The sequence below is a fragment of the Sphingomonas oryzagri genome (genome assembly GCF_029906645.1).
Classification (GTDB): domain Bacteria; phylum Pseudomonadota; class Alphaproteobacteria; order Sphingomonadales; family Sphingomonadaceae; genus Solisphingomonas; species Solisphingomonas oryzagri.
In genome coordinates, this window is sequence record NZ_JARYGZ010000001.1 from 2,414,084 (window position 1) to 2,468,629 (window position 54,546).

61 protein-coding genes, 1 tRNA gene and 1 pseudogene (1 of these 63 running past the window's edge) are annotated in these 54,546 nt (G+C 65.7%); 43 read left to right on the forward strand and 20 right to left on the reverse strand.

Annotation, left to right across the window (positions count from 1 at the left end; translation table 11 throughout):
- The first annotated feature begins 191 nt into the window (after positions 1-191).
- From QGN17_RS11570 to QGN17_RS11650, 17 genes and pseudogenes are all read left to right on the forward strand, one after another.
- The gene (locus tag QGN17_RS11570) at positions 192-1,466 is read left to right on the forward strand and encodes an MFS transporter (RefSeq protein ID WP_281045205.1); all 1,275 of its coding nucleotides are present in this window, start codon (positions 192-194) and stop codon (positions 1,464-1,466) included.
- A 38-nt stretch (positions 1,467-1,504) separates the two neighbouring features.
- Entirely contained in the window at positions 1,505-2,584 is a 1,080-nt protein-coding gene (locus QGN17_RS11575; RefSeq protein WP_390902660.1) for a metallophosphoesterase family protein, read from the forward strand.
- Positions 2,584-3,831 carry an arsenic transporter gene (locus QGN17_RS11580; RefSeq protein ID WP_281045206.1) on the forward strand — a complete coding sequence of 416 codons (1,248 nt, stop codon included), beginning with the start codon at positions 2,584-2,586 and terminating at the stop codon, positions 3,829-3,831. Before QGN17_RS11575 ends, QGN17_RS11580 begins: the two co-directional genes overlap by 1 nt.
- A gap of 65 nt (positions 3,832-3,896) precedes the next feature.
- Positions 3,897-4,274 carry a hypothetical protein gene (locus tag QGN17_RS11585; protein ID WP_281044644.1) on the forward strand — a complete coding sequence of 126 codons (378 nt, stop codon included), beginning with the start codon at positions 3,897-3,899 and terminating at the stop codon, positions 4,272-4,274.
- Positions 4,271-4,855 carry a DedA family protein gene (locus tag QGN17_RS11590; protein ID WP_281044645.1) on the forward strand — a complete coding sequence of 195 codons (585 nt, stop codon included), beginning with the start codon at positions 4,271-4,273 and terminating at the stop codon, positions 4,853-4,855. The genes QGN17_RS11585 and QGN17_RS11590 overlap by 4 nt, the downstream gene beginning before the upstream one ends.
- Positions 4,856-5,029: 174 nt before the next feature.
- The gene (locus QGN17_RS11595; protein WP_313790161.1) at positions 5,030-5,125 is read left to right on the forward strand and encodes an entericidin A/B family lipoprotein; all 96 of its coding nucleotides are present in this window, start codon (positions 5,030-5,032) and stop codon (positions 5,123-5,125) included.
- Positions 5,126-5,154: 29 nt separating this feature from the next.
- Positions 5,155-5,379, forward strand: coding sequence for a hypothetical protein (locus QGN17_RS11600; RefSeq protein WP_281044647.1), 225 nt, complete (start codon positions 5,155-5,157; stop codon positions 5,377-5,379).
- A 206-nt stretch (positions 5,380-5,585) separates the two neighbouring features.
- Positions 5,586-5,927: pseudogene (locus tag QGN17_RS11605) on the forward strand (PAS domain-containing protein); the annotation flags it as partial.
- A gap of 120 nt (positions 5,928-6,047) precedes the next feature.
- A complete protein-coding gene (locus QGN17_RS11610) occupies positions 6,048-7,064 on the forward strand; it encodes a PAS domain S-box protein (protein WP_281045207.1) in 1,017 nt (338 codons plus the stop codon).
- A 138-nt stretch (positions 7,065-7,202) separates the two neighbouring features.
- On the forward strand, positions 7,203-7,385 hold the full coding sequence (locus QGN17_RS11615) for a CsbD family protein (RefSeq protein WP_281044648.1): 183 nt from the start codon (positions 7,203-7,205) through the stop codon (positions 7,383-7,385).
- Positions 7,386-7,413: 28 nt separating this feature from the next.
- A complete protein-coding gene (locus tag QGN17_RS11620) occupies positions 7,414-7,548 on the forward strand; it encodes an entericidin A/B family lipoprotein (RefSeq protein ID WP_281044649.1) in 135 nt (44 codons plus the stop codon).
- Positions 7,549-7,652: 104 nt separating this feature from the next.
- A complete protein-coding gene (locus QGN17_RS11625) occupies positions 7,653-8,525 on the forward strand; it encodes a hypothetical protein (protein ID WP_281044650.1) in 873 nt (290 codons plus the stop codon).
- Between the two features lie 27 nt (positions 8,526-8,552).
- Positions 8,553-8,816 carry a CsbD family protein gene (locus QGN17_RS11630; protein WP_281044651.1) on the forward strand — a complete coding sequence of 88 codons (264 nt, stop codon included), beginning with the start codon at positions 8,553-8,555 and terminating at the stop codon, positions 8,814-8,816.
- Between the two features lie 55 nt (positions 8,817-8,871).
- A complete protein-coding gene (locus QGN17_RS11635; protein ID WP_281044652.1) occupies positions 8,872-9,081 on the forward strand; it encodes a hypothetical protein in 210 nt (69 codons plus the stop codon).
- A complete protein-coding gene (locus QGN17_RS11640) occupies positions 9,071-9,460 on the forward strand; it encodes a PRC-barrel domain-containing protein (protein WP_281044653.1) in 390 nt (129 codons plus the stop codon). Before QGN17_RS11635 ends, QGN17_RS11640 begins: the two co-directional genes overlap by 11 nt.
- Before the next feature lie 14 nt (positions 9,461-9,474).
- Entirely contained in the window at positions 9,475-9,684 is a 210-nt protein-coding gene (locus QGN17_RS11645; protein ID WP_281044654.1) for a hypothetical protein, read from the forward strand.
- 112 nt (positions 9,685-9,796) lie between these two features.
- The gene (locus QGN17_RS11650) at positions 9,797-11,317 is read left to right on the forward strand and encodes a PAS domain-containing protein (RefSeq protein WP_281044655.1); all 1,521 of its coding nucleotides are present in this window, start codon (positions 9,797-9,799) and stop codon (positions 11,315-11,317) included.
- On the opposite strand, the gene QGN17_RS11655 is transcribed toward QGN17_RS11650, so the two are convergent.
- Complete coding sequence (locus tag QGN17_RS11655; protein WP_390902661.1) at positions 11,304-11,732, reverse strand: response regulator; 429 nt, start codon at positions 11,730-11,732, stop codon at positions 11,304-11,306. The two genes, QGN17_RS11650 and QGN17_RS11655, sit on opposite strands and share 14 nt — an antisense overlap.
- Positions 11,733-11,902: 170 nt before the next feature.
- On the reverse strand, positions 11,903-14,503 hold the full coding sequence (locus QGN17_RS11660; RefSeq protein WP_281044656.1) for a PAS domain-containing protein: 2,601 nt from the start codon (positions 14,501-14,503) through the stop codon (positions 11,903-11,905).
- 160 nt (positions 14,504-14,663) lie between these two features.
- Between QGN17_RS11660 and QGN17_RS11665 the strand changes: the two genes are divergently transcribed.
- The 3 genes from QGN17_RS11665 to QGN17_RS11675 are packed head-to-tail and all read left to right on the forward strand — an operon-like array spanning position 14,664 to position 16,830.
- Positions 14,664-15,023, forward strand: a complete 360-nt coding sequence (locus QGN17_RS11665) for a DUF393 domain-containing protein (protein ID WP_281044657.1) — start codon at positions 14,664-14,666, stop codon at positions 15,021-15,023.
- Positions 15,017-15,514 (forward strand): DUF427 domain-containing protein, encoded by a 498-nt coding sequence (locus tag QGN17_RS11670; RefSeq protein WP_281044658.1) that lies wholly within the window; start codon positions 15,017-15,019, stop codon positions 15,512-15,514. Before QGN17_RS11665 ends, QGN17_RS11670 begins: the two co-directional genes overlap by 7 nt.
- Entirely contained in the window at positions 15,508-16,830 is a 1,323-nt protein-coding gene (locus QGN17_RS11675) for an ABC1 kinase family protein (RefSeq protein WP_390902694.1), read from the forward strand. Before QGN17_RS11670 ends, QGN17_RS11675 begins: the two co-directional genes overlap by 7 nt.
- On the opposite strand, the gene QGN17_RS11680 is transcribed toward QGN17_RS11675, so the two are convergent.
- Together QGN17_RS11680 and folE are read right to left on the reverse strand one after the other, a co-directional pair.
- A complete protein-coding gene (locus QGN17_RS11680; RefSeq protein WP_281044660.1) occupies positions 16,831-17,817 on the reverse strand; it encodes an NAD(P)/FAD-dependent oxidoreductase in 987 nt (328 codons plus the stop codon).
- Positions 17,818-17,820: 3 nt separating this feature from the next.
- Entirely contained in the window at positions 17,821-18,420 is a 600-nt protein-coding gene (gene folE / locus QGN17_RS11685) for a GTP cyclohydrolase I FolE (protein WP_390902662.1), read from the reverse strand.
- A 152-nt stretch (positions 18,421-18,572) separates the two neighbouring features.
- On the opposite strand from folE, the gene QGN17_RS11690 reads away from it, so the two are divergent.
- The 3 genes from QGN17_RS11690 to trpB all read left to right on the forward strand — a co-directional run bounded on the left by QGN17_RS11690 (position 18,573) and on the right by trpB (position 21,203).
- Positions 18,573-19,163 (forward strand): PAS domain-containing protein, encoded by a 591-nt coding sequence (locus QGN17_RS11690; protein ID WP_281044661.1) that lies wholly within the window; start codon positions 18,573-18,575, stop codon positions 19,161-19,163.
- Positions 19,160-19,867 (forward strand): SDR family NAD(P)-dependent oxidoreductase, encoded by a 708-nt coding sequence (locus QGN17_RS11695; protein ID WP_281044662.1) that lies wholly within the window; start codon positions 19,160-19,162, stop codon positions 19,865-19,867. Before QGN17_RS11690 ends, QGN17_RS11695 begins: the two co-directional genes overlap by 4 nt.
- A 103-nt stretch (positions 19,868-19,970) precedes the next feature.
- Positions 19,971-21,203 carry a tryptophan synthase subunit beta gene (trpB, locus tag QGN17_RS11700; protein WP_281044663.1) on the forward strand — a complete coding sequence of 411 codons (1,233 nt, stop codon included), beginning with the start codon at positions 19,971-19,973 and terminating at the stop codon, positions 21,201-21,203.
- A 228-nt stretch (positions 21,204-21,431) separates the two neighbouring features.
- Here the strand turns inward: trpB and QGN17_RS11705 are convergent, their stop codons facing one another.
- Positions 21,432-22,910: a phytoene desaturase gene (locus QGN17_RS11705; protein ID WP_281044664.1), complete on the reverse strand. Its 1,479-nt coding sequence runs from the start codon at positions 22,908-22,910 to the stop codon at positions 21,432-21,434.
- A gap of 303 nt (positions 22,911-23,213) precedes the next feature.
- Here QGN17_RS11705 and QGN17_RS11710 point away from each other — a divergent pair, with 303 nt between their 5' ends.
- Positions 23,214-23,426, forward strand: coding sequence for a helix-turn-helix transcriptional regulator (locus QGN17_RS11710; RefSeq protein ID WP_281044665.1), 213 nt, complete (start codon positions 23,214-23,216; stop codon positions 23,424-23,426).
- Positions 23,427-23,444: 18 nt separating this feature from the next.
- Here the strand turns inward: QGN17_RS11710 and QGN17_RS11715 are convergent, their stop codons facing one another.
- Entirely contained in the window at positions 23,445-24,968 is a 1,524-nt protein-coding gene (locus QGN17_RS11715) for a tyrosine-type recombinase/integrase (RefSeq protein WP_281044666.1), read from the reverse strand.
- 269 nt (positions 24,969-25,237) lie between these two features.
- Positions 25,238-25,327: transfer RNA gene (locus QGN17_RS11720), tRNA-Ser, on the reverse strand.
- A gap of 126 nt (positions 25,328-25,453) precedes the next feature.
- Here QGN17_RS11720 and hspQ point away from each other — a divergent pair.
- From hspQ to QGN17_RS11770, 10 genes are all read left to right on the forward strand, one after another.
- Positions 25,454-25,846, forward strand: a complete 393-nt coding sequence (hspQ, locus tag QGN17_RS11725) for a heat shock protein HspQ (RefSeq protein WP_281044667.1) — start codon at positions 25,454-25,456, stop codon at positions 25,844-25,846.
- A 198-nt stretch (positions 25,847-26,044) separates the two neighbouring features.
- Entirely contained in the window at positions 26,045-26,413 is a 369-nt protein-coding gene (gene rplU, locus QGN17_RS11730; protein WP_281044668.1) for a 50S ribosomal protein L21, read from the forward strand.
- Positions 26,414-26,435: 22 nt separating this feature from the next.
- Positions 26,436-26,705 carry a 50S ribosomal protein L27 gene (gene rpmA, locus QGN17_RS11735; protein WP_281044669.1) on the forward strand — a complete coding sequence of 90 codons (270 nt, stop codon included), beginning with the start codon at positions 26,436-26,438 and terminating at the stop codon, positions 26,703-26,705.
- Positions 26,706-26,894: 189 nt separating this feature from the next.
- Positions 26,895-27,413, forward strand: coding sequence for a GNAT family N-acetyltransferase (locus QGN17_RS11740; protein WP_281044670.1), 519 nt, complete (start codon positions 26,895-26,897; stop codon positions 27,411-27,413).
- 121 nt (positions 27,414-27,534) lie between these two features.
- Positions 27,535-28,590, forward strand: a complete 1,056-nt coding sequence (gene obgE, locus QGN17_RS11745; protein ID WP_281044671.1) for a GTPase ObgE — start codon at positions 27,535-27,537, stop codon at positions 28,588-28,590.
- Between the two features lie 66 nt (positions 28,591-28,656).
- The gene (gene proB / locus QGN17_RS11750; protein WP_281044672.1) at positions 28,657-29,781 is read left to right on the forward strand and encodes a glutamate 5-kinase; all 1,125 of its coding nucleotides are present in this window, start codon (positions 28,657-28,659) and stop codon (positions 29,779-29,781) included.
- Positions 29,778-30,704: an NAD-dependent epimerase/dehydratase family protein gene (locus QGN17_RS11755; RefSeq protein ID WP_281044673.1), complete on the forward strand. Its 927-nt coding sequence runs from the start codon at positions 29,778-29,780 to the stop codon at positions 30,702-30,704. Before proB ends, QGN17_RS11755 begins: the two co-directional genes overlap by 4 nt.
- 80 nt (positions 30,705-30,784) lie before the next feature.
- Positions 30,785-31,033: an acyl carrier protein gene (locus QGN17_RS11760; protein ID WP_022689382.1), complete on the forward strand. Its 249-nt coding sequence runs from the start codon at positions 30,785-30,787 to the stop codon at positions 31,031-31,033.
- Positions 31,030-32,295 (forward strand): serine palmitoyltransferase, encoded by a 1,266-nt coding sequence (gene spt, locus QGN17_RS11765; RefSeq protein WP_281044674.1) that lies wholly within the window; start codon positions 31,030-31,032, stop codon positions 32,293-32,295. The genes QGN17_RS11760 and spt overlap by 4 nt, the downstream gene beginning before the upstream one ends.
- A 174-nt stretch (positions 32,296-32,469) precedes the next feature.
- A complete protein-coding gene (locus tag QGN17_RS11770) occupies positions 32,470-34,473 on the forward strand; it encodes an ATP-binding protein (protein WP_281044675.1) in 2,004 nt (667 codons plus the stop codon).
- A gap of 34 nt (positions 34,474-34,507) precedes the next feature.
- Here the strand turns inward: QGN17_RS11770 and QGN17_RS11775 are convergent, their stop codons facing one another.
- The 3 genes from QGN17_RS11775 to QGN17_RS11785 are packed head-to-tail and all read right to left on the reverse strand — an operon-like array spanning position 34,508 to position 36,906.
- Positions 34,508-35,401, reverse strand: coding sequence for a hypothetical protein (locus QGN17_RS11775; protein WP_281044676.1), 894 nt, complete (start codon positions 35,399-35,401; stop codon positions 34,508-34,510).
- A gap of 11 nt (positions 35,402-35,412) precedes the next feature.
- Entirely contained in the window at positions 35,413-36,384 is a 972-nt protein-coding gene (locus QGN17_RS11780; RefSeq protein WP_281044677.1) for a diacylglycerol/lipid kinase family protein, read from the reverse strand.
- Positions 36,385-36,390: 6 nt separating this feature from the next.
- The gene (locus QGN17_RS11785) at positions 36,391-36,906 is read right to left on the reverse strand and encodes a DUF2141 domain-containing protein (RefSeq protein WP_281044678.1); all 516 of its coding nucleotides are present in this window, start codon (positions 36,904-36,906) and stop codon (positions 36,391-36,393) included.
- Positions 36,907-37,035: 129 nt separating this feature from the next.
- Between QGN17_RS11785 and lptF the strand changes: the two genes are divergently transcribed.
- The 4 genes from lptF (at position 37,036) to QGN17_RS11805 (ending at position 41,597) form a co-directional block, all read left to right on the forward strand.
- Complete coding sequence (gene lptF, locus QGN17_RS11790) at positions 37,036-38,247, forward strand: LPS export ABC transporter permease LptF (RefSeq protein ID WP_281044679.1); 1,212 nt, start codon at positions 37,036-37,038, stop codon at positions 38,245-38,247.
- On the forward strand, positions 38,244-39,368 hold the full coding sequence (gene lptG / locus QGN17_RS11795) for an LPS export ABC transporter permease LptG (protein ID WP_281044680.1): 1,125 nt from the start codon (positions 38,244-38,246) through the stop codon (positions 39,366-39,368). Before lptF ends, lptG begins: the two co-directional genes overlap by 4 nt.
- Before the next feature lie 215 nt (positions 39,369-39,583).
- Positions 39,584-40,357: a sterol desaturase family protein gene (locus tag QGN17_RS11800; RefSeq protein ID WP_281044681.1), complete on the forward strand. Its 774-nt coding sequence runs from the start codon at positions 39,584-39,586 to the stop codon at positions 40,355-40,357.
- Between the two features lie 70 nt (positions 40,358-40,427).
- Positions 40,428-41,597 (forward strand): N-acetyltransferase, encoded by a 1,170-nt coding sequence (locus QGN17_RS11805; protein WP_281044682.1) that lies wholly within the window; start codon positions 40,428-40,430, stop codon positions 41,595-41,597.
- A 54-nt stretch (positions 41,598-41,651) separates the two neighbouring features.
- Here QGN17_RS11805 and QGN17_RS11810 read toward each other — a convergent pair whose 3' ends face one another.
- From QGN17_RS11810 to QGN17_RS11840, 7 genes are all read right to left on the reverse strand, one after another.
- Positions 41,652-43,547 carry a M28 family peptidase gene (locus tag QGN17_RS11810; RefSeq protein WP_281044683.1) on the reverse strand — a complete coding sequence of 632 codons (1,896 nt, stop codon included), beginning with the start codon at positions 43,545-43,547 and terminating at the stop codon, positions 41,652-41,654.
- Between the two features lie 5 nt (positions 43,548-43,552).
- Positions 43,553-44,326 carry an exodeoxyribonuclease III gene (gene xth / locus QGN17_RS11815; protein ID WP_281044684.1) on the reverse strand — a complete coding sequence of 258 codons (774 nt, stop codon included), beginning with the start codon at positions 44,324-44,326 and terminating at the stop codon, positions 43,553-43,555.
- Between the two features lie 99 nt (positions 44,327-44,425).
- On the reverse strand, positions 44,426-44,761 hold the full coding sequence (erpA, locus tag QGN17_RS11820) for an iron-sulfur cluster insertion protein ErpA (RefSeq protein ID WP_281044685.1): 336 nt from the start codon (positions 44,759-44,761) through the stop codon (positions 44,426-44,428).
- 43 nt (positions 44,762-44,804) lie between these two features.
- Positions 44,805-45,569 (reverse strand): M23 family metallopeptidase, encoded by a 765-nt coding sequence (locus QGN17_RS11825; RefSeq protein ID WP_281044686.1) that lies wholly within the window; start codon positions 45,567-45,569, stop codon positions 44,805-44,807.
- A gap of 61 nt (positions 45,570-45,630) precedes the next feature.
- On the reverse strand, positions 45,631-46,518 hold the full coding sequence (locus QGN17_RS11830) for a ferritin-like domain-containing protein (RefSeq protein ID WP_281044687.1): 888 nt from the start codon (positions 46,516-46,518) through the stop codon (positions 45,631-45,633).
- The gene (gene bcp, locus QGN17_RS11835; protein ID WP_281044688.1) at positions 46,515-46,994 is read right to left on the reverse strand and encodes a thioredoxin-dependent thiol peroxidase; all 480 of its coding nucleotides are present in this window, start codon (positions 46,992-46,994) and stop codon (positions 46,515-46,517) included. Before bcp ends, QGN17_RS11830 begins: the two co-directional genes overlap by 4 nt.
- Complete coding sequence (locus tag QGN17_RS11840) at positions 46,991-49,696, reverse strand: bifunctional [glutamine synthetase] adenylyltransferase/[glutamine synthetase]-adenylyl-L-tyrosine phosphorylase (protein WP_281044689.1); 2,706 nt, start codon at positions 49,694-49,696, stop codon at positions 46,991-46,993. The genes bcp and QGN17_RS11840 overlap by 4 nt, the downstream gene beginning before the upstream one ends.
- A 65-nt stretch (positions 49,697-49,761) precedes the next feature.
- Here QGN17_RS11840 and QGN17_RS11845 point away from each other — a divergent pair, with 65 nt between their 5' ends.
- Positions 49,762-49,938, forward strand: coding sequence for a hypothetical protein (locus QGN17_RS11845; protein WP_281044690.1), 177 nt, complete (start codon positions 49,762-49,764; stop codon positions 49,936-49,938).
- A gap of 53 nt (positions 49,939-49,991) precedes the next feature.
- Here the strand turns inward: QGN17_RS11845 and QGN17_RS11850 are convergent, their stop codons facing one another.
- The 3 genes from QGN17_RS11850 to QGN17_RS11860 form a co-directional block, all read right to left on the reverse strand.
- Positions 49,992-50,660 (reverse strand): sigma-70 family RNA polymerase sigma factor, encoded by a 669-nt coding sequence (locus QGN17_RS11850; protein WP_026095152.1) that lies wholly within the window; start codon positions 50,658-50,660, stop codon positions 49,992-49,994.
- Positions 50,661-50,760: 100 nt separating this feature from the next.
- Positions 50,761-50,898 carry a hypothetical protein gene (locus tag QGN17_RS11855; protein ID WP_281044691.1) on the reverse strand — a complete coding sequence of 46 codons (138 nt, stop codon included), beginning with the start codon at positions 50,896-50,898 and terminating at the stop codon, positions 50,761-50,763.
- A gap of 70 nt (positions 50,899-50,968) precedes the next feature.
- Positions 50,969-51,766 (reverse strand): response regulator, encoded by a 798-nt coding sequence (locus tag QGN17_RS11860; protein WP_281044692.1) that lies wholly within the window; start codon positions 51,764-51,766, stop codon positions 50,969-50,971.
- Between the two features lie 281 nt (positions 51,767-52,047).
- On the opposite strand from QGN17_RS11860, the gene QGN17_RS11865 reads away from it, so the two are divergent.
- The 4 genes from QGN17_RS11865 to QGN17_RS11880 form a co-directional block, all read left to right on the forward strand.
- Positions 52,048-52,218 (forward strand): NepR family anti-sigma factor, encoded by a 171-nt coding sequence (locus tag QGN17_RS11865; protein ID WP_022691302.1) that lies wholly within the window; start codon positions 52,048-52,050, stop codon positions 52,216-52,218.
- Between the two features lie 52 nt (positions 52,219-52,270).
- On the forward strand, positions 52,271-53,797 hold the full coding sequence (locus QGN17_RS11870) for a sensor histidine kinase (RefSeq protein ID WP_281044693.1): 1,527 nt from the start codon (positions 52,271-52,273) through the stop codon (positions 53,795-53,797).
- A gap of 293 nt (positions 53,798-54,090) precedes the next feature.
- Positions 54,091-54,228: an entericidin A/B family lipoprotein gene (locus QGN17_RS11875; RefSeq protein WP_281044694.1), complete on the forward strand. Its 138-nt coding sequence runs from the start codon at positions 54,091-54,093 to the stop codon at positions 54,226-54,228.
- Positions 54,229-54,481: 253 nt separating this feature from the next.
- Positions 54,482-54,546, forward strand: the beginning of a protein-coding gene (locus QGN17_RS11880; protein ID WP_281044695.1) for a hypothetical protein. The gene runs 298 nt beyond the window's last position; the window shows 65 of its 363 coding nt (coding positions 1-65); the start codon lies at positions 54,482-54,484; its stop codon lies off the right edge, out of view.

Below are 54,546 nucleotides of genomic sequence, written 5' to 3' on the forward strand. Positions count from 1 at the left end.
CCACCGCCGCCGCCGACGACGCCGACGCAACGATAATCAGGCAGAACGCGGCATGGTCGGACCATGCGGCGGCCGCCCCGTCTGACGGACACCATCAAACATGGCCGATTTTTCACGCGGCCGTCGGACCGCTTTTCAACTCTGAAATGTTAAGCCGCGAACCTCGGGAGTGAAGAATGGCGACGCGTGCGATGGCTTCCGAGCGATCCGGTCGGTCTGACGGTCGAAATCGGGCGAAAACGGCTCTCCAGGCGCTCAATTTTTTCATGGCCGACATGCAGGCCGGGATCGGCCCGTTTCTCGGCGTCTTCCTGCAGCAGCGCGGCTGGACGTCGGGGCCGATCGGTACGGTGATGACCGCTGGCGGCGTCGCCGGCATGATCGTGACCGCTCCGGCGGGCGCGTTCATCGATCACACGGCCAAGAAGCGGCTGGTCGTCATCGTCACCGGCATCTGCACAGTGGTCGCCTCCTTCCTCATTCTATTTTCCCAGTCCGGCCTCGTCGTGACGATCAGCCAGGTTGCGACCGCGATCGCCGGCGCGGCCATCGGGCCGGCGGTTGCCGGAATGACGCTGGGCGTCGTCCGACAGAAGGGTTTCAACGCCCAGAACGGGCGCAATCAGGCCTGGAACCACGCCGGCAACATGATCGGCGCAGGCCTTTCGGGCTGGCTCGGCTGGAAGTTCGGCATGCCGGCGATCTTCTACCTCGCGGCCGCCTTCGGCATCCTCGCGATCGTCTCGGTGCTGATGATTCCCGAAAAGGCCATCGATCATCGCGCCGCGCGCGGGCTCGAAGGCAAGGCGGGGGAGGATTCCGTCGAAGACGAGAAAGCCGAGGGCTTCAAGACTTTGCTGCGCAACAAGCCGATGCTCATATTGGCGGCGTCGCTCGCATGTTTCCATCTCGGCAATGGCGCGATGCTGCCGCTCTATGGGCTCGCCGTCGTCGGCGCCGGCAAGGGCAATGCATCCCTGTTCGTGGCGCAGACCGTCGTGGTCGCGCAGGCCGTCATGATCATCGCTTCGCTCTTCGCCATGCGGGTCGCTGCCGGCAAAGGCTATTGGCTAGTGATATTGATCTCGTTCGCGGTGCTTCCGCTACGCGGATTTCTCGCCGGCACATTCATCGAGCATTGGGGCGTCTGGCCCGTTCAAGCGCTCGATGGCATTGGTGCTGGCCTGCAAAGCGTCGCAGTCCCGGGTCTGGTCGCCTGCCTGCTCAATGGGACCGGTCGGGTCAATGTCGGCCAGGGTGCGGTGATGACGGTCCAGGGCGTGGGCGCTTCACTTAGCCCGGCGATCGGCGGCTGGCTGGCGCAGATGCTCGGCTATCATATCGCATTCTACGTGCTTGGCAGCTTCGCACTGGCCAGCGTGGCGCTCTGGCTCGGCTTCGCCGGCACGCTCCGCCCGGCATGCTCCGGCACCAATAGAGTAACCGAAGTGGGCCAGGGCGCATGACGTCGTCGATTTGTTGGGTCCATATCGGTGACCTCCATATGGAGGAGGCGGACGGCTGGCTCAGTCGCGAGCGCCTCGACAGGATCGTCGCCGAGGTCAATTCATGCGTCGGCGACTCTGCGGATTTCGTGTTTCTGCCAGGCGATAACGCCAATCATGCCACCCCCGAGCAATATCGGATGATCGTCGAGGCGCTCGATCCCTTGCTTCTACCCTGGCGTGCGATTGCAGGCGATCATGACTTCGAACCCGGTGACCTCGCCAACTTCGAGGCCGCGATCCCGATCGCCAACCGTCCGGAGAGCGAGGTGATCGCGGGCCACCGTTGCATTTTCCTCGACATCGTCTCGGCGGGCGCCGGTGGCCCGGACTTTCGGGTAACGAGACATCATCGCAATCGCCTGCTCAGAGAGCTGGCCCGTGCCGAGGCCGAAGATCAGACGGCCCTCGTCTTCATGCACGCATATCCCGGCGACCTCGCTGCGGACGGTACCGCGATTGCGCAAGCCCTGGGTGATGCGGGCGTCGGCTTCGTCGACACGGGCCACACGCACTACAGCGAGCTGCTCAACGACGGTAGGGTGATCTACGGGGCGACGCGCTCGACCGGGCAAATCGAAGAGGGGAATGGCAAGCCCGGCTTTTCGATCGTTTGCGTTCACGATCGGAACCCCAGCTGGCGCTTTCGCGAATTGGATGGGCCCTGGCCGCACGTCCAGATCGTGTCGCCCTGCGACATCCGGCTGATGACTCGCCCGTCCGATCCACGGCAAGTGCCTCGACCGGGCGAGATCACGATCTCAGCCAAGCTGTTCGGTACCGAGCGTCCCGGCCCGGTGTTCGTTCGGATCGACGGATCCGATGAAGAGGAAATGTGGCTGATCGACGGGCTATGGAGCGCGAAGCGGCGTATCGATGAGCCGGGGCTGCACCGCATCGAAGTCCTTTGCGGCGATGCGAGCGATCAGATCGAGATACTGGTCAGAGACGTCGAGGCTGTGCCCAAGCGCGATCTTCCCGTGGCGCCGGGCCATGATTGCCATGCGATCGGTGCATGGCCCGTCGCAGGAATCGAGGGCACGCAACTGGGTCCGAACAAGAACGGCCGCGACTGGTAATGCTGGCTACGATCGCGACCTGGGGAATCTGCGCGGCCTCGACAGCCGGTGTGATCGCGCGCCCCCTCCGCTGGCCGGAAGCTGTCTGGGCGGTGCTTGGCGCGGCCCTGCTGCTCCTTTTCGGCCTGATGCCGCCCACGGCGGCACTGGGAGCGGTCGCCAAGGGGAGCGATGTCTACCTGTTCCTGATCGGCATGATGCTGCTTGCCGAGACGGCCCGCGAGCAGGGGCTGTTCGACTGGGTGGCGGCGACCGCGGCCAATCACGCCGGCGGCTCGACATCACGGCTATTCGCGCTCGTCTATGCAACCGGCATCGTCACCACCACCTTCCTGTCCAATGACGCCACCGCTGTGGTGTTGACGCCCGCCGTCTATGCCGCCGCAAAAAAGGCCGAGGCCGAGCCGCTGCCGATGCTGTTCGCGTGCGCGCTGATCGCCAACGCGGCGAGCTTCGTGCTGCCCATCTCCAACCCCGCCAACCTCGTCCTTTACGGCGGCAGGATGCCGCCGCTCGGCGCCTGGTTCGGGTCATTCGCTCTGCCGTCGATCGCGGCGATCGCGGTGACGTTCCTGATGCTGCGCTGGGTGGAGCAGAAGCGGCTGTCCGGACCATGCGCGTGCGACGTCGCGCGCGAACCGCTCTCGATGGGCGGTAAGGCGGCCCTTGCGGGGATCGCGGCGACCGCCCTCCTCCTGATTGCCACGTCCGCCTTCGATCTGCCACTCGGCCTGCCGACCTGCATCGCAGGCTGTGCAACGACGCTCGGCGTTTGCGCGATCACGAAACGGTCGCCAGTCACGCTTGCTAAGTCGGTTTCATGGAGCGTGCTGCCGCTGGTGGCCGGGCTGTTCGTATTGGTCGAAGCGCTCGATCGCACCGGCGTGATCCGCCAGGTCGCCTCCGCTCTGCAGGCTGCTTCATCGGAGCCAGCGAAGGGCGCGGCCATCGCGGGCTCGATCCTGGCCGTCACATCCAACCTCATGAACAACCTGCCCGCGGGTCTGGTCGCGAGCATGGCGGTCGTCCAGGCGCACCCACCCCGGCTGATCGTCGACGGACTTCTGATCGGCGTCGATCTTGGACCCAATCTTTCGATTACCGGCTCGCTCGCCACCATTTTATGGCTCCAGGCGATCCGGCGGGAGGGCGAGGACGTCGGCTTCCTTCGGTTCCTCAAGGTCGGCATCGTAACAATGATCCCGGCGCTTGTTGCAGCGCTCGGAATGCGTTTGCTCATTGGTTGACGGGAGATTGACATGACTATGCTGCGACGCGCCGTGAGGGGCATCGCCCCCGCCGCAGGCGTCTGATGGGTCGGGCGGCGCGTCGGACCGGGCGATGGCTACTGATCGGTGCCTTTCTGCTCGCGCTGGGGTTCACGTCCTTCCATCTCGTGCGCGTGGTCAGCGATGCCATCTATTGGAACGAGCATAAGGACGAGCGGATCGAAGGCTGGATGACTGCCGGCTTCATCGCGCATTCCTATCACGTCCCGCCACACGTCTTGCTGATGGCGATCGGGCTGCCGCCGGGGCCACCTCCTGACAATCGCCCGCTCGCCGTCATCGCCCGCAACCAAGGACGCAGCGTTGCTGAACTGCGCGCGGTCCTGCAGAACGCCATCATCCACGCTCGACCACCTTATCCGCCACCACCACCCCCTCCTCCGCACAAGGCAGCGCCGTGAACGCCGAGCTCATCGGCCTGCTGACTAGGTACGGCCTTCCCGCACTTTTCCTGATCATTGCGGTGACATCCGCCGGTGCGCCGTTTCCGGATTCGCTGCTCCTGATCGCGGTCGGATCGTTCGTGGCACAGGGCGATCTCGATTACTGGCCGGTCGTCGCGACCGCAACGGCAGGCGCGGTCGCCGGCGACCAGATAGGCTACGCGTTGGGGCGATGGGGCGGCCGTCCTCTTGCGGCGAAGTTCGCCGGGGGCGAGCGGATCGAAAAGGCCGAAGCCTTCTCCCGCAAATGGGGGGGCCCGGGCATCTTTCTCAGTCGCTGGCTCGTCGGCCCGCTCGGCCCCTGGATCAATATCACCAGCGGGCTGACCGTATTCAGCTGGCCGCGCTTTCTGATCCTCGATATCGCCGGCGAGCTGCTCTGGGTCCTGATCTACGTCACTTTGGGTCGGCAGTTCAGCGACAAGGTCGAGGCGATCGCCGACCTGCTCGGCAACCTGACCTGGGTAATCCTCGGCCTGATCGTGACCGCAGCACTCGGTTGGAAGCTCGTTACCAGGGACCCCGAAGCATCGTCATGATGTCGCTCTGCCCTCGCCCCGTCTGCTGGACCACGGCCAGCCAGTTCGTGGGCACCGAAATATTTCAGGTCTGACGCGTCCTATCCTGGATCAAGGCGTTATCGCACTCACAGGGTTGATTTCGAGAGGAAAAAAATGCAGAAAATCACTGTTGCCGCGGCGCTCGCCGCTCTGATGTTGACCGCCGCCTGCAACACGGTTGCGGGAGCTGGAAAGGACGTGTCGTCCGCTGGACACGCCGTCACGACCACAGCGGATAAGGCGAAGTAAGGCGCGCCGATATCATCGGAGAGATCATCATGAGCAAGAGTTTTCGCATGTCGGTTCTGATCGGCGTGGCCGTACTGTCATCGCCGGCTTATGCCGCCGGTTGCATCAAGGGCGCGGCCGTCGGAGGCGTCGGCGGACATTTCGTGGGAAAAGGCCATGCCGTTGCAGGCGCGGCCATCGGCTGCGCGGTCGGCCATCATCGTGCAAAGGTTGCTGCTCGGCAGCAAAATCATGCACAGCCCGTCAAAAAGTGAGTTCTCACATTTCGAGTGGCTCATGTCTCGTAGTTGGGGAGCATACTCATGGTGAGTATGCTCCCCTGTACATTTAGCACCGAGGCCACAATTGTGCCGGCGTATCGAAACATAATCATGCGCGACTGCGATCGATCGTCGGGTGCCACCCTTCGCTCGTTGGAAGAGGCCTGGTGTCATTCCGCTTCGCTTTCGACCACGAAGGCATGACTCTCATTCAAACCCAATCCGTCGATCTTGGCCGACTTCGCCAGATCATATCCGGTCTTGCCGAGGGCGTGATTCTCGTCGGCGCCGACCAGACCATTTTGTGGGCGAACGATGCCGCGCTGCGTATGCACGGTGCAGAGGAACTCGCTGATCTTGGCGACACCGTCGATGCGTATCGGCAGCGTTTCCAGCTGCGATACCGCAACAACCATCGCCTCGAGAAAGGCGACTACCCGTTCGACCGCATCATCGCCGGCGAAGCGTTCAGCGAGGTGGTCGTCGAGGTCATTCCGGCCGGCGACGAAGAACCCCGCTGGATCCATCAGATCCGCAGCCTCATCATCGCCGACGAAAAGGGAGTGCCGGATCTCCTGGTTCTGATCATGCAGGACGTTTCGCTGCGGTTCGAAGCGGAGGAGAGGTTCGAGCAGACGTTCAACGTCAACCCGGCCCCAGCGTTGATCCTGCGCCTGTCCGACCATCGGTATGTGAAGGTCAACCAGGGCTTCCTCGATCTGACCGGTTATACCCGCGACGAGGTGCTCGGCCGGAGCCTCTATGATATCGACGTCCTTCAGGACGCGGCGGATCTGGAAACCGCCAAGGAGCGTCTGCGCGAGGGCTTGACCATCCGGCAGATGCAGGCCGATCTCTCGCTGCCCGATGGCGGCCGCAAGCTGGTGATCGTCGCAGGCCAGCCCATCGAGCTCAACGACGAGCCCTGCATGCTCTTCTCCTTCGCCGATCTCGAGCCGCGGCGACAGGCGGAAAACGAGCTGCGCCACAGCGAGGAGCGGTTCATGGCCGCCTTCCGCCTGGCGCCTGTGGGGATGGCGATCACAACGCGGGACGGCCAGACGCTGTGCGACATCAACGACGCCTTCCACCAGTTGACCGGCTGGTCGGGCGACGAGGTGATGGGCAGGAGCATGGCCGAGCTCAAGCTGTGGGACACGCCCGGTTTTCTGGCAGAGGCGGAAGTGCAGCTTTCCGAGCAAAGCGGCTTTCGGGGCAAGGACGCGCGCGCGCGGACCAAGGATGGCGGCTTCGTCGATTGCCTGGTCTCGGCCGCCGTCATCACGCTCAAGCGCGACAGCTGCATCCTTTGGGTGATCCAGGACATTCACGAGCGTCGGCATGGCGAGCTTGAGCTGATCACCGCGATCGAGACGGTGATGAAGGATACCAACTGGTTCAGCCGGACGGTTGTTGAGAAGCTCGCCAATCTGCGCGCACCGAGCGGGGCTACGGCACCCGTCGAGGTACAGGAGCTGACCCGCCGGGAAAAGGAGGCGTTGAGCCTGTTGTGCGAAGGTGCCGACGACGCCACGATCGCCAAGGAGATGGGCGTCTCGCGAAACACGCTGCGTAACCACATCGCCCGCGTCTACGCCAAGATCGGGGTGAACCGCCGCGCCCAGGCGGTATTGTGGGCGCGCGAGCGCGGCTTTCCTCTCGCCCGTCCTATTCGCTGATCGCAATCGATCGACTAGTCCTGCACTACCATATGATTTGGTGCGGGCTGCTCTTTTGGACGCGCTCGATCGGGCGCATCTCCCTGTCATCGCGGCACGCCCGATCGGCACGCCGCTTCGATCATCAAGGAGGATGACATGGACGAGAACCGCATCAAGGGCGAGGTCAAGCAGGTGAAGGGTTCGATCAAGGAAGCGATCGGCAAAATCACCGGCGACAAGTCGACCCAGGCCGAAGGCGCTGCCGAGAAGGCGGCGGGCAAGGCGCAGGCCGCTGTCGGCAAGGCGACCGACACGGTCAAGGACAGCTTCAAGAAGTAATTGCGGTCGCCAGGCAAGGAAACGCACGATGACAAGGATCAAGTCGGCGGCCGTCGTGGCCGCGATGCTCGGGCTGGTCGCCTGCAACACCGTATCCGGCGCCGGCAAGGATATGTCGTCGGCCGGCCACGCCGTCACCAAGGCGGCGAAGCCGGTTCACTGACAGCCGACCGCCGAGCGGCGGGTAATCAAGGCGGCCACGTAGCGCCGCTCCCCGGACGGCGGCCCTGAGCCGCCGTCCACCGTTCCCATTCAACAGGAGGCTCCATGCCGACCTATACCGACGCCGCGCTCGACGCGCGGCTTCCCTTCGTCGCGCCCCGTATGACGTGGGGTGCCATCTTCGCAGGTGTAGCCATCGCGCTCGCCATCGAACTCATGTTCGCGCTGCTGGGTGCGGGCATCGGCCTCAGCATGATCGACCCCGCTGCGGGAGATAGCGCGAGCGCCGGCGGCCTGGGCCTCGGCGGCCTGATCTGGTGGGGTCTCGGCACCATCCTAGCACTTGCCGCAGGAGCCTATGCGTCCGTCTGCACCGCCGGCATTACGCGGCCCTTCGACGGCGCCGTTCACGGCGTGGCCATCTGGGGCGTCACCGTGCTGCTCACCGTCTATCTGCTGACGTCCGCGATCGGCGGCATCGTTGGCGGTGCGTTCAGCGCGCTCGGCGGTCTCGCCGGGGCCGCGGGGAGCAGCGTCGGTGCTGTGGCGCCGACCGTCGCGCAGGCGGCAGGGATCGACCAGGGCGATGTGAACGATCAGGTCTCCGCCCTGATCAAGCCGGCGCCCGCCGATCCCGCGTCGATGACGCGCGAGGAAAGCCGCAAGGCGATCATCGCCGAGATGCCGGCGCTCGCACGCGGCGGTGACGATGGTCGCGACGCCGAAAACCGCATCGCGGATATCATCGCGGCGCAGGACAAGGTCAGTCACGACGTCGCGCTGATGCGCGTCGAGCAGGCGAAACAGCGTTTCCTCGCCGCCAAGCATGACACGATCGCGACCGCGAAGTCCGCCACCAGCCATGGTGCCAGCATCGCCGCGGGAACCTCGTTCACGGCGTTCCTCGTCCTGCTGCTGGGTGGCATCGCCGCCGCTGCGGCCGGTCAGTTAGCGACCCGGCGTGGCGAAACCCTCTGAACCCCTCTAACTCCAAGGAGCATCATCATGGACGCACATCGTATCACCGGCGCGATCAAGGAACTGGCGGGCGGAGCCCAGGAAGCCGCAGGCGCCGTGACCGGAAACACGTCGACCGAACTGCGCGGCAAGGCGCGCCAGGCCGAAGGCGGTGCCGAGCGGGCGTATGGCGAGTGGCTCGACCTTGCTCGCGATCTCGCTCGCGACCGGCCGCTGCTCACCCTGCTGGGCGCCAGTGCGCTGGCCTTCACGGTCGGAGCCTTGGTCGCCGGTGGTCGCGACAGGGACTGAGCGGACATGCGGCGGGCTCCGGCCCGCCGCGCTTTGCGCAAACGGGGAACGGCTGGTGGACAAGCGACGACGGGACATCGACTATTACACGCAGCGTCTGGCGGACGCGGAACGGCTCGCCGAGACCACGCAATCGGCGTCGGCCAGATTGGTCCATGCCGATCTCGCACGCCTCTATCGCGAACGCCTGAGCGATCTCCAGGGAACGCGCGACGGCGGCGAGGGTTCGGAAGCAAACGATCGAGGATCTCACCATGACGGATAGCAACGACACGACGGTGGGCGCCGAGCCCACCAATCTCCTGCTCGCCTCCAACAAAGTCGATGGCACCAAGGTCGCCACGCGCGACGGCGACGCTTTGGGCTCGGTATATAGCTTGATGATCAACAAGCGCACCGGGGGCTCGACCTTCGCGGTGCTCAGCCTCGGCGGCTTCCTCGGCATCGGGAAAAGCTATTATCCGCTGCCGTTCGAGCTTCTCTCTTACGATCATGTCGCCGATGGTTATGTCGTGACGATCGACCGCCGGCTGCTCGAGGGTGGCCCGAGCTGGTCGAACAATGCGCCCGATTTCAACCAGGCTTATGCCGATCGCGTATCGAGCTATTATGGGGTCAGCCCCGTCGATCTGTCGGTCGTGTGAGGATAGGAGCTATGGTGAACAACGTGCTGGGCATGCTGATCGGTGCGGAGATCGATCGTGACGAGGGAGGCTCCGGATTGGGCGGCGCTCTCGAGGGCTATCTGATCGAAGGCGCGATCAGGGCTGTTTCGCCCATCGTGGTGACTTTTGCGCTGGGCTGGGGCGTCCGCTTCCTCGCACGTCGTGCTTACGAGGCCGTCACCGGCGAACGGCCTCGCGCGTAGACGCGACGGGCGGATATGCTAGGTCTGGGGGGTCCTGCCCCCGTCCCTCCCTCCCATGCGTTCTGGATCCGCGCAGCTATTCCCGCGCTCACTCGAAAGGTGCGCTGATTCCATGCAGCATGATGTCGAAGAAGCTCCCTCCGCATCGGACGGCTTAGCCCGAAGCACGATCCTGGAAAGCTTCAACCTGTCGGGACTGACCGACGATCCGCGCCTGACCGCCATCACGAATTTCGCTGCATCGCTCTGTGAGGTGCCGATCGCTCTGGTCAGCATCGTCGAAAGCGAGCGACAATGGTTTCCAGCGCGCACCGGGTTGGATGCGCGCGAGACAAGCCGCGATGCCTCGTTCTGCGCCCATGCCATGCTCGGCGATGCGATCATGCTCGTGCCCGACGCCCGGCTCGATCCCCGCTTCTCGTCCAACCCGCTCGTTCTGGGCGAGCCCAACATCTGCTTCTACGCAGGCGCCCCACTGCGAACCGAAGAAGGGGTGCCGCTCGGCGCGCTCTGCGTGATCGACACGAAGCCGCGTGCGGGCCTCACCCCCGTCCAAGAGAAAGGACTATTGGTCCTTGCTCAGACGATCATGACGCTGCTCACGCTGCGCCGATCAACGGACCGCAGCGGTCGCGAGCGCGACGAGCAGGAGGCCCGTTTCCGGATCCTGGCCGACACCATGCCGCAGATGGTCTGGTCGACGCGCCCCGATGGCTTCCACGATTATTATAATGCGCGCTGGTACGAATATACCGGTGTCCCGGAAGGCTCGACCGATGGCGAGGGCTGGAACGGCATGTTCCATCCCGAGGACCAAGACCGCGCCTGGTCGGTCTGGCGTCATTCGCTGGAGACCGGCGATCCCTACGAGATCGAGTACCGCCTGCGCGACGCGAAGGGCCAGTATCGCTGGACACTCGGCCGCGCGCTCCCGATCCGCGACGACAGGGGTGCAATTACGCGCTGGTTCGGCACCTGCACCGACATCCACGACCAGAAAATGCTGCAAGCGCAGCGCGAGGTTATCGCGCATGAACTGAGTCATCGCATCAAGAACATCTTCGCCGTCATCGGGGGCTTGATCACATTCTCGAGCCGCCATCATCCGGAGATGCAGACGCTTGCCATCGATCTGCGTGACCGCATCATTGCGCTGGGCAGGGCCCACGATTTCGTTCGGCCGCACTCCGACGCATCGCGTCCCGAGAAGAACCAGAGTAGTCTGCACGGCATGATCGAGGAGCTTCTCGCCCCCTATCGCGAGCGGATCCGGATCGAGGGCGAAGACCTGCCGATCGACGACCGTTCGGCAACCCCGCTCGCCTTGCTGTTCCATGAGCTCGCCACCAACGCCGCAAAATACGGCGCATTGTCGGCGCATGACGGAGCCGTGGTCATCAGCAGCCGTCCCGATGGCGAAGCGGCATTCCTGTCGTGGGCAGAGCGCGGCGGCCCAGCGGTGGAACCGCCTCAGCAGGAAGGCTTCGGCACGAAGCTGATGGAGCTCAGCGTCGCGCGACAGATGGGCGGGCGGATCGAGCGAGCTTGGGCGACCGAAGGACTCGTGGTCAACCTGACCATTCCTTCAACGTCGATGTATCGCATCGATCAGCGAGCGATCAGAGCCGAATAACGTCTTCGTGCCCGATGGCATCCTGCTGGTCGGGATCGGCCAGAGCCGCAGCGGCGAGGATAGCCGCCTCATTGAACGGCTTGCGGATGCAACCGACGGCATTCTCCGCCGGCTCGCCGATCTGTGCTGGATTTGCCGTCACATAAACGATGCGCGCACCATAGCGCTTGGCGAGATCCCGCGCGATTTCAGGGCCGGTAGCTCCATCCCGAAGGTTGATATCGACAAACGCCATATCCACGGCGCCGGCCGTGGACATCGCCTCTTTTTGATCGGCTACGATAGCCGCCACCCGGTACCCCGCATCCTCCAGGATACGCTCTAGATCCATGGCGACGAGGATCTCGTCTTCAACGATGAGGACCGATTTCATGAGCATGCCGATCTGACTTGGAATTTTATCAATGCCCGGCACACCCGCCAGTTCCGGAATGATTCTAATTCAGATCAATATGCTGTGTGACTGTGGCGTATTCGGCACGATCATCATCCTCAAGGCTCAACCATAGCCAGATTGAGCGTGCCGCACCTCGGGTTTCCCAACGACGGCGCGAGCTGTGCCGGGCCCGCTCGGAAGCACAGTATCTAGCTCAAAAGGTCGGTAATCCGCTGGCTCATGGCATCCATCGAGAAGGGTTTGGTAAGAACATGCATGCCAGGCGCGAGATGCCCGTGGCTCAGCACCGCATTCTCCGCATAGCCGGTGATGAACAGGATCTTGAGATCGGGCCGGCGCACACGCGCCGCATCCGCGACCTGCCTACCGTTCATGCCTCCGGGAAGCCCGACGTCGGTGATGAGCAGGTCCACGCGCGTGTCGGATTCGAGGATCCTGAGTCCGGCCGCGCCATCGCCTGCTTCGAGTGCCGCGTAGCCGAGACCCTCCAGGATATCCATCACGAGCATGCGGACCGTCGGCTCATCGTCGATTACCAGGACGGTCTCGCCGTCCCGCGCCTGCGGTGTCAGTGTCGGCTCCGTCTCTGACATGGCATCGCAGTCCGCCTCGCCGATATGGCGCGGAAGGTAGAGACAGATCATCGAACCCTGACCGAGTTCGGAATATATCCGGGTCTGGCCACCGGATTGTCGGGTGAAGCCGTAGATCATCGAGAGACCAAGCCCGGTCCCCATTCCGATCGGCTTGGTGGTGAAGAAGGGGTCGAACGCCTTCGAGATGGTTTCCTTGCTCATGCCGGTGCCTGTGTCCGACACGCAGAGCGAGACATATTGGCCGGGCTCCATGTCGCGCTCGGCGCCGGCGCGCTTGTCGAGCCAGCGGTTTCCCGTCTCGATCGTGATCGTCCCACCCTCCGGCATGGCGTCGCGCGCGTTGATGCACAGATTGAGGAGGGCGTTTTCCAGCTGGCTCGGATCGACGAGGACAGGCCATAACCCAGCCGCGTTCACGGCCTCCACCCTGATGGACGGCCCCGCCGTTCGCTCGATGAGCTCAGTCATGCCGTTGACCAGATCCATCACGTTGGTCGGCTTCGGTGCCAGCGTCTGCCGCCGCGAGAAAGCGAGCAGACGATGCGTCAATGCCGCCGCCCGCCGTGCGGCGCCCTGGGCCGCCTGGACATAGCGATCGGTATCCGCCCCGCGTCCCTGCGCCAGACGCATCTGGATCATTTCCAGGCTGCCGGTAATGCCGGTGAGCAGGTTGTTGAAGTCATGGGCGAGGCCGCCGGTGAGCTGCCCCACCGCCTCCATCTTCTGAGATTGCCGGAGCGCCTCTTCGGCCGCGAGCAACTCGCTCGTCCGCTCCTCCACTTGCTGCTCGAGCGAGGCAGCTAGGTCATGCAGCTCGATCTCGGCACGGCGGCGTTCCGTCGCGACCCGCGTCCGTTCGGCCACTTCGCGGATGAAGGCGAGTTCGTCGTCTGGCCATTCGCGCGCGGTCGCATGGTTCAGATACAGCAGGGCCACGAGCCCGCCCTGCTCGGTCAGCGGCATATTGACGACCGCCCGGGCGCTGATCGCCTCGAGCGCCTCCGCCCCGTCCCTCGTGCGGAGATCGAGGCGGGCGTCCGGGATGATCACATCGTCGCCGTGCTTCAAATTCTCGATATACGAGCCGTAATCCCGGAACTGGAGCACGCCTGCGAGCGAGCTAATCCCCTCGGCGTTCCAGTCCCGCTCGATCGTGATCGTCTCGCGCACGGGATCGATCAGTCCGTAGCCGGCGCGGCTGACCTCCAGCGCTTCGCCGAGAATTCTCGACGCTTCGAAGGAAATGTTGGCCGGATCCTGCACATCGCGCACGACATCGCTCAGTTCGACCAGCGCCATGCGCATGCGCTCTGCTCGGCGCTGGTCGGTGACATCCGAGGAAACGCCGGCGAGCCGCAGCGGCTTGCCCTCCGTGTTCAGGAAGGGCTGACCGCGGGACGTCAGCCAGCGAATGTCCCCGGCGGGCGTGACGATCCGGTAGGTCTGGTCGAAATCCGCGCCATGCTGCCGCGTCCGCTCGATCGCTTCGACGTTGGCGGCTCGATCGTCGGGGTGGATCGCGGCAATCCGGTCGTCAAACGTCAAGGGCTGGTCCTGATCGATACCGAAGAGGGCGCGACACGCGGGCGACGAGGTGAGTTCCCCCGTTTCGAAATTGATGCTCCAGGTTCCGAACCTACCCGCCCGCAGGGCGAAGTCGAGTTCACGCTCCTGTTCGTGCTGACGCTGGAGGCGGTTGGTGATCTCCGCCATGAGGGCAGCGTTGGAGCTTTCCAGCCCTTCGAGCCGCTCCCGCTCGAGGGTAACGTCGACTTGGCTCGCGAAGAAGTAAGCGAGCTTGCCCGCCTCATCGAAGACAGGCGCGAGGAGCAGCCGGTTCCAGAACGGCTCGCCCGATTTACGATGGTTGCGGATGTCGATCTCGATGGGGCGCACCGTCTCTACGGCATCATGGATCGCGCGGACGGCGGTTGGATCGGTGTCATCCCCCTGCAGGAAGCGGCAATTGCGTCCCAGGATCTCATCGCGGTCGTAGCCCGTCAGCCTGCAGAAGGAGTCGTTAGCGAAAACGACGGGATTGTCGTCGAGACGCGGATTCGTGATGATCATCGGCATGCGGGTCGCGCGCACTGCCGCAACGAACGGGTCCGTCCCGCTGTCGAGGCCCAGAACCTCCGCTTCGATACGCTGGGAGTCGGCGCTCCCCAATCCGTCTCGCTCTTGATCTGCCATCCGTCCCGCTCGTCCGAAATTTAATGCTGCGGGCGCTCAACCGGAGAAAACTGTCCGAGGTTCCAATTCATCGATAGGTGTAGGCAGCCGGAGCGGCGCAGCACCGGACTGCCCTATAAGACAGGATGTAGCGCTTCGTTTGGCAAGGCAAGGTGGCACCATGACCGTACTCACCGTCTGGCATGATGGCGATTGTCCGCTCTGCGTCCAGGAAGTCGCGTTTATGCGCAGACTGGATAAGGCCCGTGCCATCCGCTTCGTCGACGCGCGGCGATCGCACCTCTCGTCATGTCCGGCAAACCGTGATGAACTGCTCGCGCGCTTCCATGCGTGTGAGGAGGGCCGATTATTATCGGGCGCCGCAGCGTTCGCAGCAATGTGGCGAGCTGTGCCGCTGCTCCGTCCGGTGGGGCTGGTCGCACGCCACGGCGCCGTCTTGGCAGTGCTCGAGCGGCTCTATTCGCTGTTTCTCCGGGTCAGACCGTCGCTTCAGCGCTTGGTTCGAAAGATGGGATGGTGAGGCCGCTCCCCGACCCTATGGCAGACGGCCAGGAAAGCGTCTGGTCCTATCCACGACCTGCAATCGCAAGTCCGTCCGACGCGTTGATCCGGATCGAGCACCGGGGCAGGATTGTTGCCGAAACCAGACACAGCGTCCGGACGCTCGAGACCAGCCATCCGCCGAGCTATTATATCCCGCGGAGCGATATCGCGCCGGGGGTGCTGCGAGAGGGTGCCGGGCGATCGTTTTGCGAATGGAAAGGGTCGGCGGTCTATTGGGACGTCGTGATCGGCGATCTCGCGCTGGCGGGCATCGGCTGGAGCTACCCCGACCCGACACCCGAATCTGAGATACTGCGCGATCATGTCGCTTTCTATGCCTGGCCGTTCGATCGCTGCAGCGTCGATGGCGAAACCGTGACGCCCCAGCCCGGCGGCTTCTACGGAGGCTGGATAACCAGCAGGCTTGCCGGCCCCTTCAAGGGCGTGCCGGGAAGCCAAGGCTGGTGACGGACGAGCCGAAAGGCAGACGCGCAAGGTCGGTCCCGCGCGGTCGCGTCTCCCGCCTTGCCCAGTTCGGGCGGATCGCAGGCGGCGTGGCCGGCGGCATGATGGCCGAAGCGGCAAGGCGCCTGGCGGATGGCGAGCGGCCGCAACTCCGTGACATGATGCTGACGCCGGCCAATGTCGCGCGTGTCGCCGATCGGCTGTCGCACCTGCGCGGTGCCGCGATGAAACTCGGCCAGATGATCTCAATGGATGCCGGCGACGTGCTGCCCACAGAACTCGGCGAGATCATGAGCCGCCTGCGCGAGAACGCCCACCAGATGCCGCCAGCACAGCTCCAGCGGGTACTCGATCGGGAATGGGGCACTGACTGGCGCGGGCACTTTCGAGATTTCGAGCAGCGGCCGATCGCAGCCGCATCGATCGGTCAGGTGCATCGCGCGACGACGCACGATGGCAGGTTGCTCGCCATCAAGGTCCAGTATCCGGGCGTCCGCGACAGCATCGACGCCGATGTCGACAATGTCGCCGCCCTGCTACGAATGTCCAGCCTTGTACCGGCCGATCTCGGCATCGCGCCGTTGCTCGCCGAGGCCAAGCGACAGCTTCACGAGGAGGCCGACTATCTCCGTGAGGGCGCCACAATGGAGCGGTTCGGGACGCTCCTATCCACAACGCCCTCACTGATCGTGCCGACGCTCGAGCCGTCGCTGACCACGGCCAACGTGCTCGCGATGAGCTTCATCGAGGGCATCCCGATCGAACGATTAGCGACCCAGGATCAGACCATGCGCGATGGCGCAATGCGGGCTTTGATCGCCTCGGTTCTTCGCGAGCTCTTCGAGTTCGGGCTGATGCAGACCGATCCCAACTTCGCCAATTATCGATTCCAGCCCGAGAGCGGTCGGCTCGTCCTGCTCGACTTCGGCGCGGTACGCCCGATCGATCCCGCCACGGCCGAAGGCTATCGCCGGCTTATCCATGCCGCCTTGGCAAACGACCGCGAGGCCGTGCGGAACGCTGCGATCGCTGCAGGCTTTCTGGGCGCCGCCGCCGTTGCCCGCCACACCACATCCTTCGATGCGATGATCGACATCGCCTTGGGCGAACTTCATCGCAGCGGGCCATTCGATTTCGGCGACAGGCGCTTTGTCGGCATATTGCGCGATCAGGCCGTCGACGTCGTGACGGATCGAGCGGCTTGGCACGTTCCTCCCGCCGACCTGCTGTTTGTCCAACGAAAGATCAGCGGCACGGCACTTCTGGCGGCGAGGCTCAAGGCCCGTGTCGATGTTCGGGACATGCTGGCCGCCCTCTGATCACCTGATTTCTGACGGATAGGCCTGCTTGCCCGGCGCCATCGCCTTGGCAAGCTGTCTGCCCGACAGCCAAGCGCACTCGACACGGGGGCCGAGCAGCCAGTCGCCACACACGCCGATGCCGAGATCGGGGTTCCACAACGCGCCCTCGTCCGAGCCCGCGGACATCGCATAGCGCCAGCGATGCACCGCCGACGCGATCGGCCTGTCCAGGTCCAGGCCGAGTGCCTGGCCGAGCGCGGTCAGCATGATCTCCTCGATCTGGGCGGGCGCGGCCGCCATATGATCGAGCGACCAGGAACCGGTCGCCTGAACGACCCATGCTTCCGGACCATCTCGGCCCGGCTTCGCGCTGTTGCGCGCGGCCCAGCCGATCAACCCCTGGTTACGCAGGATGAGGGCGTCGGTCGCCAACGGGCTGTCGAACGCGAACATTGCCGTCCAGCACGGCTGGGAGCGTGCCATCAGCGCCTGACGGGCCATGCCGAGGTCGATCGGGCCGAGCAGGGTTGCGGCCTGCTCGGCGGGAAGCGCCACGACGATCATGTCGAATGGATCGGGCCCGATATGATCGCCGATGAGACGCCAGCCGCGATCGGCCCGTGCGATACCCTGGACCATCCGGCCATAATGGGTGTCGTGGCGATCGGCCATGTCGCGGATCACGGCGCTCATGCCGGGTATGCCGATCCATGCGTCCGGCCCGGCGACAGGCCATCTGCAGGCAAACCCCCGGTCCGACCAGTCGGACACGACCAGCCGGAAATCGGCGTTGCGAGCCGTGAAATACTGGGCGCCATGATCGAAGCCCGCCTCTCCGAGCGGTGTTGCGATCCGGCGGGTGGACATCCGGCCACCCGGTCCGCGCGCCTTGTCGAACAGCTTGACGATGTGGCCCTGGGCAACGAGGCCGTCGGCGCAGGACAGGCCCGCCATGCCAGCTCCGACGATGGCGATGCGGCCGTGTGTCCCAACGCCCTGCGCCACGGCTCAGCGCCCCATGAGGGCGAAGACTTCGCGGCGGCTGGTGGCGTCGTCTCGAAAGCAACCAAGCACCCGGCTGGTCGTCATCGTGACGCCCGGTGTCCGCACTCCGCGCCCTGTCATACAGCCATGCTGCGCCTCAATGACGACGGCCACACCGCGTGGCGCGAGGCCTTCCCAGATGCAATCGACAATCTGTGCGGTGAGCCGCTCTTGGACCTGGAGGCGATGCGCGAAGCCGTGCAGAACGCGCGCCAATTTAGAAATGCCGACGACATGAGCGCCCGGGAGATAGGCGATCGACGCGGTTCCGGTGATGGGCGCGAGATGATGTTCGCAGTGCGACTGGAACGGGATATCGCGCAGGAGCACGATTTCGTCATAGCCGCCGACCTCCTCGAAAGTTCGCGCGAGATGGCGGCCCGGGTCTTCCTGATATCCTCGACAATATTCGAGCCACGCCCGGGCTGCTCGAGCCGGCGTCTCGGTCAGCCCTTCGCGATCGGGATCGTCCCCTACCCATTCGATCAGTGTGCGGAACGCGTGCTCGACCTGCGCGGGGACTGCAGGCTTGGAATCCTTGGGCACCGGGGACATGAAGTTCATCGCATCGATGCCCTTTGTTGAGACAAATCACCCCTCGACCGCAAAATGCTCCAGCGAGAGGCAGAGCCATTTGGCGTTCGCGACCGCCCACGCCTAGCTGCACGAAAGGGCACTTCGCGTCAGAACTGCAAATCCGCTATGTCGTCACGCGCATGAGTATGTCCGCGATGATCCAGTCGAGCGCGATTGCTGCGGTGATCAGCAATCCCAGGCTTCCGGACAATCCGATCGTCGAATGCAACGACGCCTTCAGCGAGTTGACCGGTTACGCCCGCGACGAGATCATCGGCCGGAACTGCCGCTTCCTGACCGGCCCCGACACCGAGCAAGCCCTGACGGACCGACTGCGCGCGGGTATTCGCGACCAACGCCCGACGATGGTCGAGATTCTCAACTACAAGAAGGATGGCAGCCGATTTCGCAACGCGGTTCTGGTCGCGCCGATCTTCGGCGTCTCGGGCGAGCTGGAATATTTCCTCGGCTCGCAGGTCGAGATGCCCGCCGATACCAACACCTCGACCGACGCGAGGCAACGTGACGCCGTCGGCCGCATCGAACGGCTCACGCCTCGACAGCGCGAAGTCGTCGTCCATCTCGCGGCCGGCAAGCTCAACAAGCAGATCGCGCATGATCTGGGCCTGAGCGAGCGAACGGTGAAGATGCACCGCGCCGCTGTCCTGCAGGCGCTTGGGCTGCGTACCACCGCCGATATCATCAGGCTGGCGATTGAGGCGGGCTTTTGAGCGGCCAAGCCGTCGTGATCGGCGCGAGTGGCGGCATTGGTCGGGCGCTCGTGCGCTGCCTGGTCGAGTCCGATCGTTTCGATCATGTTCATGCCCTGGCGCGGCGGCAGATAGAAATCGAAGGCGCGGAAGCCGGATATATCGATCTCGACGACGAAGAGAGCATCGCGCGGGCGGCGAGCGTGATCGGTCCCGAGATCGGGTGCCTGATCGTAGCATCCGGATTGCTGCATGGTCCGGGCATGAAGCCCGAACGGTCACTTGGCGATCTCAACGCCGAGCAATTGACCCGGATATTCGCGACGAACACGATCGGCCCGGCGCTGGTGCTCAAGCATTTCGCGCCGATGACGGCGAAGGATCGCAGGGTTACGATCGCGCTTCTTTCGGCACGCGTCGGAAGCATATCCGACAACCGCTTGGGCGGCTGGTATGGTTATCGCGCGTCGAAGACGGCGCTCAACATGATCGTGAAGTGCGCTGCGATCGAACTCGCGAGATCCAGACCGCAGGCCATCTGCGTCGCTTTGCATCCGGGGACGGTGGACACCAAACTCAGCAAGCCGTTCCAGCGCGGCGTACCGCCGCACAAGCTCTTCACGGCTGCTTATTCCGCAGAATGTCTCACGGCGACGCTCGATCGTCTCGATCAAAGCGCCAGTGGTCAATGCTTCGCGTGGGATGGGTCCCTGATCGCGCGTTGAGACGGCCGAACCCGATCAGGCAGGCCGCTTGCTTGGCGGGCTGGTCCAACTGCCCATTCGTGCATATTGCGTCCGGCTCATGAGCAGACAAGCTGCTACTCCGATGACCCTCGCAAACTCCCTCCGCGCGCAGCCCGACGCCGCCGGGCATTTCGGCGATTTCGGCGGCCGCTACGTCGCTGAAACGCTGATGCCACTGATCCTCGACCTCGAGCGCGAATATCGCGCGGCGCAGGTGGATGACGGCTTTCAGGCGGAATTGTCCGGCCTGCTCAAGCATTTTGTCGGCCGCCCCTCGCCGCTTTATTACGCCGAGGGGCTGACCAAGGCACTGCGCAAGGATGCACCGGCCGGCAAGGGGCCGAAAATCTACTTCAAGCGCGAGGACCTGAACCACACCGGCGCGCACAAGATCAACAATTGCATCGGCCAGATCCTGCTCGCGATGCGCATGGGCAAGACGCGGATCATCGCCGAGACCGGCGCGGGCCAGCACGGCGTCGCCACCGCCACGGTCGCGGCGCGCTTCGGCCTGCCCTGCACGATCTTCATGGGCGCAGTGGACGTCGCCCGCCAGCAGCCGAACGTGTTCCGCATGAAGCTGCTCGGCGCCGAAGTGCGACCGGTCACCTCGGGCGCGCAGACGCTCAAGGATGCGATGAACGAGGCGCTGCGCGACTGGGTCGCGAACGTGCACGACACCTTCTACATCATCGGCACCGCAGCCGGCCCGCACCCCTATCCGGAGCTGGTCCGCGATTTCCAGTCGGTGATCGGGATCGAGGCCAAGTCCCAGATATTGGAGGCGGAAGGCCGCCTGCCCGATCTGCTGGTCGCGGCGGTCGGCGGCGGATCGAACGCGATCGGCCTGTTCCACACCTTCCTCGACGAGGAGGGCGTCGCGATGCTCGGCATCGAGGCGGCGGGGCATGGCATGGACACCGACAAGCATGCCGCCAGCCTCAATGGCGGCCAGCCCGGCATCCTCCACGGCAACCGTACCTATCTGCTGCAGGACGAGGACGGCCAGATCACCGAGGCGCACTCGATCTCGGCGGGGCTCGATTATCCCGGCATCGGCCCTGAACATAGCTGGCTGCACGAGATCGGCCGGGTGACGTATGAGGGCGTGACCGACGCGCAAGCGATGGACGCGTTCCAGCTCTGCTGCCGTGTCGAGGGCATCATCCCGGCGCTCGAATGCGCCCATGCCATCGCGGGCATCGTGCCAAAGGCGCGGGAGATGGACGAGGATCAGATCATTCTGATGAATCTTTCCGGCCGCGGCGACAAGGACATCTTCACCGTCGCCAGGGCCCTGGGGTGCGACATATGAATGACGCCTCCGAAAAATCGAGCGGCCCGTTGGCACGGCTCGTAAATATCCGTTGGGGGTTCGCTTCCGATTGGGTTCCCCTGCATTGGGCGATCGCTCAGTTCGCCGCGCATCGGTCCGATCTGCAAGAGGGCCTTGTGCTGGAATGGACCGGACAGTCCGGAAGCATCACGCGGGTCGACCCAGGCGAAGTGCGTCGACAATATTTACGCGAGGGCGCCTCGTCGCTCAGAGCAGATCCTGGACCATGAGCGCCGCCGTCGCCTTGGCAGATCCAACGACACCGGGGATGCCCGCACCCGGATGTGTACCGGCACCTACGAAATAGAGATTTGAGATTTCATCGTCGCGATTGTGCACGCGGAAGAAGGCCGATTGGGTTAGAAGCGGCTCAAGGCTAAAGGCCGATCCGAGGTGCGCGTTGAGATCGGCCGCAAAATCCGCCGGCGTATAGTGGAATCTGACGATCAATCGCTCGCGCAACCCCGGAATCAGGCGCTCCTCGAGATATTCGAGAATACGATCCGCGTAAGACTGTCCGATTTGGCTCCAGTCAGCCGGGAGCTTGCCCATGTGCGGGACCGGCGCCAGCGCATAAAAACTTGAACAGCCTTCGGGCGCCAATGACGGATCGCTCGCGGTCGGATGATGCAGGTATAGCGAGAAGTCGTCCGCCAGAATGCCGCGGTCGTAGATGTCGCTCAGTAATTCCTTGTAGCGTGGACCGAACAGGATCGAATGATGCGGAATATCAGGACACGCCCCCATGATCCCGAAATGGACGACGAACAATGATGGCGAGAACTTCTTGCGCTGCAAGGCACGGCTCGCGTGCTTGCCGCGTGGAGTGTCACCCAGCAGGCTACGGTAGGTGTGCATGACGTCGGCATTGGACGCGACCGCGTCGAAATCTCCGTGCCATCCGCTGGCGCAGGCCACACTCGTCACGCGTTTGCCGTCCGTCTCGATCGCGCGCACCGGATCACCGAACCGGATCGTACCGCCAAGACGCTCGAAATGCTCGACCATCGCTTCGATCAAGGCGTGTGTGCCGCCTCTCGGAAACCAGACACCCCCGTCGCGTTCGAGTTTATGGATCAACGCGTAGATGGCGCTGGTCGTCATCGGATTGCCGCCCACCAGCAGGGTATGGAAGCTCAACGCCTCCCTGAGATGCTCGTCCTCCACGAAGGACGAGACCATCGAATAGACCGATCGCCAGGCCTTGTTCTTGAGGAGCGCAGGTGCTGCCTTGATCATCGTCCGAAAATCGAGAAAGGCGACATGGCCGAGCTTGACGTAGCCTTCCTGATAGACCTTGCCTGCATAGTCCAGGAACCGACGGTAGCCTGCCACATCGGCGGGATTCAGCTCTTCGATCTGCCGAAGGAGTGCGACGTCGTCGTTCGAGTAGTCGAACGCGGCATCATCGGGCCACATCAGCCGGTAGAAGGGAGAAACCGGTAGCAATTCGACGTCATCTGCCATGTCGCGACCGGAAAGGGCCCACAGTTCGGAAAGACAGTTCGGATCGGTGATGACCGTCGGTCCGGCATCGAAAGTAAAGCCGTCGCGCTTCCATTGATAGGCACGACCGCCCGGCTTGTCGCGCGCCTCGATCACGGTGGTCGCGATCCCCGCCGACTGCAGGCGAATGGCGAGTGCCAATCCGCCGAAGCCTGCGCCTACCACCGCCGCTGTCTTCACTCCAATATCCCTCCTCCGCTGTACCAAGTCTGCCGAAGGGGGCTAAACGCGTGAGATCAGGCTAGAAAGGTGACTTTTGGTGAAGTCCACCTAACGTTTAGGCACTGCCTCTCTCGCCTGATTGTCGCGATTTGAAACCCTGTGCTGGGTGGTCATGTTGCGACCGTTGCGATGTCAGGACCGATGCCGGCCAGTTGTTTGGTCAGGCGGCTTTCAGCAGTGCTGCAGTTACTGGCGCTTGCGAGATGCCATCTGAGATAGCATATTTCACCGAGCGGGCAGACCGACTGAAGGTTGGTTTGCATGGTTGATCGTGACGACAAATTCCTTCGCCTCCCTGCGGTGATCGAGAAGACCGGCTGCGGGCGTGCATCCATATATAGAATGATCAACGCCGGCGTCTTTCCACGTCAGGAGCGCATCGGTGCGCGCGCCGTCGGTTGGCGGCTTTCGGCGATAGCCCGCTGGATGGAAGCGCCGGCAGATTATCAGGAGGATCGACCGGCGGCGGGCTGACACCGCCGGTGCTCCTGATCAGACCGCGCTTGCCAGATAATCGAGCCAAGCAGCAGGGCTTAGCGCGCGGCGAACGATCTCGAGCTTGACGGTCGCGGCCTTCGAGGCCTGGGACGAAACCTTCGCAGAAGCGAGCGTCGTCGCAAGGTCGCCGTCGCTGGTCAGCGACCAGTCCTCGACAAGCCGCATGAAGCGGCGGTCATGCGACTGCCCCCAAGGAAGTGCCGCGTCGTCGGGAGACCGGCAAGGATCTCCCCACCCGGACCCGCACAGCGCGCAGCGCGCATGGGAGAGCAGCGCAAGCAGTGACGTCCGCTCCTCCTCCGTGGGATAGAGCCCCTGGGGCAATACCTCCGGACCAGCGGCGACCGACGTCTCCGGCGTTCCGGCGCAGAAGCGACCCCATTGCTCCATCAGGCGCCGGCGCTTGAGAAAGAGGTCGCCCCGACGATAGGCAGCCTCCGACTTTCCCGGGATTGCGTGCGCAAGTGCCATTTCGCAAACTTCGTTCGAAAAGTTGGTGGTCTCCGCCGCCCAGTCGCGAAAGGACGACCGGAAGCCGTGGACCGTGACCAACACGTCCATGCGTCGAAGGATCATTGCCATGGCCATGTTGGAAAGGGGCTTCTTCTTCGGCCCTTGCGTGAAGACGAAGGCAGAACCCGTCTTACGTCCGATCCGCTTGAGCAAGGCGATCGCGGGGGCAGACAACGGCACGCGATGATCCTTGGCCGCCTTCATGCGCTCGCCCGGGACCGTCCAAAGCCCCTCGTCGAGATCGAATTCCTCCCAACGGGCCCCGATCACCTCCCGCGTGCGGGCGGCCGTAAGGATGGTGAACTCGAGCGCGCGCGCAGCGTCGCCGGATCGCTCGCCGAGCTTCTGCAGGAAATCCGGCAACTGCTCGAACGGAAGTGCGGTATGATGGCCGCGGCCGCGCGATCGCCGTTTGGGCAGGATCTGGTCGAGATGCCCTCGCCAGCGCGCGGGATTGTCTCCGTCGCGCAGGCCCATGGCCTTTGCGGAATCGAGGATCTTCTCGATCCGACCGCGCAGCCGGTCCGCTGTTTCCGGTGTTTCCAGCCAGCGAGGCTTGAGCACGCGCACGACGTCATCGGTCACGATCTCGTGGATAAGCTTCTTGTGAAGCGGAGCCGCATAGACCGTCACGGTCATGACCCACTGCTGGGCGTGCTTCGGATTGCGCCAGGTCGGCGTCATCGTTTCGAGATACGCGGCCGCATAGTCGCCGAAGGTGGTCCGGCGCTCGGCCGCCTGTCGGACGCTGCGCGGATCCTTGTCGACGGCGAGCGCCTCCCGATACTCCGTCGCCTGGGTGCGTGCGGCAGCGAGCGGCACGTCGCGCACGGCTCCCAGCCCCAGTTCGAAGCGCCGTCCATGACGCGTATAGATATAGGCCCAGCGCTTCTGGCCGCGCGTGCCTATGATGAGGTTGAGGCCGCCCCCGTCGGCATATTTGCCGGGCTTCGAGAGATGCTGTACTTCAAGGGCGGTCAGGCGATTGAGCAGGCGGCGGGTCACGAACGGTTGCTCCATGGCAACCCAACCCGCCTTGGGTGGTGGCTTCGATGTTCGGCGGAGAGGTCTCCAAGCCGTTCGACGGAGAGTTTCGGACCCCCCTTTCGACCCCCCTTTGTGAGGTTGCTACCCCCCTTTTGACCCCCCTTTCGGGCTTTGCTGCCCTGAGACGTCGCGAGATTACCGCAGACGAACCCCGTCATCAAGCATTTGAAATCAGGGGATTTTTGAGACGTCCTGGGACGACTTGAGACATAATGTTGCGGCGAAACTGGCGGAGAGGGTGGGATTCGAACCCACGTTACGGTTGCCCGTAAACCGCATTTCGAGTGCGGCGCATTCGACCACTCTGCCACCTCTCCGCGAGACAAGCCGACGGGCCGGAAAGGCGCCGCATGGTCGTGAGGCGCGGCCATTAGCGGCACTCCACGCGCTTGCCAAGTGGGCTTGCGCTTGTGTCGTACGATTGAAGCCCTAGATAGATACGCATGGACAACAGCCCCGACATCGCCGGCCTCGCCCGCATCGTGCCGGACGCGCTGCTCGCCGCGCCCAGTGTCGTGCACGCGCGCTTCTCGGTGGGCGACGTGGTGAAGCACCGGCTGCTCGATTTCCGAGGCGTGATCTTCGACATCGATCCGGTGTTCGCCAACACCGAGGAATGGTACGAGGCGATTCCCGAGAGCATTCGCCCATCGAAGGACCAACCCTTCTACCACCTGCTCGCCGAGAATGCCGAATCGAGCTACGTCGCTTATGTCAGCCAGCAGAATCTGGTGGCCGATCGCAGCGAGGAACCGGTCGAGCATCCCGCGCTCGATGGCCTGTTCGACGGCTTCGCCGATGGCCGCTATACGTTGCGCCGCGAGCATCGCCATTGACGATCGATGCAGGCGCGGAAGAGCGCCTGCTGCCGACAGGATGATGCTGGGACGGGAGGCTGGGCCGAGGAGTGGGCCGGCACCGCAAACATCATTGACAGACTCACCCGAATCTCTTATGCGGCCGGTCTTTCCGCGCGGGGCCGTGGGGCTTTCGCTCCATTCCCGCGCGTCAGGTCGAGATTAGAAGAGAGAGCCATGTTCGCTATCGTGCGCACGGGCGGCAAGCAGTATCGCGTCGCCGCCGGAGACAAGATCGTCGTCGAGAAGCTGGCCGGTGAGGCCGGTGACACCATCTCGCTGGGCGACGTCCTGTTCGCCGGTGCGGACGGCGAAGCCAAGTCCACCGATGGCCTCGCGGTCTCGGCCAAGATCATCGCGCAGGCGCGCGGCGAGAAGGTGATCGTTTTCAAGAAGCGTCGCCGTCATAACTATCGCCGCCGCAACGGCCATCGCCAGTACCACACGATCCTCGAGATCCTGTCGGTCGGCGGCGCCGAGAAGAAGGCGACCAAGAAGGCCGCCGCGAAGAAGGACGAGGCCCCGGCCGCGTCCGCGGAAGCCTGAGCGCTAGGTAGGAGTAGAAGCAATGGCACATAAGAAAGCAGGCGGCTCCTCGCGCAACGGTCGCGATTCGGCCGGTCGTCGTCTCGGCGTGAAGAAGTTCGGCGGTCAGGAAGTGATCGGCGGCAACATCATCATCCGCCAGCGCGGCACCAAGGTGTATCCGGGCGTGAACGTGGGCATCGGCAAGGACCACACCCTTTTCGCGACCGCGGAAGGCCGCGTGCGCTTCCACGATGGCAAGCTCGGCCGCAAGTACGTATCGGTCGACGCCATGGCGGAAGCCGCCGAGTAACATCGGACGATTCTCACCGGATCGTCCTACGGGCGATCCGGGCTTCGCGACCAGCGGAGCGTACAGGGAGACGGGTCGCCCCGGCTCCCTTTTTTTGTTTCTCCCTGCAAATAATCTGTCGTTCGCCCGTAACTTATCGTCGTTAGGCGCGTTCTGGGCGGGCGTGGGAGAGGCATAGAGAATACCGCCATGTTTGCACGAACCGAACGGCTGCTGCTGCGGCCGGGTTGGGGCGAGGACGCCCCGGCCCTTTTCAATGCGATCGCCGACGAGGCGATCATCGACAAGCTGCCGGGCACGTCCTGGCCGTATCGCGCGGAGGATGCGGAAGCCTTCCTGTTGCGCGATCGGGGGCATGACGATCTGCCGGAACTGCTGATCTATGCCCGGACGCGCGGCGCGCCGAAGCTGGTCGGCGGCATCGCGCTGCGCGAAACCGGCAGCGACGAAACGGCCGAGCTCGATTACTGGATCGCGCGGCCCTGCTGGGGGCTGGGTTTCGCCACCGAGGCGGGCCAGGCGGTGGTCGGCATGGCCAAGGACGGCCTGCGCATGAAGCTGCGTTCGGGCCATTTTCCGGACAATCCCGCCTCAGGACGGGTGCTGGAGAAGCTCGGCTTCCAGCCTACCGGAGAAGTCGAGAAGCGCTGGAGCGCGGTTCGCGGGCAGGAGGTCGATTGCCTCATGTACGAGCACCGGCCCAACTGACGCCGCAAGGGTAGCGCCCGAGGCCGAATCCGGCTAAGGGCGCGCCTTTCGTGACGAGTTCATCCCGCCATCCCGACATTTCGGGGCGCGGTCCCTCGTCCAGACGGACCCGCGAACGCTCATGCACTTTCTCGACCAGGCCAAGATCTTCATCCGTTCCGGTGCCGGCGGCCCCGGCGCGGTCAGCTTCCGGCGCGAGAAGTTCATCGAATATGGCGGGCCGGACGGCGGCAACGGCGGCAAGGGCGGCGATATCGTGTTCGAGGCGGTGCCCGGCCTCAATACGCTGATCGACTTCCGCTACACCCAGCATTTCCGCGCGCCGCGCGGCAAGGGCGGCTCCGGCTCCAATCGCACCGGACCGGGTGGCGACGATCTCGTCATCCGCGTGCCGGTCGGCACCCAGCTGATCTCGGACGAGGATGGCGAGACCGTCCTCGCGGACTTCGTGGAGTCTGGCCAGAAGCAGGTGTTCCTGCGCGGCGGCGACGGCGGGCGCGGCAACGCCAGCTACAAGACCTCGACCAACCGCGCGCCGCGCCAGCACGGCCCTGGCTGGCCGGGCGACGAGATGTGGGTGTGGCTGCGCCTCAAGCTGCTGGCGGACGCCGGGTTGGTGGGGCTTCCCAATGCCGGCAAGTCCACCTTCATCAACTCGGTGAGCAACGCCAAGGCGAAGGTCGGCGACTATCCCTTCACCACGGTGCGCCCGCAGCTCGGCGTGGTCAGCCATCGCGATCGCGAGTTCGTGGTGGCGGACATCCCCGGCCTCATCGAAGGCGCTGCGGATGGCGCCGGCATCGGCGACCGCTTCCTGGGCCATATCGAGCGCTGCCGGGTGCTGCTGCACCTCGTCGATGCGACCGGCGATGACCCGATCGAGGCCTACCAGATCGTGCGCGAGGAGCTGTCCGCCTACGGCAATGGTCTTGAGGACAAGACCGAGGTGCTGGCGCTCAACAAGATCGATGCGATCGACGCCAAGACGAAAGCGAAGCTCATCAAGGCGCTGAAGAAGGCGAGCGGCGTCGAGCCGTTCCTGCTGTCCGGCGCGACGGGCGAAGGTTTGCCCGCCGTCCTCGATGCGCTGGTCGAGGCGATCGGCCCGGTCGGCCCGTCGCTGGAGAGCGTCCAGACGAGCGCAGCGGACGAAGAGAAGCCCTGGTCCCCATTGTGACACGGCGCTGTTACCCCTAAGCGGGCGCATCCGTTTTTCCTGTTTCGCCGGTTCCTGCCCAACCCGATGACTCGCGCCGATCGTTTCGCCCCCGCCGCCTGCCCGACGCTGGTCGTGAAGATCGGTTCGGCGCTGCTCGTCGCGCCCGACGGGCATGTCCGGCGCGACTGGCTGGCGGGCGTCGTCTCGAACCTCGCCGAGCGGCACAAGGCTGGCCAGAAGATCATCATCGTGTCCTCCGGCGCGATCGCGCTCGGCGCGCGGCGGCTCGGCCTGCCTGGCGGCGGACGCGCCAGCCTGGAGGATGCGCAGGCCGCCGCCGCGACCGGCCAGATCGCGCTGTCGCATTGCTGGGCGGAGCTGCTCGGCAGCCACGATCTCACCGCCGCGCAGATGCTGCTGACGCTCGACGATCTGGAGGATCGCCGCCGCTATCTCAACGCGTCGGCCACCTTCGGGCGGCTGCTGGCGCTGGGCGTGGTGCCGGTGGTCAACGAGAACGACACGGTGGCGACCGAGGAAATCCGCTTCGGCGACAATGATCGCCTCGCCGCGCGCGTGGCGCAGGCGGCGGGCGCGCATGGCGTGATCCTGCTCTCCGACGTCGACGGCCTCTACACCGCCAACCCGCAGCGCGACCCGCAAGCGACGTTGATCGAGGAGGTGCCGAGCCTCGATGCCTCGGTGATGGCGATGGCCGACACCGGATCGGCGTCCGGCATGGGATCGGGCGGCATGGTCGCCAAGCTGCTGGCGGCGAAGATCGCCCATGCCGGCGGCGCGCACCTCGCCATTGTCGGCGGCAAGCAGGACGATCCGCTAGGCGTCTTCGCCCGCACCCATCGCGGCACCGTCTTCCCCGCCCCCGCCCGATCCGGCGCGCGCAAGGCTTGGCTGAAGGGCCGCCTGACCGCCAAAGGCCGCATTCTCGTCGATGCCGGCGCGGCGAAGGCACTGGCGGGCGGCGCCAGCCTGCTCCCGGCCGGGGCCACCGGCGTGGAAGGCGCGTTCCGACGCGGTGACGTGATCGACATCGTGGTGGCCGGACACGCTATCGCACGCGGTCTCTCCGAATATGATGCGGGGGAGGCGCTGTTGATCGCGGGCAAGCGCTCGGCCGATCTCGCCGCGATCCTCGGCCATGCGCCCCGCGCGGCTCTGGTGCATCGCGATCACATGGTGCTGCTGTGAGGAACCGCCATCGCACGCTGGCCGTCACGGGCGGCACCGGCTTCGTCGGGCGCCACCTGATCGACGCCGCGCTGGCGCAGGGCCACCTCGTCCGCGCGCTCACCCGCTCGCCGCGCCCGCCGCGCGACGGGGTGCAGTGGATCTACGGATCGATGGAGAAGCCGCTCGCGCTCTCCCAGCTCGTCGCGGGCGCCGATGCGGTGATCCATGTCGCCGGCGTGGTCAGCGCGCCGAGCCGCGAGGAGTTCGCGATCGGCAATGTCGAGGGCACGCTCGCCGTCGTCGATGCCGCGCGCGCGGCCGGTATCCGCCGCTTCGTCCACGTCTCCTCGCTCGCCGCGCGCGAGCCGAAGCTCAGCAATTACGGCTGGTCCAAGGCGCGGGCCGAGATCATCGTCGCGGCCTCCGCGCTGGACTGGACGATCGTGCGCCCGCCCGCCGTGTTCGGCCCCGGCGACCGCGAGATGCTGGAACTGTTCCGCGCCGCCGCGCGCGGCCTCGTGCCGCATCCGCCCGGCGGCCGCCTGTCGGTGATCGCCGCGCAGGATCTGGTCCGCCTGCTGCTCGCCGTGCTGCCCGACGACGACGAGAGCCAGGCCGCGATCTACGAGCCGGATGATGGCCGCCCCGGCGGCTGGGCGCACGGAGAGTTCGCGCAGGCGATCGGCATGGCGGTCGGCCGGCGGGTGCGCGCGCAGCCGGTCCCCGGATGGGCGATGCGCGCGGGCGCAAAGATCGACGCGATGGTGCGAGGCCCCAACGCCAAGCTCACCGACGACCGGGTCAGCTACTTCCTCCACGACGACTGGGTGGCCAATCCGGAGTTCCGCCCCCCTGCCCACCTCTGGCGTCCGCAACTGGCGACGCTCGACGGCCTCGCCGTGGCGGCGGAAAGCTATCGCGAGGAAGGTCTGCTCAAATAGCGGCAGGCGGGCCGCAGTCCCGCCCCATCCCCGCCGCAATCGCTTGGCAGGCCGCGCCCACGCCATTAAGGACATCGCCCATGACAACGCGCGACGAAACCTTCGCCCGAGTGAAGGAACTGATCGACCCCTTCAACAAGAAGGGCATCGAGCTCTCCGAGGGCACCCGCTTCGCCCAGGATCTCGAATGGGACAGCCTGACCGTGATGGATTTCGTCGCGGCGATCGAGGACGAGTTCGACATCATCATCACGATGAACATGCAGGCCGAGATCGAGACGGTCGGCCAACTCGTCGATGCGGTCGAGAAACTGAAGGCCAAGGCATGACCGACGCCGGCCTCCTCCCCGAAGACAAGCCGGTCGATGCGCTGACCGGCGCCCATACCGCCGATCTCTTCTCCAAGTTCGATCCGCTGATCGCGGAGCGCGAGGCGCTGCTGGCGACGGGCGTGCGCGATCCGTTCGCGATCGTGATGGAGAAGGTGCTCTCGCCCACCGAGGCGATCATCAACGGCAAGCCGACCATCCTGCTCGGCACCTACAATTACATGGGCATGACCTTCGATCCCGACGTGGTCGAGGCCGGACGCCAGGCGCTCACCGATTTCGGTTCGGGCACCACCGGCAGCCGCGTGCTCAACGGCACCTACTCGCCCCACAAGGATGTCGAGGACGCGCTGAAGGAGTTTTACGGCACCTCGTCCGCGATGGTGTTCTCGACCGGCTATCAGGCTAATCTCGGCATCATCTCCACCCTCGCCGGCAAGGGCGACTACATCATCCTCGACGCCGACAGCCACGCCTCGATCTACGACGGCTGCTGGCTGGGCAATGCCGAGATCGTCCGCTTCCGCCACAACAGCGTCGAGGATCTCGACAAGCGCCTCGGCCGCCTGCCCAAGGAGGCCGGCAAGCTGGTGGTGCTGGAAGGCGTCTATTCGATGTTCGGCGACATCGCGCCGCTGCCCGAGATGGTGGCGGTCGCGAAGAAGCACGGCGCCATGATCCTGTGCGACGAGGCCCACGGCATGGGCTTCTTCGGCGAGCATGGCCGCGGCGTCTACGAGCAGCTGGGCTGCGAGGACGATATCGACTTCGTGGTCGGCACCTTCTCCAAGTCGGTCGGCACGGTGGGCGGCTTCTGCGTCTCCAACCATCCGAAGTTCGAGGTGCTGCGGCTGGTCTGCCGCCCCTACGTCTTCACCGCATCGCTGCCGCCGAGCGTGGTCGCTACCGCCGCCACGTCGATCCGCAAGCTGATGCATGCCGGCAACAAGCGCGGCAAGCTGTGGGACAACAGCCGCCGATTGCACAAGGGCCTCAAGGATCTCGGCTTCAAGCTGGGCACCGAAGATGCCCAGTCCGCCATCATCGCCGTCATCCTGCCCGATCAGGAGCAGGCGGTCGGCATGTGGCAGTCGCTGCTGGAGCTGGGCCTCTACGTCAACATGGCGCGCCCCCCGGCGACGCCCGCCGGCACTTTCCTGCTGCGCTGCTCGCTCTGCGCCGAGCATCGCGACGAGCAGGTGGCCGACATCATCGAGATGTTCGCGAAGGCGGGCCGGCACGTGGGCTGCATCCCAGGCTGATCGCCTCGTCATTGCGAGGAGCGTAGCGACGAAGCAATCCATGAGCGCGACACCTGTGGCGGTGGATTGCTTCGCTCCGCTCGCAATGACGATGATAGATCACGGCGCGATCGTTACCGTTTCTCATTCTTCATTATCCTTTCGGTAACCATTTCCGGCATAGAATCGGAAACCATGAGCATGGGGGTTATCGATCCTGTGGATGAGGGCGCCGGCGCACGGCGCTGGCTGTCGCCGCTGAACCTCGGCGTGCTGGCCGGTGCGCTGATCGCGGCGACCATCGTGGTCGTCCTGATCTTCCAGGCCAGCGCCTCCAATCGCCAGCGCGACCGCGCGCTGGAGCTGGAGCGTCACAGCTACGACGTGATGCTGGTCACGCGCTCGGTCGGCACGTCGATGGCCAGGGCGGAAGCCTCGCTCGGCCGCTTCGCGACCAGCGCCGATCGCGGCATGGGCACCAGCTACTACAATGCCTGGACGGATGCCGGCGCGCAGATCGCCCAGCTCGAGACGCTCGTCGGCAAGGATCCGACTGAGGTGCAACTCGTCCACCAGCTGCGCGATCTCTACACCGCGCGTGGCCAGGAGCTGGGCCTCACCGCGCAGCGGGCTTATTACAAGCAGGGCTGGCCTGCCCTGCTGCTATTCAACAACGCCGGCCATTCCAAGCTGATCGGCCAGATCGACAAGACGCTGGCCGCGATTCAGGAGCATGAGAGCGGCAAGCTGCAGAACCGCTTCGACCTTTCCGACGCGGCGGCGAGCGAATCCAATCATGTCGTGAAGTTGCTGTCGCTGACCGGCCTGTTGCTCGTCACCTGCGGCATCGGCCTGGCATGGCTGGCGGGCCTCGCGCTCGTCACCCAGCGCCGCGCCCAGCGCGAGACCGAAGAGGCCGAGGACCGCAATATCTGGCTGGAGCAGGCCGTCGCCGAGCGCACCCGCGAGCTTTCCGAATCCAATGCGCTGCTCAACCGCGAGATGGCCGAACGCGAGGCCGCCGAAGCGCGGCTGCGCCAGATGCAGAAGATGGAGGCCGTCGGCCAGCTCACCGGCGGCATCGCGCACGATTTCAACAACATGCTGGCGGTGGTCGTCGGCGGTCTCGATCTCGCGCGCCGCCGCCTCCAGGTCGAGGCGGACGAGGTCGGTCGCCATATCGACAACGCCATGGAGGGCGCCAACCGCGCCGCCGCGCTGACCCGCCGCCTGCTCGGCTTCGCGCGCGCCGAACCGCTGCTGCCCGAGGCGATCGACCCGGCCAAGCTGATCGACGGCATGTCCGACCTGATCGACCGCACGCTCGGCGAACGGGTGATGGTGACGACGCGGCTGGCCGCCGGCGCCTGGCCGATCTGGGTCGATCCGCTGCAGCTCGAAAACGCCATCCTCAACCTTGCGGTCAATGCGCGCGACGCGATGAACGGCGCGGGCCGCCTGGAGATCGCGGTCGACAACGTGACGCTGACGGAAGGCCAGGTCGGCGAGGCCAAGGCCGGCGACCATGTCCGCGTCGCCGTCACCGATACCGGCTGCGGCATGACCCCGGAGGTGCTGGAGCGCGTGTTCGAGCCGTTCTTCACCACCAAGGAAGTCGGCAAGGGCACCGGCCTCGGCATGAGCCAGATCTTCGGTTTCGTCCGCCAGTCGGGCGGCGACATTGCGATCCGCTCGACGCCGGGCGAAGGCACCACCGTGTCGCTGTATCTTCCGCGCGGGCAGAAGAATGCGCCGGCGGACAGTATCCAGATGCCGCAGCTGCGCCAGGTGCCGGCCGAACCGATACCCGCCGTGCTCACCGGCGAGCCGGTGCTGATCGTCGAGGACGATCCGCGCGTGCGCGTCGCCACCACCTCGGCGATCACCGAACTCGGCTACCGCCCGCTGGCCTGCGCGAGTGGCGAGGAGGCGCTGGCGCTGCTCGAAGGGCATGACGACATCCACCTGATGATCACCGACGTGGTGATGCCCGGCATGACCGGCCCGGAAGTCGCAGCTCAGGTCCGTGCGCGGTTTCCGCATGTCGGCGTGCTGTTCGTGACCGGCTATGCCGGAGAAGCGGGCGAAGGCGGTGAGCTGGAGGGCGAAGCGGTGCTGCGCAAGCCGTTCACGGTGGCGGCGCTGGAGCGTGCGGTCGGCGACGCGATGGTACGCGCAAGACCGGCCCACGCGGCGTGACCTTCATCCTCCCCATCTGCGATGGGGAGGATTTTTACCGCACCGCGCCCTTCGCGAGCAGCTTCGGCAGCAGGGTGATCGCGCCCAGGATCGGCCAGCGACGCTGCCACGGCCGGATCTCGATCTGCGTGCCGGCGTGACGGTTGATCTTCCACGCGAGGTAATCGATCCCGCCCGCAAAGGTGGCGCTGGCCTTGGCGAGGCGGAGAAGCGTCAGGCGTTTGCCGCGACGCTGCGTGCGGCGCCAGCCTTCCAACGCATCAGCCCGTCCCTGCGAAACCGAAAGCCCCCTCGCCGCGTCCAGCACCGCCGGCGTGAAGCGCCGATACCGCTCCGGATCACTGTCCACGATGCTGCCCGACCGGGTGCCGCGCTCCGCCCGCAGTTCGGCCGCATAGGTGAGCGCGAAGGCCGCGCGCCAGATGTCGAGCGGATCGGTCGGCTCGGAGGTGAGCGTCGGCAGGGTCCGCGCGATCAGCGTGGGTGCGGCCATCGCCGTGGCCGAGATCGCGGCCTCTCGCGCCGCCTCGTCTGCAACCCACGCCAGCCGCGCCGGCTGCGCGAAGCGTGCCCATACCGAGGGATTGTCCGTCGCCGGGCCGCACAGCCGCGCGAAGTCCGCCTCGCTCAGCACCGCATATTTGCAGGCGAGATCGTCGGCCTCGAACGGGAAGACGTTGGGCGGGATCAGCCGGTTCGCGCGCGCCAGCCAGCTCTTGCCGTAGGCCGCGCGATAGTCCGAGACGATCAGGTAGAAATCGAGCATCAGCCCGTCGAGCTGCTTCTCGCGCAGGCATGATCCGTAGAACAGCACCGCCCGCGCAGCTTGCCGGTAGCGCGCCGCCACCGCCACCGCGAGGCGCGCAGCGCGCGGATCGACCGGCTCGGCCAGTTCGGCCGCGACCAGATCGCGCAAGCGTTCGGTCACCGTACCCGCCCTCAGGCGGCGAGGCTCAGGAAGGGCACGGGCGCGGTCGGCGTCAGCACGATCGGGAAGCCCGCCTTCGCCTCGAACAGCTCGCCGTCGAGGATCACACTGGACCGCTCGCCCTCGATGCGGATCTCGTCGCCGCGCTCGATATGAACGCCCGGCATCGCCTTGCGACCGAGCCGCCCGAAGATGCTGGCGACCGTCGCGCCGACCAGCGATCCGGGCTTCTGCTCGACCATCATCAGCTGGAGGGCGCCAGCCTTGTCGCTCTGCGCCTGCTTCCAGCCGAGCACCAGCTTGTGCAGCGTCGTGACGATCATCACCGCGAAGGTGCCGGTCAGCACCCCCTGCTTCAGCACCGAGACCGAGACCGGCTTGGGGCTGGGCGGCAGGAAGCGCGCGCGGATGCCGAAGATCATCGTCAGCAGGATCGCCATCGCCGTCAGGAAATGGCTGACCGAATTGGGCAGGCCGAGCGGATAGATCTTGTTGCGGCAATAGAGCATCGAATCCGCAAGCCCTGCGCCGCCCAGGAACATGCCCAGCACTGGCCGGTCGTTCGCCTCGCCATGGCTGAGCGCGATCAGCTCGCGCGCCACGATGTGCGGCGCCATGTCGTCGCGGGCGATGTCGATGATCTTCTGGAGCGCCGCGAGCGGATCGCCCACCGCGCCCAGATCGAGCGCGATCAGGTTGGTCTTGCCGTTGGGCAGGACCGCGACCGGCGGCGGCGTCATCCCGAAATGCTCGCCATGATACAGTTCGGTAAGCGTCGACTGGACGGTGCCGTCGCCGCCGTTGATCACGAGGATCTTGGGACGGACACGCGCGATCGTGCGCAGCGCGTCGCCGATCTGGTCGACGCTCTCAACCTCGTAGTGGAAGACGTCGCGATGCTCGGCGCAGAAGGCGCGGACGCGCGGCAGCAGCGAGCGATTTCCCGTCGAGCGGGGATTGGACAGGAGAGCGACCCGCGCCATCGCGCCTCAGGCCACCGGGCGGAAGGATCCGCCCTGCAGATAGTTGAGCACCACCGGCACCGTCCTCACCCCGTGCGCCACATCCACCGACACCTGATCGGGCGACGGCTTGCGCTTGAACATCAGGTCGATGAGCGAAAGGTGCGGATTGCCGGACATGCCGCCGCCGTCCGACCTGTCGGTCTTGCCCGATCCGTTGACATCGTGGCGCACCGAGATCGCATAGCGGCCGGGGCCGGGCACCGGCACGCAGACATCCGCCGCGCCGGCCGTCGGCACGCGCACGTCGATGCGCTTCAGGTAGCTGCCCTTGTCGAAATAATGATCGGGATCGCCGCCATAGGACTGCACCCGGATCACGCCGGTGCGCGCCTTGAAGCCGGTGACGTGCACCAGCATCGCCGAACCGCCCGATTCGCAGACGCCGGCAAAGGGACCGATGGCGGACGCCTGCCCGGCGGCCGGCAGCGCCACCAGCGCGCCGAGCGCGAGGAGTGCCAGCGGGGACCGCTTTTTGGACATGACCTTCCATCCTCCGGAAGCTATAGGCTCGTGCGTTCAGGGGCACGGAATCGACGATCCCGGTCTCTGTCCACGGTTGCTAGATCGGTCGCAATTGCGGCCGAAAAAGGGTCATGAGGCGTCCAAACCTTGCAATTTCTGACGCGGATTGATCGATACATCGCCCGATTGATGGCGACGCCCCTCGCCTCGACGCTGATCCTGGCGGCGATGCTGCTGCTGCTCGACAAGATGCGGCGGCTGTTCGATTTCGTGATCCGCGAAGGCGGGCCGGTCGGCGTCGTGTGGAAGATGCTGGCGAACACCATCCCCGAATATATGTCGCTGGGCGTGCCGATCGGGCTGATGCTGGGCACGCTGTTCGCCTTCCGCCGGCTCGCCTTGTCGTCCGAGCTGGACGTGCTGCGCGCGCTCGGCTGGAGCTATGGGCGGCTGCTGCGCGTGCCCTACATGTACGCGGCCGGCCTCGCCTTCGTGAACCTGCTGATCGTCGGCTTCATCCAGCCTTATTCGCATTATGCCTATGAGGGGCTGCGCTACGAGCTGCGTTCGGGCGCGCTGGGCGCCTCGATCAAGGTCGGCGAGTTCACCAAGCTCGGCAAGAAGGACACGCTCCGGATCGAGAAGAGCGCCAATGGCGGCCGCGACCTCTCCGGCATCTTCGTCCATGCCGAGGGCGACCAGGGCAAGACCTACGCCGTCACCGCCGAAACCGGCAGCTTCTTCGCGACCGACGACCCCGACACGATCATCTTCCGCCTGCACAACGGCGTGCTCGTCAACAATGCGCCCAATTTCAAGACGCCGCGCGTGTTGAGCTTCACCAGCCACGATCTCCCGATCGCGCTGCCCAAGGTCGAGGACTTCCGTCGCCGCGGCGGCACCGCGAACGAGGAGCTGACCGTGCCCGAACTCGTGCGCGTCGGCCACGCCGCCAACACGCCGCTCAAGGAACGCCTGCAGAGCCGCGCCGAATTCCACTTCCGCCTGGTGGAAGTGGCGATCATGTTCCTGATGCCGCTGCTATCCGTGGCGCTGGCGGTGCCGCCCAAGCGATCCTCGTCGGCGCTGGGCGTGTTCCTGTCGATCGTGATGATCGTGACCTACCACAAGATCAATGAATACGCCTCCGCCGTGGCGGCGCTGGGCAAGATCAACCCGATCATCGCCCTGTGGGTGCCGTTCCTGCTCTTCTCGGCGCTGATCTGGTGGATGTACCATACGCTCGCCCACAAGCCGGGCGGCCAGCCGATTGGCGCGCTGGAACGCGGCTTCGAGAAGCTCGCCGCCAATTTCGGCCGCTGGTTCCGCCGTGGCCGCCGCCCAGGAGCGCGCGCATGAGGCTCGCCCCGGAATTCCAGTTCTTCCCGTCGCGCACCCTGTTCCTCTATATGGCGCGCACCTTCCTCACGCGCACCGCCGCCGTGCTGGTCGCGCTCGTCGCGATCATGCAGACGCTCGATCTGCTGGGCGAATCCGGCGACATCCTCGCCGTCGCCGGCAATGGCGAGGCGCAGCTGTGGCATTATGTCGCGCTGCGCCTGCCGCAGATCGTCGCCTTCTTCCTGCCCTTCTCGGTGCTGCTCGGCACGCTGATCACGCTGGCGTCGATGAACCAGAATTCGGAAGTCATCGCGATGAAGGCGGGCGGCGTCTCCGCCCACCAGATCCTGGCGCCGCTGATGCTGGCGAGCATCGGCATCGCCGCCCTCGCCTTCACCTTCAACGAGCGGATCGTCACGCGCGCCACCGCGACGCTCGATGCCTGGCAGGACGTCAATTACGGGCCGATCCCCAAGGGCAGCAACAGCAGCGGCAACGTGTGGGTGCGCGACGGCGACGACATCGTCCACGCGGCGCAAGTGACGGGCAAGGGAACGGCCGTGCGGCTGACCGGGGTCACCGTCTACGATCGCGACGGCGAGGAGCTGCACCGCATCTTTACCGCGCCATCGGCCGTCGCCAAGCCCGGCCCCAATGGCGGGATCGCGGGATGGACCGCGCCGAACGTCACCATGTTCGATGTCGTTTCGGGCACCGAGCTGAAGATGGCGCGCTACGATTTCGGCCAGCACATCACGCCCGACCAGTTCTCCCTGGCCGACGTGGTGGCCGAGGAGCGCTCGCTTTCCGACCTCGCGTCCGTCGTCAACGAACTGAAGATTGCCGGCCGGCCGACAGGGCCGCTGGAAACCGGCTGGTGGCACAAGATATCCGGCCCGCTCTCCTCGGTGCTGATGCCGCTGCTGGCGGGCGTCTCCGCCTTCGGCCTCGCGCGATCGGGCGCGCTCTTCCTGCGCATCGTGATCGGCATGGGGCTGGGCTTCGCCTATTTCGTGTCGGACAATTTCGCGGTCGCGATGGGCAATCTCGGCGCCTATCCGCCGTTCCTCGCGGCCTGGGCGCCCTTCCTGCTGTTCCTGCTGATCGGCGAGACGGTGCTGATCCGGACCGAGGAATAGCCTCCTTCCTTTGTAGGATTTCATCTGCCAGCATAAGCCGATGCGAGCGGTGCCGTTCCCTCCCCTTCCGCAAAGGACGGCGCTGTAGGGATGCCTTCTTTTGCACGTGACAGCTGTCAACTTTGTCAACTTCACGCCCCATTCGCGCCGCATTGCAGCGCCATGGGACGCTTGGGAGTTGGGGTCTTGGACACCGCACGAGGACGAGTAGCTCAGTGAACACCACCGCCATCCGCCGCAAGGGCTTCTGGGCGCAGTCGCACCATCTCGACCGGATGACCTTCCGCGAGCTGGTCGTCGCCTACCTGCAGTATCCGGCGATCATCCTGTATCTCGGCCTCGCCGCCGCCGGCATCGGAACCTGGTTCTACCAGCCCGCGCCGGTCGGCCGCACGCTGCTGGCGATCGCGGTGGCGGTGCTGCTCTTCCCGGTCGTGTGGTACGGCCTGCATCGCTGGGTGCTGCACTCGCGCTGGATGTGGAAGGTCAGCTGGCTCGCCGCCACCTGGAAGCGCATCCATTTCGATCATCATCAGGATCCGAACCACCTCGAGGTGCTGTTCGGCTCGCCGGGCAACGTGATCCCCACCGTGGCGATCGCGACGATCCCGGTGGGCTATGCCATCGGCGGCGTGGGCGGCGCGGCGGCGGCTTTCGCCACCGGCATGATCCAGACCTGCGTGAACGAATTCTTCCACTGCATCCAGCACCTGTCCTACCGGCCGAAGAACAAGTGGCTGGCGATGATCAAGCAGCGCCACATGGAGCATCACTTCCACGACGAGACCGGCAATTTCGGCATCACCAACTTCTGGTGGGATCATATCGGCGGCACCCATTATGCCGGCGCCTCGGCCCGCCCGAAGAGCGCGACCGTATTCAACCTCGGCTATGACGATGCGGCCGCCGACAAGCACCCGAAGGTCCGCGATCTGTCGGGCGGCGTGATCGCCACCGCCGATTTCCGCGCGCGCAACAAGAACAAGTGACGAAGAAATAACTTAAGCGCGCCCGCGCTTTCGCCTAAGGCGCGCCCATCATTTTATAAGGGGCAGGGCCATGGCGGGCGCGATCGAGATTTTTCACGTCAAGACGGTCGCGGACAAGAAGCGCTTCGTCGAAGTGCAGTTCGCGCTGAACAAGGCCGATCCGGCCTGGGTTCCGCCGCTCAAGATGGACGCGCTGGAGCTGCTGACGCCCGGCAAGAATCCGTGGTTCGAACATGGCCATATCGACCTGTTCATCGCGGTACGCGACGGCAGGGATGTGGGCCGCATCTCCGCCCATATCGATCACCTCTGGCTCGACATGCCGGCCGAACAGGGCGGCGGCCGCGACATCGGCAACTGGGGCCTGTTCGAGGCGGTGGACCAGGAGGTCGCCAACGTCCTGATCGATCACGCCGAGCAGTGGCTGCGCAAGGAAGGCATGACCAAGGCGGTCGGCCCGATCTCGATCTCGATATGGGACGAACCGGGCCTGCTGATCAAGGGCCACGATCACTCGCCCACGGTGATGATGGGTCACCACAACCCGAAGTACGAGGCGTGGATCGAGGCCGCAGGCTACGGCAAGGTGAAGGATCTCAACACCTACGAGCTGGACATCACCCAGCAGTTCCCGCCGCTGATCCAGCGCATCGTGTCGTCGGGCGAGCGCAACCCGCGCATCACCATCCGCAAGGTCGACAAGTCCAAGTTCAAGCAGGAGGCGGAGCTGATCCTCTCCATCCTGAACGATGCGTGGTCGGATAACTGGGGTTTCCTCCCGATCACCGACGCCGAGATCAACTATGTCGGCAAGAAGCTGAAGCCGATCGTCTTCAACGAGCTGATCCGCATCGCCGAGGTGGAGGGCGAGCCGGTCGCCTTCATGATGACCTGGCCCGATCTCAACGAGATGCAGAAGGACCTGAACGGCAATCTCTTCCCGTTCGGCGTCGTCAAGCTGCTGTGGCGCCTGAACGGCGGCTTCTCGGGCAAGCCCAAGGTGCGCACGATGCGCGTGCCGCTGATGGGCGTGAAGAAGAAGCTGCAGGCGACCCGCCTGGCCTCGCAGCTGGCCTTTATGATGATCGAATATATCCGCCGCGATTCGGTGGCCCTGTTCGGTGCCTCGCGCGGCGAGATCGGCTGGATCCTCGAAGACAATCAGGGGATGGTCTCGATCGCCGACGCGATCGACAGCCGCGTCAACAAGATCTACCGGATCTACGGCAAGGCGCTTTAGTCTGGTTCCGCGTCGCTGAACCGGTCCCGCACCGGCCGCGAAGCCAACATCGAACTATTTATCGAGGCTGTAGGCGGGGATCGTCGGGGCGATCGGATCGGTACGAACCTGCACCGCGATCGCCAGGGCGGCGACGAACAGCGCTCCGGCGATCAGCCACGCGCCCCGCCCCGGCGCCTCGATCCGTCCTAGCGGCCAGACGGCGACCGCCACCAGCAGCAGGAAGGCCAGCATCACCTGCGGCATCGGCCCGCCGATACCGAGGAAGGCGAGGTGCGCCAGCGGGATAAGCGGCGCCAAGACGATCGCAAGCGCCATGGCCGCGATGGCCCAGCTCCAGGGTTTGGCGAACATGGCATCGCCCCACGCGATCGGCACGGCCGCCAGCGCGAGCACCATCGCCGGCCACGCGAAGATCCACGCCGCCATCGGCGCCTTCGCCTGCATGATAACGGCGACAAGCAGGAGCAGGCCGATCCCGGCGATCCAGCCGCTCCAGCGCGGAATGCCTGCCGACGGCGCGAACCAGCCCGCGACCATGCCCGCCACGGCGGCGAAGAGGATCAACTCGTGCGATCCGCCCAAAGCCCAGCCGAGAATGGCCAGCACGACACCCGGCACGATGCCGAGCACGCGCCTGGGCCAGCGGCGCCATCCCAGCCAGCCGACCAGCGCGGCGAGGCTCGCCAGCAGCGCCTGCGCCTCCAGTCGTGGAAGGGCGGCGAGGCGGTCGTAATAATTGGGATGCGTGCTGCCCGAAACGAGGTTCAGCACCGTCAACAGCAGCAGGCCATGCGCCAGCAGCCAGATCAGCCCCAGCAGCCCCAGGCCAATGGCGGGCAGCGACAACAGCCGCGCCCTCGCGATGCCCGCGACCGCGCCGCCCAGCCCCGCCGCCGCGATCAGAAGGACGAGCCAACCGGTCCCGGCCGGATAGGCGATGATGCCGCGCCCGGCGACATCGAAGAACACCGCATCGGCCGCCTCGTCGGGCAATGCCTTGGCCGTGGCGAGCGCGGACGCGAGGTCGAGCACCTGATCGCCCATGTCCTGCAGCGAACGCGGATCGAGCCGATCGGCAGTGGCGCGCGGCGAATGATAATATTCCGGCCGGCCCATGATCGCGAAGTTGAACCCCGGCAGCCCCTTGTCGCGCGCGATCGTGAAATCGGTGCTGTTGGGCATCAGCCGATAGGCCATCACCGACATCGAGTTGGCGACCGGGTGGCGGACGTTCGCCGCCATCAGGCGGATCATGTCGCCATTGAGATCGCCCGTCTCGAACATCGTCGCGCGCCCGCCGGCGCCGCGCGCCTCCAGGTTGATCACGACGCCGACATGATCGGACAGACCATCACTCGGCCAGAAGGCGGAAGCACCCGACAGGCCGATTTCCTCGCCGTCGGTCAGCACCACGACGATGTCACGCTCGGGCGTGCCCCGCGCCTTGATCGCGCGCAGGATCTCCAGAATCGAGGCGACGCCGACACTGTCGTCCCCGCCGCCCGGCGAACCCCACACCGTGTCCATATGCGCCATCAGCGCGACGGCGGGCTTCAACCGGTCGCGACCGGGCAGGATGCCGATCAGATCGACGATCTCGCTGGCGGGGCTGGCCTTCGGGTTCCAGCCATGCAGCTTTTGAAAGTCCTTGGGGTCGATCATGTAGCGCCGCTCTTCGGTCTGCAGGCCAAGGCCGTGCAGCCGATCGGCGAGCAGTTCGCGGACACGCAGGATGTCGGCGCTGGACGCGGGATGCGGGCGCTGCGCGATCGCGCGGACATCGCCCATCGCCCGGTCCGCCGAAAATTCCGTCGGGGGCGCGGTCGCGGGCACGACGGAGGGCGGGTTCGCGGCGCGCACGCCGATCCACAGCGCGAGGACGATCGCCACCGCCAGCGCAAGGGCGCGCGACCAGCGACTCCAGCCCTGCCGGGCGCCCGGCTCCACGGCGGTCAGCGCAATTCTACCCAGGTCGGCGCATGGTCGGAGGCCTTTTCCTGCCCCCGCACCGCCTTGTCGACATTCGCATCCACCAGCCTGTCCGCCGCCTGCGGGCTGAGCAGAAGGTGATCGATGCGGAAGCCGGCATCGCGCTGCCAGGCACCGGCCTGATAATCCCAGAAGGTGTAGAGCTTCTCCGGCTCGGGATGGAGGGCGCGGATCGCATCGGTCCAACCCTGGAACAGCAATGCGCGGAAGGCGGCGCGGCTCTCGGGTTGCATCAGCGCATCGTCCTGCATCGCGCGGACGGAGAAAGTGTCGATGTCGGTCGGTATGACATTATAGTCGCCGGCCAGCACCACCGGCACTTCCTCGGCCAGCAAATCGCGCGCATGGCCGGCCAGCCGTGCCATCCAGGCGAGCTTGTAGTCGAACTTGGGGCCGGGCTGCGGATTGCCGTTGGGCAGATAGATCGACGCGATCACGACGCCGTCCACCTCCGCTTCGACATAGCGGCTCTGCACATCCTCCGGATCGCCCGGCAGGCCGATCCTGCGCTCGACCGGCTGCCTGCCGCGCGCGAGAATGGCGACGCCGTTGAAGCCCTTCTGCCCGTGCCAGATCGCGCCGTAGCCGGCGGCCTCGATCTCCCTGGCCGGAATGCGATCGCCCTCGCCCTTCAATTCCTGCAGGCAGACGACATCGGGTTGCGCCTGCTCCAGATATTCGAGCAGCCGGGGAAGGCGCGCGTTGATGCCGTTGACGTTGTAGGTGGCGATCCTCATGCCCCGGTCTTAACGAGGCCGGATCGCATCCGAAAGAGTCAGAGTCCGTTTATGAAATGCGCGGAAGAGCGCATTTCGCCGCACCGGCCAACGAGAACTTCAGATCGAGAAGCTGGATCCGCAACCGCAGCCGGACGCCGCCTGCGGGTTCTCGACCTTGAACGCCGCGCCGCCGAGCGATTCGACATAATCGACCATCGCGCCGCGCACGAGATCGAGGCTCACCGAATCCACCACGAGCGTGACGCCATCGCGGATGGCGGTAACGTCATCGTCCGACACCGCATCGGCCAGGCCGAAGACATACTGGAAACCCGCGCAGCCGCCGCCATCCACCGACAGGCGCAGCATGGCGGGCTTGCCTTGCTTGGCCGCGATCGTCGCGACGCGCGCGGCAGCGGCGGGAGAAAGATCGATGTCGGGGGCGTCGCTCATGAGGCGGAGATAGGATCGCCGGGGCGCCGGATCAATCCACCGATCAATCGGCGGCGTCAGGATCCTCGGGGCCGCCCATCGCGACGGTCTGCGCGCCCTTGATCGGGGCTGTGCGGTTCTGCAGCGCGGTCATGTAGTCGGCGGTCTGCAGGAAAGGCATGGGGTTCACGGCGCGGCCGTCGATACGGACTTCGTAATGGAGATGGCTCCCGGTCGAACGGCCGGTGGAGCCGACCAGCGCGATGAGGTCGCCGCGATGCACGCGCTGTCCGTCATGGACGAGGATCCGAGAGAGGTGGCCGTAGCGGGTCTCGAGGCCCTTGCCATGCTCGAGCTGGACGAGATTGCCGTAACCGCCGGCGCGCTCGGCGCGGCTCACGATACCGTCGGCAGTGGCATATACCGGCGTGCCGGTCGGCGCTGCCATGTCCATGCCCGGATGCATCTCGCCACCATGGCCGCTGAACGGATTGCCGCGCACGCCGAAGCCGGAGGTGTAACGGAATTCCTTCACCGGCTTCTGCGACGGCACGGCCAGCACGCCACCGGCGGGCACCGCGTCCATCTTCTTCCAGCCATCGAACAGCGAGCGGAACATCGGATCGGCCTTGGGGGCGAGGCCGGAGGTGGAAACCGCATCGAAAGCGCCGGAGGTCGCGGCAGTGGCCGCCGCCGTCACGGTGTCCGCCGCAGCGGCCGGGCTGGCGGCCATCACGCCCGCGCCGAGCAGCGCGATCGCGGAAATCTTCAGGGCAGGAAACCGAACGGCATCGGCAACGTTATCTCGACGACGGGTCCAAAAGCTCACGATACGTCCACCTTGCACGCGCCCACGGGCCGGAATCGCTTCCCGGTCGCGGATCGTTGGGTCAGCCGCTCGTGGAATTTTGCCCCTCCCGCTCACGGCGGGATGATGTCTGACCGGAAGATGTTAACGCTGCAAGAGTCCCATAATAGTCCAGCGTCAGACCGGCCTGAGCGCGCGCTGAATCGTTAAAGGGCGGCTTCACGATGTCGCGAAACTGTCGCGAAATCAGCGATTGCCAGCGTTCGGCCGGAGGTTGCCCATCGTTCGCGCAACAGAATTCAAACCATCGCGTGCCCACCGCGACATGCCGGATCTCGTCGGTGTAGATGCGCGTCAGGATGCGCGCGGAGCGCGCGTCGCCCGCCGCCTCGAAGCGGGCGACCGTCATCGGCGTGACGTCCAGCCCGCGTGCTTCCAGCGCCATCGGCACCACCGCGAGCCGCGCGGTGAGATCGTCGCGGGTCTTGCCCGCCGCTTCCCACAGGCCGGCATGGGCCGGCAGCGCGCCATAATGCGAACCGAGCGCCCTCAGCCGCCGGTCGAGCAATACGAAATGCATCGCCTCGTCCGCACCGACGCCCAGCCACCCATCGACGAACTCGCGCGGCATCGCCGCGCCGAACCGCCCCGCGCAGTCGAAGGCAAGATCGATCGCGACATATTCGATGTGCGCCAGCGCATGCAGCATGGCGAGACGCGAGCGCTCGGACCCGGCGCGTCCGCGCTTGGGCATCCGGTTGGGTGGCAGCAGTTCGGGCTGATCCGGGCGGGGCGGATCATCCGGCATGACGACATCGAAGCGATGGTCCAGCCCGCTTTGCCGCCAGCGACGCGCGACGGCTCGCGCCGCGAACGCCTTCTCGATCGGATCGGTGGTAAGCAGGACGGCGCGGCAGGCCTCCGCGATCGAGCGCGCCGCCGCCGCTCCGGCCCGTCCCGCCGCGATCACGCGCGCGCCAGCGCCTCGGCCTCGGCGAGCACCGCCCCGGCATGGCCCGGCACCTTCACCTTGCGCCAGATCTTCGCGATCCTTCCCTCGGCATCGATCAGGAAGGTGGCCCGATCGATGCCCATATATTTGCGGCCGTAGAGGCTCTTCTCGATCCACGTGCCGAACGCCTCGCACACCGACCCATCCTCATCGGACGCCAGCGCGACGGTCAGGTTGTGCTTGGCGGCGAACTTCACATGTTTGGCGGGCGGATCCTTGGACACGCCGAGCACGGCGACGCCCGCGCCGTCGAACGCCGCCTTGAGGTGCGAGAAATCCTGCGCTTCGCGCGTGCAGCCAGAGGTGTCGTCCTTCGGGTAGAAATAGAGGACGAGCGGGCGCCCGCGCATCTGCGATAGCGTGAGCGCGCCACCTTCGGGCGTGGTCAGCGTGACGTCGGGCGCCATGTCGCCGGGATTGAGCTGTGCCATCATGCCTCTCCTGCCAGGTTGCCCGCCTGCGCGACGATCGCGCCCCAGGCTTGCCGCACGCTCTGCCGCGCTGCGTCGAGCGCCGCAAGCAGTGCCGGCCAATCGGGAACGCCGCGGGCGCGCACCAGCGCATCCCGCGCGGCCGGACTCGGCTCCTGGGCATCGGGGCTGATCAACCGCAGCGTCACCAGCAAGCGCGCGAGGAGTTCGTAGGCGGGGCGCAGTGTATCCGGCAGCAGGCCCGCTTCGCAGAGGCGCCCGATCGCCACGCGCAGGCGCGGATCGAAGCCGGTGCGGTGAACAAGCTGGGTGACGTGGATCACGAACTCCAGATCGACCAGCCCGCCGTCCATCAGCTTGACGTCGAGCGGCCCCGCCGGCGGTTTGTGGCGCGCCATGTCGCCGCGCATCTTCACGGCGTCGGCGAGAAGCGACGCTTCGTCGCGCTCCCGGCCAAGCGTTCCGTCGATGATCGACTGGAGCGCCGTCCGCGCCTCCCCCGATCCGTAGACGGGGCGCGCGCGGGCGAGCGCCATATGCTCCCACGTCCAGGCGCCCTCGCGCTGGTAGCGGGCGAAACTGTCGAGGCTGACCGCGAGCAGCCCCTGCGTGCCCGATGGGCGCAGCCGCGTGTCCACCTCGTAGAGCGGCCCGGCGGCGGTCGGCACCGAGAGCGCGGCGGTGACGCGCTGGGCGAGGCGATTGAAATACTGGGTCGCGCCGAGCGGCTTCGGTCCGTCCGATTCGGCGAGATGATCGCCGGTGAAGAGATAGACGAGATCGAGGTCGGAGGCATGGGTCAGCGCCGCCCCGCCGAAGCGGCCGAGCGCGAGGATCAGCAGCTCGCCGCCGGGGATGCGGCCATGCGCCCTCTCGAACTCCGCCACCGTCGCGTCCGTCAGCGCGACCAGCGCGCCTTCCGCGATCCGCGAATAGCCCGCCGCCACCTCCAGCGGATCGGACACCGCCGAGACGATCTGCACCCCCTCGGCAAAACGCAGCTCGTTGACGTCGCGCCGCACCCGATCGAGCAGCGCCTGATAATCCTCGCCACCGGCTCCGGCGAAGCGGCGGGTCAGCGTCCCGACATCCGGTGGCGATGCCAATGCGCTGGCGTCGATCAGGCCGTCGATCAGTTCGGGGCGGCGGCCGAGCATCTCGGCGAGCGTCGGGGCGAGGCTCAGCACGTCGCCGACGAGGTGGGCGAGCTGCGGCCGCGCCTCCAGCAGGCGGAACAGGTTGATCGCGCTGGGCAGGCGCGAAAGCATCGCATCGAAGCGGTTGAGCGCGGTCGCCGGATCGGGCGCGCGGCCGAGCGCTGCCACGAGTGGCGGCAGCACCGCCTCCAGCGCCTGCTGCGCGGCGGGCGAACGCAGCGCCCGGATACCGCCGCCGCGCCACCCGGCGATGCGCTGCGCCGCCGTCCCCGCATCGGTGAAGCCGGCCGCCGCGAGCGCCAGTTCGAGCGGCTCGTCCTCGCGCGGCAAGGCGCCGTCCTCAGGCGGATCGAGGCTGTCGTAAAGCGCGCCCACCCGTTCGACATGCGGGCGCAGCGCATCGAGCAACGCCGCGCCGTCCTCGCGCGCATCGAGACGCGCCACGTTGTCCAGCGCTGCGGAGTCACGCGGCAGACTGTGGGTCTGCTGATCCTCGACCATCTGGAGGCGATGCTCGACCGTTCGATAGAGGCGATACGCCTCTGACAATGCGGCAACATCGTCCGCGCCGACCAGCCCCGCCGCGCCGAGCGCTGCGAGCGCATCCAGCGTCGCGGGGGCGCGGAGCGACGGATCGCGGCCGCCATGGATCAACTGGTGGATCTGCGCGAAGAATTCGACCTCGCGGATGCCACCCCGCCCGCGCTTGAGATCATAACCGGGGCCGAAGCGCTGGCCGGCCTCATAATGGTTGCGGATGCGCCGGGTGAGCGCGCGGATTTCGCCGAGCGCGCCGAAATCGAGCGAACGGCGCCACACGAACGGGCGGATCGCGGAGAGGAATTCCTGTCCCAGCGCGATGTCGCCCGCCGCCGACCGCGCCCGAATGAAGGCGGCGCGCTCCCAAGGCAGCGCGCTCGATTCGTAATAGCTGATCGCCGCCGATACCGGGATGGCGAGCGGCGTCGCTTCCGGAGAGGGGCGGAGGCGCAGATCGATACGGAAGACGTAGCCGTCGCCCGTTCCCTGCATGATTTCCACCACGCGCCGCGCAATGCGCACGGCCGCCTCCACCGGCTCCTCGCTGGCGCGGCGCGGCAGCGTTGCGGGATCGAAGAGCAGGATCGGATCGATGTCCGACGAATAATTGAGCTCGCCGCTGCCATGCTTGCCAAGTGCGAGTGCTACAAAACCGCGCGGTTCCGCATCCGGTGTTCGCTCGCGGATCGCCGCCTCGATCGCACGATCCAGCGCGCGGTCGGCGAAACGGCTGAGGTGGCCGGTCACCTCCTCCAGCGTCAGTGCGCCGGCAAGATCGCCGACCGCCAGCGCCAGCGCCAAGCGCCTCTTTTCCCTGCGCAATCGTGACGCGACCGGATCGCCGGAGGCATCCGAAAACCCGCACAGATCGAGCGCTCTGGTGCAATCGCCCTGTTCCAGCGCGGCCGCGACATCCGGCTCGCGCCCGGCGAGGCGGCGCAGATAGGGCGCATGGGCCAGCGCCCGCTCCAGCGCCGATCGCACCTGTGTGGCATTCGCGCCGCTCATGCCTGCGGGTTGCCGATCAACTTGATCCAACGCAACCCCCGGAACAGTCCGGCGTTGTTGACTTCATGGTCACGCAGGGCTGGAAATCGATGACAGAGACGGAACGTCGTTCGGGCGGCCGGATACGCATCGTGTCCGATCCGATCGAGCATCAAGGCGTGCGCAATGCGCTGCGCGACAGCTTCGATTGCGGCAAGGATATGCCTGCGGAGTTCGAGCAGCTGCTGAACAAGATCCGGTAAATCGCATCGCGCGCGTTGAAACCCGCCCCGGCACTGGCCGGAGCGGGGTTTCGTCACTTGTGCTCCAGCGCGTCCTTCGACAGGTCGTCCACCTGATCCATGATCGTCTGCAGCGCGGTGGTGTTCGGATCGGTCTCGTGCGTACGGCGCGACGGCAGCTTGCCTTCGTTCAGCAGTGCTTCCAGCGCGACGCGACCACGCGCGACACGGCTCTTGATCGTACCGACCGCGCAGCCGCAGATCTCGGCCGCTTCCTCATAGGCGAAGCCGCCCGCGCCGACCAGGATCAGCGCCTCGCGCTGCGGCTGCGGCAAATGGAGCAACGCGCGCTGCATGTCGCCCAGCTCGACGTGGCGATCCTGCGACGCCGGCGCCGCCAGCAGCTTGGACGCCGTGATCTCGTCCCACTCGCCCTTGAAGCGCGCGCGGCGCATCTGGCTGAGGAACAGGTTGCGCAGGATGATGAAGGTCCAGGCGCGCATGTTGGTGCCGGCCTGGAAGCGCTGGCGCGCCGCCCAGGCCTTCAGCAGCGTTTCCTGCACCAGATCGTCGGCGAGGTCGCGATTGCCCGAAAGCGAACGGCCGAAGGCGCGCAGGTGCGGAATGACCTGCGCCAGCTGTTCCTTGAATTCGTTGTCGGGCAATGGCGTATGGACGGGGGTTTCCACCGTCTCTGCGCCGTCGTCCTCATCCTCCGCGCGGGGCGGACCGTCATTCGTCATCGCTGCCCCAAGCTCCGTGCCACTGCCAACAGTGTCGTCCTCTTCCGAGACATAGGGCGCCCGATCGGCAGGCGCCACCCTTGCATTGTAATATTCCATATTATCGATTGATAATCAGGAGGATGGATAGGATCACAACGATCGCAACAAGTGAGACAGCCAGCACGTAGCGCATCGCGCCGACCTTCTTGCCGGCGCTTGCTTCCGTTTCCGAAAGGTGCGGTTCGCCCTGTGCCATCGGCCCTCTCCCGATCGTTACGTCATGCCAACGTCGAGCGAGGGCCAGAGGTTCCTTCGTGCGGTTCCGATCAGGCGGGAACCGTCGTGCTGTCGAAGAACAAAGCCTGCGCAATCGCCGCCTTCACGGTCGAGCGCTGGAACGGCTTGGTGATCAGGAAGGTCGGCTCCGGCCGCTCGCCGGTCAGCAGGCGCTCGGGAAAGGCGGTGATGAAGATCACCGGCACCTCGAACTGGGCGAGGATGTCCTTCACCGCATCGATGCCGGAGCTGTCATCGGCGAGCTGGATGTCGGCCAGCACAAGGCCTGGACGACGCGCCATCGCCTGCGCCACCGCCTCGTCGCGGGTCACCGCCACACCGGTCACGCCATGGCCCAGATCGCGCACGATCGTCTCGAGATCCATCGCGATGATCGGCTCGTCCTCGATGATCAACACCTCGGCATGGGTCTGCCGCTCGATCTCGGCGAGCGCCTCACCGACCAGCGCCTCGACCTCGGGCGCGTCGACGCCGATCAGATAGGCCGCGTCCTCGTTGGTGAAGCCCTCCATCGCGGTCAGCAGCAGCGCCTGGCGTGAGCGTGGCGTGATCCGCGCGAGGCGTGCCTGGGCGATCACTTCCGGCTGGGTACCGTCCTGCCCGCCATCGACGCCGGTCTCGACATTGGCCGAGCCCCAGATGGCCTGGAAGGTCTTGTAGAGGCCGAGCCGCGGATCGACGTCGCGCGGGAAATCCTCCGGCGCGGCGACGATCGCCTCCAGCGTGGCGCGGACATAAGCGTCGCCCTGCTTCTGGGTTCCGGTAAGCGCGCGGGCGTAGCGGCGGACGAACGGCAGATGCGGCGCCAATTCCTGACCAAGCGACATGATCGTTTCAAACTCCTGTGTGCAGCCCATATTGGCCCGAGGCAGAAGCCGCTGTCGAGTGCGCCCTCCCCCGGACGATCGCCCCCTTGAACGAAACGATCATCGAAGGTGGAACCATCCTGCGACTTTTTTGTTTCCACGGCCACGCGAGGATTTTATCGCAGGTGATGCGAACGCCGAAACAATCGGCCTCGCGAGCCGTTTGGTGAGTGGTTTGGTATTCGGGATTCGCGTTCGGTGATTATGGTTTCATCATCGACAGGGGACGGGGCAGATTGGCGTTGAGCGACGGTAACAAGAGCAAGCGCAGCGCCAAGGGGTCGTCGCAATCCGGCGCGGACGGCAAAGGCGCCGACCGTGACGTCGGCCATGCCCTGCGCTCGGTCTATTCCAAGACGGTGAGCGAGGAGATTCCATCGGAGCTGCTCGATCTGCTGGGCAAGCTCAGCTAGAGGCGTGCCGCCCGAGACAGCCTTGCATCCCACGCCGTCACCATCGCCAGCCGTGCGGCTGTTCGCGCGCCTGTCGACCAGCCTGAAGATCCTGATCGTACTCAGCCTGGCGCTGCTGCCGCTGGGCATGATCGCCTCGCTCGCCTCGCTGGAAACCGCGTCGGCCAACCGCACGAACCGCGAAGCCGCCGCGCGTCTGCTCGCTACCGACAGCGCCGAGCGCTTCAACCTGATGGTCGATCGCACGGCGGGCATTCTCCATGGCGCCCAGCGCGAGGGCGCGACAGGATGCCTCCATGCATCCGGCACGATCGGTGGCGGAACGGCGGTGGCGCTGTTCGACGCCTTCGGCAAGCCGCTCTGCGCGACCGGGAAAATGCCCGTCATCCTGCCGAGCCGCCCGAATACAGTAACGCCGATCGTCACCATCGCGCCGGACGGCCAATCGCTCCGCCTGATCACGAGCACGATGGAATTGCCAGGCTTCGCGGTTGCGGTACTGCCGCGCAATTTCGTGACCGCCGCGACGCATCCGCACGCGCTCGACGGCAGCTATTCGCTCCACGCCAGCGACGATGCCGGCCACGTGCTGACGATGGCGACGATCGAGTCGATGCCCATCGGGCGCGAAACGCTGGCCGCGCAGCCGGTCGCGAGCAACCAGCTGCGCATTACGATGTCGGTGGCCAGCCCCCCGCTCAGTGCCAACGAGATACTGCTCACCCTGCTGCCGATCCTCATGTGGGTGGCGGGCGCCGCGATCGGCTGGTTGGTCGTCGATCGCCTGATCCTGCGACCGCTCGAATCGATGCAGGAGGCGATCGACACCTATCGCCTGACCGGTCGCTTCGTGCCGCCGCCGCTCACCACGCCCGCCTTCGAGATCCGCACGCTGGGCCGCGCCTTCCAGCTCGCGGCGCAGACCATCACCCGCCACGAGGCGGATCTGGAGGACGGCCTCGCCCGCCAGACCCGCCTGACGCGGGAGGTGCACCATCGCGTGAAGAACAACCTGCAGGTGGTCGCAAGCCTGCTCAATATCCACGCCCGAGGCGCTCCCACACCCGAGGCAGCCGACGCCTACGCCACCATCCAGCGCCGCGTCGATGCACTCGCTCTTGTCCATCGCAGCCATTATGCGGAGCTGGAGGTCAATCACGGCATCGCGTTGCGTCCGCTGATCGGCGAGATCGCGGCGAACCTGCGCGGATCGCTGCAATCCGGCATCAAACCGCCGGCGATCACGCTGCAGATCGGCCTCTTCCACGCCAATCAGGATGTCGCGGTGTCGGTCGCCTTCCTGCTCGTCGAGGTGATCGAGACGGCGATGACGCGTCTGCCCGGCACCAGCATCGCGATCACGCTGGAGGCGGTGCCGGAAAAACCCGATCGCGCCCGCCTTGCGGTTCGCTCTCCGGCGCTCGATCGCGACGTTGCGCCCATCGATTCGCAGTTCGAGCTGTTCGAGCGCGTGATCGGCGGCCTCTCGCGCCAGCTCCGCGCGCCGCTGGAGCGCGACGACGCGCAGGGACTGGTTGCCATCGAAATCAGCGTGATGACCGAACCCACCGGGGCTTGACACGGCCCGGCTCGGCAAGCGGCCAAAAATTTTCGCATCGGCCCGGAACCAGCCTCGTCCCGGCCCGTTTTACACCCCGGATAGCGACCTTTTGCCCCCCCGCTCTCGCTATCCAGAACAAAACTGGGCCCGGCCGCTCCATCACCCCCCCGATGGCGCGACCGGGTCCAAAATTTTTCGGGGCATATCGGTCACACCCACCGCGTTCCCGAAAGCCTTGCGGAACCATTGTTTCGGGGGCGCATTGTCTCTGGCGCGGCGGCTGTTACGCCGTCTGGAAAGGGAGATTTCCAATGGTTCGCAAGATCGTCACCGTCGGCCTGCTCGCCGGCATGTTCACCCTCGCCGCCTGCAACACCGTCGCAGGCGCCGGTAAGGACGTGTCGTCGGTCGGTAACGCCACCACCAAGGCGGCCGACAAGGCGAAATAAGCCTGGGCTTTTCGCAGGACGGAAGGGCGTCGCCGGACATGCCGGCGGCGCCCTTCTTGCATTCTCAGTCCGGCCGTGGCGTTTGCTTGACTCATAATTCTACATATGTTGTTCTGATTGTATCGACAACGGATGGCGGAGATGGTCCATGACAATGCCAGCCCTCATGCTTGCCCTCGTTGCAGGCATCGCGAACCCTGCGCAGGCCTCCACTGCCCCCATACTCGGCCAATGGAGAATCGATCTCACGTCCATGCCGATCCCACCCGAGGCACGCCCCAAGTCCGTCACCGCCGAGTTCGCCGATGCGGGCGACGG

Bases quoted from the DNA above. Each gene is read 5' to 3' on its own strand.
- QGN17_RS11630 (WP_281044651.1), top strand. From the start codon at position 8,553: ATGGACGCACATCGTATCACCGGCGCGATCAAGGAACTGGCGGGCGGA.
- QGN17_RS11595 (WP_313790161.1), top strand. From the start codon at position 5,030: ATGTTGACCGCCGCCTGCAACACGGTTGCGGGAGCTGGAAAGGACGTG.
- bcp (WP_281044688.1), bottom strand. From the start codon at position 46,994: ATGATGGCACAGCTCAATCCCGGCGACATGGCGCCCGACGTCACGCTG.
- spt (WP_281044674.1), top strand. From the start codon at position 31,030: ATGACCGACGCCGGCCTCCTCCCCGAAGACAAGCCGGTCGATGCGCTG.
- QGN17_RS11665 (WP_281044657.1), top strand. From the start codon at position 14,664: ATGACCGTACTCACCGTCTGGCATGATGGCGATTGTCCGCTCTGCGTC.
- QGN17_RS11855 (WP_281044691.1), bottom strand. From the start codon at position 50,898: ATGGCACAGGGCGAACCGCACCTTTCGGAAACGGAAGCAAGCGCCGGC.
- QGN17_RS11585 (WP_281044644.1), top strand. From the start codon at position 3,897: ATGGGTCGGGCGGCGCGTCGGACCGGGCGATGGCTACTGATCGGTGCC.
- QGN17_RS11845 (WP_281044690.1), top strand. From the start codon at position 49,762: ATGGTCACGCAGGGCTGGAAATCGATGACAGAGACGGAACGTCGTTCG.
- erpA (WP_281044685.1), bottom strand. From the start codon at position 44,761: ATGAGCGACGCCCCCGACATCGATCTTTCTCCCGCCGCTGCCGCGCGC.
- QGN17_RS11690 (WP_281044661.1), top strand. From the start codon at position 18,573: ATGAGTATGTCCGCGATGATCCAGTCGAGCGCGATTGCTGCGGTGATC.
- QGN17_RS11850 (WP_026095152.1), bottom strand. From the start codon at position 50,660: ATGACGAATGACGGTCCGCCCCGCGCGGAGGATGAGGACGACGGCGCA.
- QGN17_RS11620 (WP_281044649.1), top strand. From the start codon at position 7,414: ATGACAAGGATCAAGTCGGCGGCCGTCGTGGCCGCGATGCTCGGGCTG.
- proB (WP_281044672.1), top strand. From the start codon at position 28,657: ATGACTCGCGCCGATCGTTTCGCCCCCGCCGCCTGCCCGACGCTGGTC.
- lptG (WP_281044680.1), top strand. From the start codon at position 38,244: ATGAGGCTCGCCCCGGAATTCCAGTTCTTCCCGTCGCGCACCCTGTTC.
- xth (WP_281044684.1), bottom strand. From the start codon at position 44,326: ATGAGGATCGCCACCTACAACGTCAACGGCATCAACGCGCGCCTTCCC.
- QGN17_RS11570 (WP_281045205.1), top strand. From the start codon at position 192: ATGGCTTCCGAGCGATCCGGTCGGTCTGACGGTCGAAATCGGGCGAAA.
- QGN17_RS11770 (WP_281044675.1), top strand. From the start codon at position 32,470: ATGAGCATGGGGGTTATCGATCCTGTGGATGAGGGCGCCGGCGCACGG.
- QGN17_RS11575 (WP_390902660.1), top strand. From the start codon at position 1,505: ATGGAGGAGGCGGACGGCTGGCTCAGTCGCGAGCGCCTCGACAGGATC.
- QGN17_RS11670 (WP_281044658.1), top strand. From the start codon at position 15,017: ATGGTGAGGCCGCTCCCCGACCCTATGGCAGACGGCCAGGAAAGCGTC.
- QGN17_RS11600 (WP_281044647.1), top strand. From the start codon at position 5,155: ATGAGCAAGAGTTTTCGCATGTCGGTTCTGATCGGCGTGGCCGTACTG.
- QGN17_RS11650 (WP_281044655.1), top strand. From the start codon at position 9,797: ATGCAGCATGATGTCGAAGAAGCTCCCTCCGCATCGGACGGCTTAGCC.
- QGN17_RS11660 (WP_281044656.1), bottom strand. From the start codon at position 14,503: ATGGCAGATCAAGAGCGAGACGGATTGGGGAGCGCCGACTCCCAGCGT.
- QGN17_RS11760 (WP_022689382.1), top strand. From the start codon at position 30,785: ATGACAACGCGCGACGAAACCTTCGCCCGAGTGAAGGAACTGATCGAC.
- QGN17_RS11625 (WP_281044650.1), top strand. From the start codon at position 7,653: ATGCCGACCTATACCGACGCCGCGCTCGACGCGCGGCTTCCCTTCGTC.
- QGN17_RS11780 (WP_281044677.1), bottom strand. From the start codon at position 36,384: ATGGCGCGGGTCGCTCTCCTGTCCAATCCCCGCTCGACGGGAAATCGC.
- QGN17_RS11805 (WP_281044682.1), top strand. From the start codon at position 40,428: ATGGCGGGCGCGATCGAGATTTTTCACGTCAAGACGGTCGCGGACAAG.
- QGN17_RS11710 (WP_281044665.1), top strand. From the start codon at position 23,214: ATGGTTGATCGTGACGACAAATTCCTTCGCCTCCCTGCGGTGATCGAG.
- QGN17_RS11640 (WP_281044653.1), top strand. From the start codon at position 9,071: ATGACGGATAGCAACGACACGACGGTGGGCGCCGAGCCCACCAATCTC.
- hspQ (WP_281044667.1), top strand. From the start codon at position 25,454: ATGGACAACAGCCCCGACATCGCCGGCCTCGCCCGCATCGTGCCGGAC.
- QGN17_RS11785 (WP_281044678.1), bottom strand. From the start codon at position 36,906: ATGTCCAAAAAGCGGTCCCCGCTGGCACTCCTCGCGCTCGGCGCGCTG.
- trpB (WP_281044663.1), top strand. From the start codon at position 19,971: ATGACCCTCGCAAACTCCCTCCGCGCGCAGCCCGACGCCGCCGGGCAT.
- QGN17_RS11615 (WP_281044648.1), top strand. From the start codon at position 7,203: ATGGACGAGAACCGCATCAAGGGCGAGGTCAAGCAGGTGAAGGGTTCG.
- QGN17_RS11875 (WP_281044694.1), top strand. From the start codon at position 54,091: ATGGTTCGCAAGATCGTCACCGTCGGCCTGCTCGCCGGCATGTTCACC.
- rpmA (WP_281044669.1), top strand. From the start codon at position 26,436: ATGGCACATAAGAAAGCAGGCGGCTCCTCGCGCAACGGTCGCGATTCG.
- folE (WP_390902662.1), bottom strand. From the start codon at position 18,420: ATGAACTTCATGTCCCCGGTGCCCAAGGATTCCAAGCCTGCAGTCCCC.
- QGN17_RS11740 (WP_281044670.1), top strand. From the start codon at position 26,895: ATGTTTGCACGAACCGAACGGCTGCTGCTGCGGCCGGGTTGGGGCGAG.
- QGN17_RS11840 (WP_281044689.1), bottom strand. From the start codon at position 49,696: ATGAGCGGCGCGAATGCCACACAGGTGCGATCGGCGCTGGAGCGGGCG.
- obgE (WP_281044671.1), top strand. From the start codon at position 27,535: ATGCACTTTCTCGACCAGGCCAAGATCTTCATCCGTTCCGGTGCCGGC.
- QGN17_RS11580 (WP_281045206.1), top strand. From the start codon at position 2,584: ATGCTGGCTACGATCGCGACCTGGGGAATCTGCGCGGCCTCGACAGCC.
- rplU (WP_281044668.1), top strand. From the start codon at position 26,045: ATGTTCGCTATCGTGCGCACGGGCGGCAAGCAGTATCGCGTCGCCGCC.
- QGN17_RS11860 (WP_281044692.1), bottom strand. From the start codon at position 51,766: ATGTCGCTTGGTCAGGAATTGGCGCCGCATCTGCCGTTCGTCCGCCGC.